Origin of the sequence: Allobosea sp. 47.2.35, from assembly GCF_024655635.1 — a bacterium.
Classification (GTDB): Bacteria; Pseudomonadota; Alphaproteobacteria; order Rhizobiales; family Beijerinckiaceae; genus Allobosea.
Genome location: NZ_JANLGI010000002.1, coordinates 56,161 through 111,116, shown reverse-complemented (window position 1 = coordinate 111,116; position 54,956 = coordinate 56,161). Strand labels below are relative to the sequence as shown.

General features: G+C 66.3%; 58 protein-coding genes (2 of these 58 only partly in view). 26 read left to right on the top strand and 32 right to left on the bottom strand.

The window, feature by feature from the left end; translation table 11 throughout:
• From NUV79_RS03175 to NUV79_RS03150, 6 genes are all read right to left on the bottom strand, one after another.
• On the bottom strand, positions 1-508 hold the 5' portion of the coding sequence (locus NUV79_RS03175; protein ID WP_374678734.1) for a MerR family transcriptional regulator. The gene continues 20 nt to the left of window position 1, outside the view; 508 of the gene's 528 nt are visible here — the first part of the coding sequence; its start codon is at positions 506-508; its stop codon lies beyond the left edge, outside the window.
• Positions 505-819, bottom strand: coding sequence for an integration host factor subunit alpha (locus NUV79_RS03170; RefSeq protein WP_047573001.1), 315 nt, complete (start codon positions 817-819; stop codon positions 505-507). Before NUV79_RS03170 ends, NUV79_RS03175 begins: the two co-directional genes overlap by 4 nt.
• Before the next feature lie 189 nt (positions 820-1,008).
• A complete protein-coding gene (locus tag NUV79_RS03165; RefSeq protein WP_308218154.1) occupies positions 1,009-1,986 on the bottom strand; it encodes a beta-ketoacyl-ACP synthase III in 978 nt (325 codons plus the stop codon).
• A gap of 11 nt (positions 1,987-1,997) precedes the next feature.
• Positions 1,998-3,056 carry a phosphate acyltransferase PlsX gene (gene plsX, locus NUV79_RS03160; protein ID WP_257731636.1) on the bottom strand — a complete coding sequence of 353 codons (1,059 nt, stop codon included), beginning with the start codon at positions 3,054-3,056 and terminating at the stop codon, positions 1,998-2,000.
• A 114-nt stretch (positions 3,057-3,170) separates the two neighbouring features.
• Positions 3,171-3,728, bottom strand: a complete 558-nt coding sequence (locus NUV79_RS03155; RefSeq protein ID WP_257731635.1) for a YceD family protein — start codon at positions 3,726-3,728, stop codon at positions 3,171-3,173.
• Positions 3,718-4,263, bottom strand: coding sequence for a ubiquinol-cytochrome C chaperone family protein (locus NUV79_RS03150; protein WP_257731634.1), 546 nt, complete (start codon positions 4,261-4,263; stop codon positions 3,718-3,720). The genes NUV79_RS03155 and NUV79_RS03150 overlap by 11 nt, the downstream gene beginning before the upstream one ends.
• A 138-nt stretch (positions 4,264-4,401) precedes the next feature.
• On the opposite strand from NUV79_RS03150, the gene NUV79_RS03145 reads away from it, so the two are divergent.
• Positions 4,402-4,896: an outer membrane protein assembly factor BamE gene (locus tag NUV79_RS03145; protein ID WP_257731633.1), complete on the top strand. Its 495-nt coding sequence runs from the start codon at positions 4,402-4,404 to the stop codon at positions 4,894-4,896.
• A gap of 79 nt (positions 4,897-4,975) precedes the next feature.
• Here the strand turns inward: NUV79_RS03145 and NUV79_RS03140 are convergent, their stop codons facing one another.
• The 12 genes from NUV79_RS03140 to NUV79_RS03085 form a co-directional block, all read right to left on the bottom strand.
• Positions 4,976-5,902 carry a DMT family transporter gene (locus NUV79_RS03140; RefSeq protein ID WP_257731632.1) on the bottom strand — a complete coding sequence of 309 codons (927 nt, stop codon included), beginning with the start codon at positions 5,900-5,902 and terminating at the stop codon, positions 4,976-4,978.
• 229 nt (positions 5,903-6,131) lie between these two features.
• Positions 6,132-8,288 (bottom strand): sodium-translocating pyrophosphatase, encoded by a 2,157-nt coding sequence (locus tag NUV79_RS03135; protein WP_257731631.1) that lies wholly within the window; start codon positions 8,286-8,288, stop codon positions 6,132-6,134.
• Positions 8,289-8,501: 213 nt separating this feature from the next.
• A complete protein-coding gene (gene allE, locus NUV79_RS03130) occupies positions 8,502-9,302 on the bottom strand; it encodes a (S)-ureidoglycine aminohydrolase (RefSeq protein WP_257731630.1) in 801 nt (266 codons plus the stop codon).
• 30 nt (positions 9,303-9,332) lie between these two features.
• The gene (locus NUV79_RS03125) at positions 9,333-10,478 is read right to left on the bottom strand and encodes an MFS transporter (RefSeq protein WP_374678729.1); all 1,146 of its coding nucleotides are present in this window, start codon (positions 10,476-10,478) and stop codon (positions 9,333-9,335) included.
• Between the two features lie 93 nt (positions 10,479-10,571).
• A complete protein-coding gene (gene thiL / locus NUV79_RS03120; protein ID WP_257731628.1) occupies positions 10,572-11,567 on the bottom strand; it encodes a thiamine-phosphate kinase in 996 nt (331 codons plus the stop codon).
• On the bottom strand, positions 11,567-12,034 hold the full coding sequence (gene nusB, locus NUV79_RS03115; RefSeq protein ID WP_257731627.1) for a transcription antitermination factor NusB: 468 nt from the start codon (positions 12,032-12,034) through the stop codon (positions 11,567-11,569). The genes thiL and nusB overlap by 1 nt, the downstream gene beginning before the upstream one ends.
• The gene (gene ribH / locus NUV79_RS03110) at positions 12,031-12,540 is read right to left on the bottom strand and encodes a 6,7-dimethyl-8-ribityllumazine synthase (RefSeq protein WP_173046981.1); all 510 of its coding nucleotides are present in this window, start codon (positions 12,538-12,540) and stop codon (positions 12,031-12,033) included. Before ribH ends, nusB begins: the two co-directional genes overlap by 4 nt.
• 34 nt (positions 12,541-12,574) lie before the next feature.
• Positions 12,575-13,222, bottom strand: coding sequence for a riboflavin synthase (locus tag NUV79_RS03105; protein ID WP_257731626.1), 648 nt, complete (start codon positions 13,220-13,222; stop codon positions 12,575-12,577).
• Positions 13,222-14,391: a bifunctional diaminohydroxyphosphoribosylaminopyrimidine deaminase/5-amino-6-(5-phosphoribosylamino)uracil reductase RibD gene (gene ribD / locus NUV79_RS03100; RefSeq protein ID WP_257731625.1), complete on the bottom strand. Its 1,170-nt coding sequence runs from the start codon at positions 14,389-14,391 to the stop codon at positions 13,222-13,224. The genes NUV79_RS03105 and ribD overlap by 1 nt, the downstream gene beginning before the upstream one ends.
• Positions 14,384-14,878, bottom strand: coding sequence for a transcriptional regulator NrdR (gene nrdR / locus NUV79_RS03095; protein ID WP_257731624.1), 495 nt, complete (start codon positions 14,876-14,878; stop codon positions 14,384-14,386). The genes ribD and nrdR overlap by 8 nt, the downstream gene beginning before the upstream one ends.
• Positions 14,879-14,919: 41 nt before the next feature.
• Positions 14,920-16,218: a serine hydroxymethyltransferase gene (gene glyA / locus NUV79_RS03090; RefSeq protein ID WP_257731623.1), complete on the bottom strand. Its 1,299-nt coding sequence runs from the start codon at positions 16,216-16,218 to the stop codon at positions 14,920-14,922.
• A 133-nt stretch (positions 16,219-16,351) separates the two neighbouring features.
• Positions 16,352-16,804, bottom strand: a complete 453-nt coding sequence (locus tag NUV79_RS03085; protein ID WP_257731622.1) for a helix-turn-helix domain-containing protein — start codon at positions 16,802-16,804, stop codon at positions 16,352-16,354.
• A 68-nt stretch (positions 16,805-16,872) separates the two neighbouring features.
• Between NUV79_RS03085 and NUV79_RS03080 the strand changes: the two genes are divergently transcribed.
• The 3 genes from NUV79_RS03080 (at position 16,873) to NUV79_RS03070 (ending at position 19,372) form a co-directional block, all read left to right on the top strand.
• Positions 16,873-18,084: an MFS transporter gene (locus NUV79_RS03080; protein ID WP_257731621.1), complete on the top strand. Its 1,212-nt coding sequence runs from the start codon at positions 16,873-16,875 to the stop codon at positions 18,082-18,084.
• A gap of 126 nt (positions 18,085-18,210) precedes the next feature.
• Complete coding sequence (locus NUV79_RS03075; protein WP_257731620.1) at positions 18,211-18,567, top strand: hypothetical protein; 357 nt, start codon at positions 18,211-18,213, stop codon at positions 18,565-18,567.
• Between the two features lie 421 nt (positions 18,568-18,988).
• Entirely contained in the window at positions 18,989-19,372 is a 384-nt protein-coding gene (locus NUV79_RS03070) for a hypothetical protein (protein ID WP_257731619.1), read from the top strand.
• A gap of 76 nt (positions 19,373-19,448) precedes the next feature.
• On the opposite strand, the gene NUV79_RS03065 is transcribed toward NUV79_RS03070, so the two are convergent.
• From NUV79_RS03065 to NUV79_RS03045, 5 genes are all read right to left on the bottom strand, one after another.
• The gene (locus tag NUV79_RS03065) at positions 19,449-20,693 is read right to left on the bottom strand and encodes a L,D-transpeptidase family protein (RefSeq protein ID WP_257731618.1); all 1,245 of its coding nucleotides are present in this window, start codon (positions 20,691-20,693) and stop codon (positions 19,449-19,451) included.
• Positions 20,694-20,985: 292 nt separating this feature from the next.
• Positions 20,986-21,498 (bottom strand): transcriptional regulator LdtR, encoded by a 513-nt coding sequence (gene ldtR, locus NUV79_RS03060; protein WP_257731617.1) that lies wholly within the window; start codon positions 21,496-21,498, stop codon positions 20,986-20,988.
• Positions 21,499-21,899: 401 nt separating this feature from the next.
• A complete protein-coding gene (locus NUV79_RS03055) occupies positions 21,900-22,340 on the bottom strand; it encodes a DUF6163 family protein (RefSeq protein WP_257731616.1) in 441 nt (146 codons plus the stop codon).
• A gap of 2 nt (positions 22,341-22,342) precedes the next feature.
• Entirely contained in the window at positions 22,343-23,398 is a 1,056-nt protein-coding gene (locus NUV79_RS03050; RefSeq protein ID WP_257731615.1) for an enoyl-CoA hydratase/isomerase family protein, read from the bottom strand.
• 84 nt (positions 23,399-23,482) lie between these two features.
• The gene (locus tag NUV79_RS03045; protein WP_257731614.1) at positions 23,483-23,827 is read right to left on the bottom strand and encodes a hypothetical protein; all 345 of its coding nucleotides are present in this window, start codon (positions 23,825-23,827) and stop codon (positions 23,483-23,485) included.
• Positions 23,828-24,043: 216 nt separating this feature from the next.
• Here NUV79_RS03045 and hemB point away from each other — a divergent pair, with 216 nt between their 5' ends.
• The 10 genes from hemB (at position 24,044) to NUV79_RS02995 (ending at position 33,542) form a co-directional block, all read left to right on the top strand.
• Entirely contained in the window at positions 24,044-25,093 is a 1,050-nt protein-coding gene (gene hemB, locus NUV79_RS03040) for a porphobilinogen synthase (RefSeq protein ID WP_257731613.1), read from the top strand.
• Between the two features lie 154 nt (positions 25,094-25,247).
• Positions 25,248-26,627 carry a branched-chain amino acid ABC transporter permease gene (locus NUV79_RS03035; RefSeq protein ID WP_257731612.1) on the top strand — a complete coding sequence of 460 codons (1,380 nt, stop codon included), beginning with the start codon at positions 25,248-25,250 and terminating at the stop codon, positions 26,625-26,627.
• Between the two features lie 43 nt (positions 26,628-26,670).
• Positions 26,671-27,915 carry a threonine ammonia-lyase gene (locus NUV79_RS03030; protein WP_257731611.1) on the top strand — a complete coding sequence of 415 codons (1,245 nt, stop codon included), beginning with the start codon at positions 26,671-26,673 and terminating at the stop codon, positions 27,913-27,915.
• A 56-nt stretch (positions 27,916-27,971) separates the two neighbouring features.
• Positions 27,972-28,445, top strand: a complete 474-nt coding sequence (locus NUV79_RS03025) for an RDD family protein (protein ID WP_257731610.1) — start codon at positions 27,972-27,974, stop codon at positions 28,443-28,445.
• Between the two features lie 115 nt (positions 28,446-28,560).
• Positions 28,561-29,325 (top strand): arginyltransferase, encoded by a 765-nt coding sequence (locus NUV79_RS03020; protein WP_257731609.1) that lies wholly within the window; start codon positions 28,561-28,563, stop codon positions 29,323-29,325.
• 110 nt (positions 29,326-29,435) lie between these two features.
• Positions 29,436-30,083, top strand: a complete 648-nt coding sequence (locus NUV79_RS03015) for an RraA family protein (protein ID WP_257731608.1) — start codon at positions 29,436-29,438, stop codon at positions 30,081-30,083.
• Positions 30,084-30,113: 30 nt separating this feature from the next.
• On the top strand, positions 30,114-30,428 hold the full coding sequence (locus tag NUV79_RS03010; protein ID WP_257731607.1) for a UxaA family hydrolase: 315 nt from the start codon (positions 30,114-30,116) through the stop codon (positions 30,426-30,428).
• Positions 30,425-31,624 carry a UxaA family hydrolase gene (locus NUV79_RS03005; RefSeq protein WP_257731606.1) on the top strand — a complete coding sequence of 400 codons (1,200 nt, stop codon included), beginning with the start codon at positions 30,425-30,427 and terminating at the stop codon, positions 31,622-31,624. The genes NUV79_RS03010 and NUV79_RS03005 overlap by 4 nt, the downstream gene beginning before the upstream one ends.
• 236 nt (positions 31,625-31,860) lie before the next feature.
• A complete protein-coding gene (locus tag NUV79_RS03000) occupies positions 31,861-32,850 on the top strand; it encodes a DUF2336 domain-containing protein (protein WP_257731605.1) in 990 nt (329 codons plus the stop codon).
• 92 nt (positions 32,851-32,942) lie between these two features.
• Positions 32,943-33,542: an outer membrane protein gene (locus tag NUV79_RS02995; RefSeq protein WP_257731604.1), complete on the top strand. Its 600-nt coding sequence runs from the start codon at positions 32,943-32,945 to the stop codon at positions 33,540-33,542.
• A gap of 41 nt (positions 33,543-33,583) precedes the next feature.
• Here the strand turns inward: NUV79_RS02995 and parC are convergent, their stop codons facing one another.
• The 3 genes from parC to NUV79_RS02980 form a co-directional block, all read right to left on the bottom strand.
• Positions 33,584-35,830: a DNA topoisomerase IV subunit A gene (parC, locus tag NUV79_RS02990; protein ID WP_257731603.1), complete on the bottom strand. Its 2,247-nt coding sequence runs from the start codon at positions 35,828-35,830 to the stop codon at positions 33,584-33,586.
• 122 nt (positions 35,831-35,952) lie between these two features.
• Positions 35,953-36,714, bottom strand: coding sequence for a DNA repair protein RecO (recO, locus tag NUV79_RS02985; RefSeq protein WP_257731602.1), 762 nt, complete (start codon positions 36,712-36,714; stop codon positions 35,953-35,955).
• Positions 36,715-36,760: 46 nt separating this feature from the next.
• Positions 36,761-37,144 (bottom strand): tautomerase family protein, encoded by a 384-nt coding sequence (locus tag NUV79_RS02980; RefSeq protein WP_257731601.1) that lies wholly within the window; start codon positions 37,142-37,144, stop codon positions 36,761-36,763.
• Positions 37,145-37,256: 112 nt separating this feature from the next.
• Between NUV79_RS02980 and NUV79_RS02975 the strand changes: the two genes are divergently transcribed.
• Positions 37,257-38,096: a LysR family transcriptional regulator gene (locus NUV79_RS02975; RefSeq protein WP_257731600.1), complete on the top strand. Its 840-nt coding sequence runs from the start codon at positions 37,257-37,259 to the stop codon at positions 38,094-38,096.
• Between the two features lie 52 nt (positions 38,097-38,148).
• On the opposite strand, the gene NUV79_RS02970 is transcribed toward NUV79_RS02975, so the two are convergent.
• The 3 genes from NUV79_RS02970 to NUV79_RS02960 all read right to left on the bottom strand — a co-directional run bounded on the left by NUV79_RS02970 (position 38,149) and on the right by NUV79_RS02960 (position 42,727).
• Positions 38,149-40,359 carry a RelA/SpoT family protein gene (locus tag NUV79_RS02970; protein ID WP_257731974.1) on the bottom strand — a complete coding sequence of 737 codons (2,211 nt, stop codon included), beginning with the start codon at positions 40,357-40,359 and terminating at the stop codon, positions 38,149-38,151.
• A gap of 161 nt (positions 40,360-40,520) precedes the next feature.
• Positions 40,521-40,910, bottom strand: coding sequence for a DNA-directed RNA polymerase subunit omega (rpoZ, locus tag NUV79_RS02965; RefSeq protein WP_257731599.1), 390 nt, complete (start codon positions 40,908-40,910; stop codon positions 40,521-40,523).
• 104 nt (positions 40,911-41,014) lie between these two features.
• Positions 41,015-42,727 (bottom strand): ATP-binding protein, encoded by a 1,713-nt coding sequence (locus NUV79_RS02960; protein ID WP_257731598.1) that lies wholly within the window; start codon positions 42,725-42,727, stop codon positions 41,015-41,017.
• Positions 42,728-42,940: 213 nt separating this feature from the next.
• Here NUV79_RS02960 and NUV79_RS02955 point away from each other — a divergent pair, with 213 nt between their 5' ends.
• Both NUV79_RS02955 and acpS read left to right on the top strand, forming a co-directional pair.
• Positions 42,941-43,693, top strand: coding sequence for a pyridoxine 5'-phosphate synthase (locus tag NUV79_RS02955; protein WP_257731597.1), 753 nt, complete (start codon positions 42,941-42,943; stop codon positions 43,691-43,693).
• 70 nt (positions 43,694-43,763) lie between these two features.
• On the top strand, positions 43,764-44,165 hold the full coding sequence (gene acpS, locus NUV79_RS02950; RefSeq protein ID WP_257731596.1) for a holo-ACP synthase: 402 nt from the start codon (positions 43,764-43,766) through the stop codon (positions 44,163-44,165).
• Positions 44,166-44,269: 104 nt separating this feature from the next.
• Here the strand turns inward: acpS and aqpZ are convergent, their stop codons facing one another.
• Complete coding sequence (gene aqpZ / locus NUV79_RS02945) at positions 44,270-44,983, bottom strand: aquaporin Z (protein ID WP_257731595.1); 714 nt, start codon at positions 44,981-44,983, stop codon at positions 44,270-44,272.
• A 230-nt stretch (positions 44,984-45,213) separates the two neighbouring features.
• Between aqpZ and lepB the strand changes: the two genes are divergently transcribed.
• The 5 genes from lepB to NUV79_RS02920 all read left to right on the top strand — a co-directional run bounded on the left by lepB (position 45,214) and on the right by NUV79_RS02920 (position 48,951).
• A complete protein-coding gene (gene lepB, locus NUV79_RS02940) occupies positions 45,214-45,981 on the top strand; it encodes a signal peptidase I (RefSeq protein WP_257731594.1) in 768 nt (255 codons plus the stop codon).
• Positions 45,982-45,986: 5 nt separating this feature from the next.
• Positions 45,987-46,709: a ribonuclease III gene (rnc, locus tag NUV79_RS02935; protein WP_257731973.1), complete on the top strand. Its 723-nt coding sequence runs from the start codon at positions 45,987-45,989 to the stop codon at positions 46,707-46,709.
• Positions 46,702-47,619, top strand: a complete 918-nt coding sequence (gene era / locus NUV79_RS02930; RefSeq protein WP_257731593.1) for a GTPase Era — start codon at positions 46,702-46,704, stop codon at positions 47,617-47,619. Before rnc ends, era begins: the two co-directional genes overlap by 8 nt.
• Positions 47,620-47,636: 17 nt before the next feature.
• Positions 47,637-48,182 (top strand): sugar O-acetyltransferase, encoded by a 546-nt coding sequence (locus tag NUV79_RS02925; RefSeq protein WP_308218153.1) that lies wholly within the window; start codon positions 47,637-47,639, stop codon positions 48,180-48,182.
• A gap of 139 nt (positions 48,183-48,321) precedes the next feature.
• Entirely contained in the window at positions 48,322-48,951 is a 630-nt protein-coding gene (locus NUV79_RS02920; RefSeq protein WP_257731591.1) for a LabA-like NYN domain-containing protein, read from the top strand.
• Between the two features lie 10 nt (positions 48,952-48,961).
• On the opposite strand, the gene smpB is transcribed toward NUV79_RS02920, so the two are convergent.
• Positions 48,962-49,435 carry an SsrA-binding protein SmpB gene (smpB, locus tag NUV79_RS02915; RefSeq protein WP_257731590.1) on the bottom strand — a complete coding sequence of 158 codons (474 nt, stop codon included), beginning with the start codon at positions 49,433-49,435 and terminating at the stop codon, positions 48,962-48,964.
• Positions 49,436-49,598: 163 nt separating this feature from the next.
• Complete coding sequence (gene dapA / locus NUV79_RS02910) at positions 49,599-50,492, bottom strand: 4-hydroxy-tetrahydrodipicolinate synthase (protein ID WP_257731589.1); 894 nt, start codon at positions 50,490-50,492, stop codon at positions 49,599-49,601.
• Between the two features lie 168 nt (positions 50,493-50,660).
• On the opposite strand from dapA, the gene NUV79_RS02905 reads away from it, so the two are divergent.
• The 4 genes from NUV79_RS02905 to NUV79_RS02890 form a co-directional block, all read left to right on the top strand.
• Positions 50,661-52,736 (top strand): lytic transglycosylase domain-containing protein, encoded by a 2,076-nt coding sequence (locus NUV79_RS02905; protein ID WP_257731588.1) that lies wholly within the window; start codon positions 50,661-50,663, stop codon positions 52,734-52,736.
• Positions 52,737-52,826: 90 nt separating this feature from the next.
• On the top strand, positions 52,827-53,981 hold the full coding sequence (locus NUV79_RS02900; RefSeq protein WP_257731587.1) for an amidohydrolase: 1,155 nt from the start codon (positions 52,827-52,829) through the stop codon (positions 53,979-53,981).
• A 45-nt stretch (positions 53,982-54,026) separates the two neighbouring features.
• Positions 54,027-54,452, top strand: coding sequence for a MarR family winged helix-turn-helix transcriptional regulator (locus tag NUV79_RS02895; RefSeq protein WP_257731586.1), 426 nt, complete (start codon positions 54,027-54,029; stop codon positions 54,450-54,452).
• Between the two features lie 71 nt (positions 54,453-54,523).
• Positions 54,524-54,956: the start of an alpha/beta fold hydrolase gene (locus NUV79_RS02890; protein ID WP_257731585.1), read on the top strand. Its footprint extends 458 nt past the window's final position; 433 of the gene's 891 nt are visible here — the first part of the coding sequence; it begins with the start codon at positions 54,524-54,526; its stop codon lies off the right edge, out of view.

Here is a 54,956-nt window from a genome sequence, read left to right as displayed (position 1 = left end):
GCTGCAGGGCCTGTTCAAGGATGCGCCGGCACTCGCCGAGCTCCTTCATCACCGCCGTCAGGATGGAGACGTCATCAAGCCCTTCAGGAACGGGCTGCCGGTAAGGCGCCGTCCGCTCGGGCGAGGCCTCGGCCATGTCGCCCGGCACGCCCGGCGCAGCAGCCGGCGCTGTGCCGCCCATGGCGCCGATCGGCGCGCCGCGTCCGATCGCCTGGACATGGCGCGGCCCCTGTTCCTTCAGAATGCGCTGGAGGCCCTTGATCGTATAGCCTTCGCCATAGAGCAGGCGCCGGATACCCTTCAGCAGGGCGACGTCGTCGGGCCGGTAGTAGCGGCGCCCGCCGCCACGTTTCAGCGGCTTGATCTGGTTGAAGCGGGTCTCCCAGAAACGAAGCACGTGCTGTGGTATGTCGAGGTCTTCTGCGACCTCGCTGATGGTCCGGAAGGCATCTGGGCTCTTGGTGTCCAATTCGGCCTCGGTATCGCCGGCGTGGAACTCCAGGCTCACTCAGTCTCACCCTCACCCGTCTGCCCGTTGATGCGGGCCTTCATCACGTTCGAGGGTTTGAACACCATCACGCGACGCGGCTCAATCGGCACCTCAACGCCAGTTTTCGGATTACGCCCGATTCGCTCGCCTTTGTCTCGTACGACGAAAGAACCGAACGAAGAGAGCTTCACATTCTCGCCGCGCGCGACCGCGTCGCAGATCTCGTCGAGCACCGCTTCGACGAGCTTCGACGACTCCGTCCGCGACAAGCCGATCTTCTGGTAGACAGCCTCGCACAGGTCCGCGCGAGTGACCGTTTGCCCCGCCATTCATATCCTCCAAGGCGTATTGCAGACGCAGCGGAAAACCGCCGGCCTTTCGCCATTACGGACGGCGGACGCTAGGCGCCCCCGTCGCGCGGGTCAATCCTCAAGGACGGCCATTGTGCCGCCTCAGGCCGGATCTGACCCTAAATAGCGATGTTTCATGACAATTTTCGAGAGTTTACTGCCGCAACGTCACCAGCGGATCAGGGCCGAGCCCCAGGTGAAGCCGCCGCCCATCGCCTCGATCAACACGAGCTGTCCCTGCTTGATCCGGCCATCGGCATGAGCCTCGGCCAGGGCGAGCGGGATCGAGGCTGCCGAGGTGTTGCCGTGACGATCGACCGTGACGACGACATGGTCATGGCTGATGCCGAGCTTGTCGGCCGTGGCATCGATGATGCGGCGATTGGCCTGGTGCGGCACGAACCAGTCGATATCGGCGCCCGACAGGCCCGTCTGCTCGAAGGTGTGGCGCACCGTCTCGGCCAGATTGGTGACGGCGTGGCGGAAGACCTCCTTGCCTTCCATGCGCAGGAAGCCGACCGTCTTGGTCGAGCCCGCCCCGCCGTCGACATAGAGCTTGTCCTTATAGCGGCCGTCCGAGCGGATATGAGTGGTGAGGATGCCGCGATCCGCCAGCGTCCCCTCGCCCGGCGCCGCCTTCAGCACCACGGCGCCGGCGCCGTCGCCGAACAGCACGCAGGTGGCGCGGTCCTCCCAGTCGAGGATGCGCGAGAAGGTCTCCGCGCCGATCACCAGGGCGGCGCGGGCGCCGCCCGTGGTCAGGAACTTGTCGGCCGTCGCCAGCGCGAAGACGAAGCCGGAGCAGACCGCCTGCACGTCGAAAGCCGCGCCGCCCGTGATGCCGAGCGCCGCCTGGATCTGCGTCGCGGTGGCGGGAAAGGTGTGGTCCGGCGTCGCGGTCGCGACGATGATCAGGTCGATCTCGGTGGGATCGATGCCGGCGTCAGTGATCGCTGCCTGCGCCGCCTTCAGGCCGACGATGGAGGTCGGTTCGTCATCGGCCGCGACATGGCGCTGGCGGATGCCGGTGCGCTGGACGATCCACTCGTCGCTGGTGTCGACACGCGCGGCGAGCTCGGCATTGGTGACGATGCGCGCGGGCAGATAGGAGCCGCAGCCGACGACTTGAGAGCGCAGGATGGACAAGGAGGTGTTCCTTATTCGGTCTCGGCGGGCTGCGCGGCCGGCAATTCCGGGCGCGTGCTCGCGGCGACCATTTCGCGGACCTTCGCCATCAGGTCCTCGCGTGCCATTTCATAACCCAGTTCGGCGGCGCTGGCGAAGCCGATCACATCCGTGCCGCCATGACTCTTGACGACGATGCCCTCCAGGCCGAGGAAGACGCCGCCGTTCGACTTGCGCGGATCGAGCTTTTCCTTCAGCGCCGTGAAGGCGCCGCGGGCGAAAAGATAGCCGATTTTCGACATCAGCGAACGCCCCATCGCGGCGCGCAGATACTCCGCGATCTGCTTGGCGGTGCCCTCGGCGGTCTTGAGCGCGATATTGCCGGTAAAACCCTCGGTGACCACGACATCGACCGTGCCTTTGCCGAGATCATCGCCCTCGACGAAGCCGTGATAGGAGAGATGCGGCAGGTCGCTCTCGCGCAGTATGCGCCCGGCTTCCTTGACCGCCTCGACACCCTTGATCTCCTCGACGCCGACATTGAGCAGGCCGACGGTCGGCCGGTCGAGGTCGAGCACGACGCGGGCCATGGCCGCGCCCATCACCGCGAGATCGACGAGATGGCGGGCATCCGCGCCGATGGTGGCGCCGAGATCGAGCACGATGCTCTCGCCGCGCGCTGTCGGCCACAGGCCTGCGAGCGCCGGCCGGTCGACCTGCGGCATCGACTTCAGGCAGAATTTCGACATCGCCATCAGCGCGCCGGTATTGCCGGCGGAGACGGTGACATCCGCCTCCCCGGTCTTGGTCGCGTCGATCGCGCGCCACATCGAGGACTTATAGCGACCATAGCGCAGCGCCTGGCTCGGCTTGTCGTCCATCTTCACCGAGACCTCGGTGTGATGGAAGGTCGTGACCGCCTTGAGCTTCGGGTGCTGGTCGATCAGCGGCAGAACCTGCTTCTCGTCGCCGAAGATGACGAAGCGGGCATCCGGGCGGCGCTCAAGCATCAGGGCGGCGCCGGGGATGACGACGGAAGGGCCGTGATCCCCGCCCATCGCATCGAGCGCGATTGTAACCGGTCTTGTCATGGAATTCTGGCGTGTCCCGGGAATGGCCGACCTTCGATCCGGGACGGCTCAGTGCCGGCCGGACAATAGCGACTTGGGCCAATGCCGCAAGCAGCGCAAGGGCCGGAGAGCGCTTCAGACACCGCGTTTCAACTTTGCAAGCGCCGCGAAAGGCGATTCCGCGCCAGTGTCACCCGCGGATGACTCGAAACTGGCACCGGCCTTGCGCGGATAGGGATCGAGCGCCAGCGCCAGGAATTCCAGCGTGAAGCCGCCCAGATCGATCACGCCGTCGACGATCGCCTCGGGCGGGTCCTCTTCGTTCAGCAACACCTCGATATCGATCTCGGCATCGTCCCGCTCGTTGCGGCGCGCGAAGGTCGCCACCTCTTCCTCGGGGGCGAAATCGAGCTGAACGGGCACGTCGAGCTGAACCGGGAACGGATCGAGCGTCACCACGCAGGCCTGGTGCAGGCGCGCAGCGATGCGGCCATAGAGCTTCACACGCTCGCCATTGCGCGAGAGCGTATAGCGCGCCTCCAGCGACTCGATGGAAACCAAGCCGAGCTGCGCGGCGATGGCCGGCAATTGCTCCGCCTCGGCCCGGACCACGACCTCGCTGCCGCGCGGACGGATCGCCTCGACGCGGATCGGATGCCTGAGCGGCGCAGCCGGCGAATGATCATGCGTCATGAGCGACCTCCGGGGTCGAGAAGGCCGGGAAAAGATCGTCCCGGTTCAAGATGCCGTCGAGATCGGCCGTGACGAGCCTCTCCCGGGCGGCCCGCATATAGGCTGCGAGGGCGGGCGCAGCCTCCGGCGCGCAGGCATTGCGCCCCAGCGCCTCGATCAGCGCCTCCGGACCGGAGGCTGCCAGCGCCGCCTCGTAAGCCTGCACGCGGCCATAGAACATCTGGCCGATCTTCTTCATCTTCTTGGGCACGGCGATGTCGCTGATGCCGCCATTGCGGAAGCCGAGCTCGAGATAGGCAAAGCAGGCATCGACGAAGTCCTGCGCCAGATCGGCTGCCGGGGGCGGCAACTCACGCAGGCGGCGCAGCACCAGGAAAACATGCAGGGTCAGCGATTCGAAACGCCCCTCGAAGCTGTCGGGAATCCCGCCCTCGATATAGAGAGCAGGCAGGCGCGAAGCTTCTGCGACCCGTGCGAACAGCGCGTCCACAGGAGAGCGCCGATTGGCGCGCTTGCCGAACAACCCGAAAATCACTTGTTTACTCCCGCCCGCTCTTGCCCGGGGCGTCCTCGCCTTGCCAAAGCCATCCTCGGGCGTTACGCCAACCCTTACCCTTTTGACAAGCGGCTTGGGATCGTCCCGAGCCGTGCTCGCCTTTCGGATCGTGCCCGCATGACCCAGATCACCCGCCGCACGGCTCTGCTCGGAGCCCTTGCGACCACCTCCCTTGCGCTCGCCGGCTGCGGCCCCGATGCCAGCGGCTTCATGCTGCCGACCTCGTCAGGCATCAACGAGGTGTTCAAGCGCGGCTTCGTGATGGACGACGCGCTGATCGCGCAGGTCAAGGTCGGCATGGACGTGCAGGCCGTGCTGACGACGCTCGGCACCCCCTCGACGACCTCGACGGTCGGCAACCGCACCTTCTACTATATCAGCCAGACGATGCGCCGCCGGTTCCAGTTCCAGGACCCGCAGACCATCGACCAGCAGGTGCTGGTGATCTATTTCAACAAGGCCTTCAAGGTCGAGCGCATCGCCCATTACGGCCTGCAGGACGGCGTGATCTTCGACTTCATCAGCCGCACCACCCCGACAGGCGGCGAGGAGCAGAGCTTCCTGCGCAACCTGTTCAAGGGCGTCACCAAGTTCAACCCGCTCGGCGCGTAAGCGAGAACGCCAGCGCCCAATCGGAAAAGCCCGCGGCACCGGCCGCGGGCTTTTTTGCTTTCAGGCCAGGCCGCCGCAATCAGCCTGCCGCAGCGCGGTTGCGCAGCGGCAGCGTCATCGCCAGAACACCGCCGATGACGAGGACAAGTCCGGCCCAGGCGGTCGGCGCCAGCGCCTCGCCGAGGAACACCATGCCGATCAGCACGCCCGCCGGCACGCGCAGATAGGCCACGGATGTCGTCGCGACCGAGCCCAGCCGCGCGATCAGCCGGAAATAGATCACGAAGGCCAGCGCGGTCGAGACGAGCGAGAGCGCGATCAGCGCCTGGATCGATTGTGCCGAGGGCGACAGCGTCCACGGCCGGTCCAGCATCAGGCTGAGCGGCAGCAGGACGAGCGCACCGCAGAACAGCGATCCGGCCGCCGGCATGATCGGATCGAGCCCCTTGAAGCTGCGACCGAACAGCGCCGCCCCGCCATAGCAGACGCTGGCAGCGACCAGCGCCAGCTGCGCCCAGAGCTGCTCTCCAAAGCCCGTCATCGCCTGCGCGCCGACGATGAGGACAGTGCCGGCGAGGCCTGCCGCGATGCCCGCGAGGCGCAGGCCCGTCAGGCGCTCGGCCGAGACCGACAGGCAGGAGAGCAGGACGACGAAGATCGGGCTGGTCGAACTCAGGATGGTTGCGAGCCCCGCATCGACGCTGCGCTCGGCCCAGGCGATCAGCGTGAAGGGCACGACGCTGTTGAGGCCGGCCTGAACGAGGAACATCCGCCAGGTCGCAGGGTCGCGCGGCAGCCGCAGGCCGCGCCAGCGAATGACGACGAGCAGGACAAGGCCTGCGATCAGTGTCCGGGCGGTGATCAGGGTCAGCGGCGGGATCGTCTCTACGCCGAGCTTGATGAAAGTGTAGGAGCCGCCCCAGAGCCCCGCCAGAACCAATAGGAGAGTGAGCTCCACGGCACGGTTCGGCATAGCAGCGGGTTGGTCGAGCATTTGCGTGGACATGGTTCCTCCTGGAGTTGGCGGGACCATGCCAGCCGGGAGGCATCGAAGCATGCGGGAACGCTACGGAGCCGGCCGTAGCTTCGGAGCTTGATTCAAGGGCTTGCCGGATTGATTCAATTGGCGCCCTTAAGCCGTTGCCTTCAAGGGCTTTTCAGCCTTGCCACCCCCTAGAAGCGAAAAGACCCGCGGCTTTCGCCGCGGGTCCGGAATGCATCGTCGATGCCTGCGCTCAGGAATGCGCCAGGATCGCCAGCAGCAGCAGTGCGATGATGTTGGTGATCTTGATCGCCGGGTTCACGGCGGGACCCGCCGTGTCCTTGTAGGGGTCGCCGACGGTGTCGCCGGTCACCGAGGCCTTGTGAGCCTCCGAGCCCTTGAGATGGCGCACCCCGTCCTTGTCGACGAAGCCGTCCTCGAAGCTCTTCTTGGCGTTATCCCAGGCGCCGCCACCCGAGGTCATCGAGATCGCGACGAAGATGCCGGTGACGATCACGCCCATCAGCATGGCGCCGACAGCCGCGAAAGCATTGTTCTTGCCGGCGATCCAGTAGATCACGAAATAGGTTACGATCGGCGCCAGCACCGGCAGGAGCGAGGGCACGACCATTTCCTTGATCGCGGCGCGGGTCAGCATGTCGACGGCGCGGCCATAGTCGGGCCGGTCCGTGCCTTCCATGATGCCGGGCTTCTCCTTGAACTGCCGGCGCACTTCCTCGACGACGGAACCCGCCGCGCGCCCGACCGCCGTCATGCCCATGCCACCGAAGAGGAAGGGGATGAGGCCGCCGAGCAGGAGGCCGACGACGACATAGGGGTTGGACAGCGAGAAATCGACGGTGACGCCCTTGAAGTACTGGAAGGCCGTCGAGCCCGCCTTGTTGGCCTCCGAGATGAAGAAGTTCAGGTCCGAGGTGTAAGCCGCGAAGAGCACCAGCGCGCCGAGGCCGGCCGACCCGATGGCATAGCCCTTGGTGACGGCCTTGGTGGTATTGCCGACCGCATCGAGCGCGTCGGTGGAGTGGCGGACCTCCTTGGGCAGGCCCGCCATCTCGGCGATGCCGCCGGCATTGTCCGTCACCGGGCCGAAGGCATCCAGCGCCACGACCACGCCGGCCAGAGCCAGCATGGCGGTGGTGGCGATGGCGATGCCGAAGAGGCCGGCAAGGCTGTAGGAGGCGATGATGCCGGCGATGATGACGATCGTCGGCAGCGCGGTCGATTCCAGGGAGACCGCGAGGCCCTGGATGACGTTGGTGCCGTGGCCGGTCACCGAGGCCTGGGCGATCGAGACGACCGGGCGCTTGCCGGTGCCGGTATAGTACTCGGTGATGATGACGATGAGCAGCGTCACCGCGAGGCCGACCAGCGCGCAGGCGAAGAGCCCGCCCGAGGTGAAGCTGACGCCCTGCACCGTCTTGAAGGCGGCCGAGAAGCCGCCGAACATGACATAGTTCACGGCCGCGATCGCGCCCACGGAGAGCACGCCGGCGGCAATGAAGCCCTTGTAGAGCGCGCCCATGATCGACTGGTTGGCGCCGAGCTTCACGAAGAAGGTGCCGATGATCGAGGTGACGATGCAGGCCGCGCCGATCGCCATCGGGTAGAGCATCATCGTGCCGAGCGCAGGCTGGCCGGCGAAGAAGATCGCGGCGAGCACCATGGTCGCGACCAGCGTCACCGCATAGGTCTCGAACAGGTCGGCCGCCATGCCGGCGCAGTCGCCGACATTGTCGCCCACGTTGTCTGCGATGGTCGCCGGGTTGCGCGGATCGTCCTCGGGAATGCCGGCCTCGACCTTGCCGACGAGGTCGGCGCCCACGTCAGCACCCTTGGTGAAGATGCCGCCGCCGAGACGGGCGAAGATCGAGATCAGCGAGGCGCCGAAGCCGAGTGCCACCAGCGAATCGATCACGGTACGGCTGGAGGCCTCGAATCCGAGGAAGGAGGTCAGGATGCCGTAATAGACGGCGACGCCAAGCAGCGCGAGGCCGGCGACGAGCATGCCGGTGACCGCGCCCGCCTTGAAGGCGACGTCGAGGCCCTCGCCCAGCGACTGCATCGCGGCCTGGGCCGTGCGGACGTTCGCGCGCACCGAGACGTTCATGCCGATGAAGCCGGCAACGCCCGAGAGCACCGCGCCGATCAGGAAGCCGATCGCCACCCATTTGCCGAGCAGCCAGGCGAGCGCGACGAAGAGCACGACGCCGACCATCGAAATGGTGATGTACTGGCGCTTGAGATAGGCTTGCGCGCCTTCGGCGACCGCACCGGAAATCTCCTGCATGCGCTGGTTGCCGGCGTCGCGCTTCATCACATCGCCATAGGCCCAGACGCCGTAGGCTATGGAAAGCGCACTCAATATGATGATGAGAAGCAGAGCTGACATTCGATTTCCTGACCCTAGAGCTTGCAGTCGGCGGGAGCGCTGTCGCTCCTCATTTTTGCAGCGTTGGACGTCAGGCAGCGAAAAAAACGGGCCCAAAGACTCAAGGCCCGCCTCGCGTCGCCAGTGTCAGGCGAATTTGTGGCAAGTTTCGGCGAGGAGCGCAAACGCCCCGGCTTACAAATTTCGTCGGGTGTCAGGCCGGCTGGGGAAAGCTCAGAGGGCGAGGTCGCGATTGACGTTCTTGTAGAGCAGGTAGCAGGCGTCGCCGTAGCCGGTCGGGTAGAACTGCTGCGGGCAAAAACCGCCCATCCAGATGAAATCCTGCGCCCAGATCTCATGCCAGTCGGCGCCGAGCAGGTAGAGCCCCTGCCCTTCCAGCATGTAGAGCCCGTGCTCCATCACATGGGTCTCGACCGCCGGGAAGCAGACGCCCGGCTTGAACCACATCAGGTTCATCTCGAAATCGAAGCGCATGTCGCCATAAGGCAGCAGGAACTGGAAGCCGCGCCCCTCCATGCCGGTGTGATTCGCCATCGGCACGGCATCCTGATGCGAGACGATCGGCTCCGGCACGGCGAGCCCCGGCGCAACCTCGTAGCGCTTGCGCAGGGCGAGCACGCGAATGCCCTCAGCCGACTCGTTGCGCAGGGTGAAGGCGGTCGCGGGCGGCAGATAGGCGAAGCCGCCGGTCGTGAGCGCCTGCGGCGCGCCGCCAGCAACCGCGATCCGGGCCTCACCCGAAAGGACGTAGAAGAAATGCTGGATGCCGTCCTCGCTGAAGGCGGCCGGCGTGCCGCCGCCCGGCGCGATCTCGAGAACATACTGGGCGAAAGCCGCGCCCATCACCGGCCCGGTCAGGACGCGCACGATCGTGTCGCGGTATTGCGGCAAGCGGCTGACCAGCACACCCTCCGGCGGCATGAAGGCGTAGTTGGATTTGATGACACCGCGATTATGCCCGATGGCGCCGGGCGGAACCTGGCCGGTCGCGTGCGGGAAGGCGCGGTTGTGCATGCGTTTGCTCCGATCGGGAATAGCGGCGGCTCAGGCCGTGGCGGACCGCTGGAAGCGCTGCCAGGCCACCAGCATGAGGGCAATCGCGACCGGCGGGAAGACCATCCAGTTCACGACGCTCCAGCCGCCATGGCTGAGCAGGCCGCCCGACGAGAACGAGGCGATGGCGACCGAGCCGAAGACAAGGAAGTCATTGGCGGCCTGCACCTTCACCCGCTCTTCCGGCCGGTAGCAGTCCGTCACCAATGCGGTCGCGCCGATGAAGCCAAAATTCCAGCCGATTCCGAGCAGGATCAGGGCGAGCCAGAAATGGCCGACGCTCAGGCCGGAAAGGCCGACGACGGCGGCGAGTGCCGTGAGGCCGAGACCGACGGCGGTGACCGTACCCTTGCCGAAACGGGCGATCAGGCGGCCGGTGAAGAAGCTCGGCCCGAACATCGCCAGCACATGCCACTGGATGCCGAGCGTCGCGTCACCGACTGAATGGCCGCAAGCGACCATCGCCATCGGCGCTGCCGTCATCACGAAGCTCATCAGGCCGTAGGCGACGAGCGAGGCCGTGACAGAGGCAATGAACTTGGGCTGGCGCATGATCTCACCGAGCGGGCGCCCGCCGCCCGAACGGACAGCGGCGACCGGCGGGGCGCGCAGGCGCGAGACGATCAGGATCGCGATCAATGCGAGCGCTCCCTGCGCGATGAAGCTCGCGGCGAAGGGCGCGGCCGGCGTCAGGTCGCGTGTCCAGTAGACCGATTGCGGGCCGATGACGCCGGCAGCAAGTCCGCCGATCATCACCCAGGAGATCGCACGGGGGCGGAACGCGTCGGTCGCTGTATCGGCCGCGGCGAAGCGGTAGCTCTGGACGAAGGAGCCGTAGAGACCGCAGACGAAGGTGCCCAGGCAGAAGAGCCAGAACAGGCGCAGCGAGACGCCGCCGGCCGCGATGCTCGCACCGGCTGCGCCGACGAGCGCACCGATCAGGTAGCCGTTGCGCCGCCCGAGCCGGCGCATGACCATCGCCGCCGGGATCACGCCCGAGGCGATGCCGAGCTGGAGCAGGCTGACCGGCACGGTGGCGAAAGCCTGGTCGGAGACGAGTTGGGCACCGACGATGCCGCCGAGCGAGACGATGATCGCAGGATTCGCGCCGCCAAGCGCCTGCGCGCCGGCCAGCACCAGAGCATTGCGCTTGGCAAGCCTGTCGCCGTCGATAGCCGAGAAGTGCTGGTTCATCACAACGCGCCTCGCGGCCGCCATGATGCGCCGCTGTCAGAAATGAGAGAAGGAGCCCTGCGCGAAGCTGCGCACTTCACCCTTCTCGCGATAAGTCACCACGCCGGCCTCATCCGAGATCCGCCCGATCGGCGTCAGAAGAAGCATCGCCCCTTCCGCTGCCGCAACAAGAGCAGGATATTCCCTTTCTGAGGCCGTGCAGAGAATTTCGTAGTCGTCTCCGCCGGTCCAGGCCAGTTCCGCCAATGCGGGAACAGCCATGAGCGCGGCGCGGGCCGCGCCCGAAAGCGGGACCGCGTCAAGATCGATCTCGGCGCCGACGCCGGAGGCATTCACGAGCTTGGCGAGATCGCCGACGAGCCCGTCGGAGACGTCCATGGCAGCCGAGGCATGGCGCTGCAGCGCATCGGCGAGCGCATGGCGCGGCTGCGGGTGGAGGTAACGTTCGGCGAGGAAAGCACGATCCTCGGTCCCGAGCGTGGCGACCCAGTCCGGCTTGCCGGGTCCATGGACCTTGAGGCCGAGAGCGCCATCGCCGATGCTGCCGGAGACGAGAACGATATCACCCGGCTTAGCACCGGAGCGCCTGACCATCCGCCCGGCCGGGACCGTGCCGAAGGCGGTGATCGAGAGGGTGAGCGGCCCCGCGGTCGAGACGGTGTCGCCGCCGATCAGCGGGCAGCCGGCCGCCTCGACCATGCGGGCGAGACCAGCAGCGAAACCGGCGAGCCAGCCCTCAGTCCAGCCGCGCGGCAGGGCGAGCGTCAGCACGAAGCCTTCGGGCTTGGCGCCCTTGGCGGCGAGATCGGAGAGATTGACGGCCAGTGCCTTCGAGCCGATCGCGTCGGGTGGATCGTCGGGGAAGAAATGCACACCGGCGACGAGGGCGTCGGCCGTGACCACGACCTCGTAGCCGCGGCCCGGCCGCAGCAGGCCGGCATCGTCGAGGAGACCAAGCCCGCCCGGCCCGGCGATCGGCGCGAAATAGCGGGCGATCAGCTCGAATTCGCCGGGGCGGGACGGTTCGGTCATCAGGCGCTGGCGGGGTCGAACTCGTCGGCGCGGAAGTCGCGGGCCATGCGGTCGAGCACGGCGTTGACCATGCCGATCTCGTCGCCCTCATAGAAGGCACGCGCGACCGCGACATATTCGGAGATGACAGCGCGGGCCGGCACATCCTTGCGGAAGGCGAGTTCATAGGCGCCGGCACGCAGGATCGCGCGGACCACGGCCTCGACCCGCTTCAGCGGCCAGTCCTTGGCCAACAATTCGTCGACGGTGCGGTCGACAAGGCGCTGCTCGCGGACCACGCCGCCGAGGATATCGCGGAAGAAGGCGATCTCCGCCTCCGGCAGTTCGATCTCCTCGACCTCCTTGCCGATCCAGAAATGCTCGAACTCGGCCATGGCCTCGACGACGCCGCGGCCGCCGATTTCCATCTCGTAGAGCGCCTGCACGACCGAGAGCCGCGCCCCGCGCCGCTTCTCGGCGCGGCTCATTGGGACGGCTCCGCCAGGGAGCGCTTGTAGCGCAGCACGGCGAGCGCCGCCTCGGCAGCGCCGCCGCCCTTGTTCATGTCCTCGCGGTTGGCACGGGCCCAGGCCTGCGCCTCGTTCTCGACGGTCAGGATGCCGTTGCCGAGCGGCAGCGCGAAGGCGACCGAGAGATCCATCAGCGCGCGCGAGCTCTCGCCGGCGACGATGTCGTAATGGCCGGTCTCGCCACGGATGACGGTGCCGAGCGCGACGACCGCCTCATAGGGATCAACAGCCTCGTCGGCGGCGCGCAGGCCGATGACGATCGCCGACGGGATTTCGAGCGCACCGGGAACGGTGACGACATCGACGCGGCAACCGGCTTCTTCCAGCACCGCGAGCGCGCCCGCCAGCAATTCATCGGCGTAGTTGTCATAGAAGCGCGCCTCGACGACGAGGACGCGGGCGCCGTCGATCTCGACGGCAGGAGTTGCGGCCTTGTCGGCCGAGGTCTGCCGGGGTCCGGCCATTTCTTTTGTCCTTCTTGGAATGTGATCGGGCTGGTTACCCTTGCGGGCGCGCCTCCGCAAGCCGCGCGGCATACCGTGCCATCAGATCGACCTCGACATGAACGGGGTCGCCCTCCCTCCGCTGCCCCCAGGTGGTGACCGCGAAGGAGTGCGGAATCAGCAGGACGGTGAAGACATCGCCCTCCACCGAGTTGACGGTAAGCGAGGTGCCGTCGAGGCAGATCGAGCCCTTGGTCGCGATGAACCGAGGCAGCCCCTGCGGCGCGCGGATATGGAAACGCGCCGTCGCGCCCCAGGGCTCGTCCGGATCGGGCTCGATCGGCTCGATCTTGAGGATACGGCCGACGCCGTCGACATGGCCGGTGACGAGATGACCGCCGAGCTCCTCGCCGACCTTGAGCGAGCGTTCCAGGTTGATCCGCGTGCCCGGCTCCCACGAGCCGACATTCGTCTTCGCCAGCGTCTCGGCGGCAGCCTCGACCTGGAAGACGCAGCCGGGCTCGCCATCGGTGCGCGGGCGCAGAGCGGTAACGGTCAGGCAGACGCCGGCGCAGGCGATCGAGGCACCGATGGCGATACCCTCCGCCTCATAGGGGCAGGCGATGGCGAGGCGCTTGAGGCTCGGCCCCTTGCGCTCGGCCTCCACGACCTCGCCGATGGCGGTGACGATGCCGGTGAACATCAGCCTCTCCTCATGAAATGCTCGAAACGGTCCTGACCGATCTGACCGGCCTCGACAAGGGCGTATAGATCGGGGTCGGCCAGCTGGGCGGCAAGCCCCGGACGCACGGCAACGACGCCGGGCTGCCCCAGCGTTTTCGGGGAGGTCGAGACGATGACCTCATCCGCCAGCCCGGCGAGCGCGAGCTTCTCGCCGATGCGAGGCCCGCCTTCCGAGAAGACGCGGTTGATGCCGCGCGTGCCGAGCAGCGTCAGCGCCTCGCGGAGATCGAGATGGCCGTCCGGTCCCAGCGAGACCCGCATGACCTCGACGCCGGCCGCGACCAGCGCCTGTTCCGGCTCGATCGGCGCGGTCTCGGCCGCGATCACCCAGACGGGAACCTCATGGGCCGTGCGAACGAGCTTCGACGCCAGCGGCAGACGCAGATGCGTGTCGAGGATGACGCGGATCGGCGAGCGATCCGCCAGGCCGGGCAGGCGCACGGTCAATTGCGGATCGTCGGAAAGCACCGAGCCGATACCCAGCATGATGACATCATGATGCGCGCGCTGGAGATGGACCCAGCCACCGGCGACCGGGCTCGATACGGCGAGCGGCACGCTTCCTGCCCCGCCGGCATAGCCATCGGCGGTGCGGGCGATCTTGAAGGTCACCATCGGGCGGCCTTGCGTGATGCGGGTGAGATAGCCGCGATGGGTCTGCCGCGCCTCATCCTCCAGGACGCCGACCGTGACCTCGATGCCAGCGGTACGCAGCAAGGCATGGCCGAGCCCGGCGATGAAGGGGTTCGGATCGGACATCGCCGAGACGACGCGCTTCACGCCCGAGAGGATCGTGTATTCGACGCAGGGGATGCCGCCGCGCACAGAGCGATGCGAGCAGGGTTCGAGCGTGACATAGAGCGTGCCGCCCATCGAGGCCGCGCCGGCGCGCGAGAAGGCATGCGCCTCGCCATGCGGGCGGCCGCCGGGCTGAGTATGGCCCCGAGCGACCACCACGGGGCCGTCCGGCGTGTCCCGGGTGACGATCGCGCCGACGGAGGGATTGGTCGCGGTCGTGCCGAGCCCGCGCGCGCCATAGGCCAACGCCTGGCGCATGAAGAGGCGGTCCGTCTCCCGCTTTCGTTCGGACGCGCTTTCGCTGCCCGAAAGCGGCTTGAGATCAGTCATCGACGCGGCGCGGCGGGGCGGAGACGCCCTCCTCCTCGATCGTGCCGAGCTGGCCGAGCAATTCCTCGAAATCCTTGGCCTCGCGGAAGTTCTTGTAGACCGAGGCGAAGCGGACATAGGCGACGTCGTCGAGGCCCTTCAGCCCCTCCATCACCAGTTCGCCGATGGCCGAGCTCTGGATCTCCGCTTCACCCGAACTTTCGAGCTGGCGGACGATGCCATTGACCATGCGCTCGATCCGCTCCGGCGCGACCGGGCGCTTGCGCAGGGCATGGGCGATCGAGGTCTCCAGCTTGTCGCGGTCGAAAGGGGTGCGCCGGCCCGAGCGCTTCACGACGGTCAGCTCGCGCAATTGCACGCGCTCGAACGTGGTGAAGCGGCCGCCGCAATCGGGACAGACCCGGCGGCGGCGGATCGAGGCGTGATCGTCGGTGGGACGGGAGTCCTTCACCTGCGTGTCGAGGGAGCTGCAATAGGGACAGCGCATTCCGGTTCGCCAGCCTTTCTCAGAGCCCCTTCAACGATGCCTCAATAGATCGGGAAGCGCGCGGTGAGCGCCTTGACCTTGGCGGTGACCGCCTGCTCGATGGCGGTGTTGCCCTCCTCGCCATGAGCGGCGAGACCGTCCAGCACCTCGGCGATCAATTCACCGACCTGCTTGAACTCGGCGATGCCGAAGCCGCGCGAGGTCGCGGCAGGCGTGCCGAGGCGGATGCCCGAGGTCGTCATCGGCTTCTCGGGGTCGAAGGGAATGCCGTTCTTGTTGCAGGTGATATGGGCGCGGCCAAGCGCGGCCTCGGCCGCCTTGCCGGTCAGCTTCTTGGAGCGCAGGTCGACCAGCATCAGGTGGTTGTCGGTGCCTCCGGTGACGAGATCGAAGCCCTTCGACTTCAGCGTCTCGGCCAGCGCCTTGGCGTTGGCGACGACGGCGTGCGCGTAGGTCTTGAACTCCGGCTGCAGCGCCTCGTGGAACGAGACCGCCTTGGCCGCGATGACGTGCATCAGCGGGCCGCCCTGAATGCCCGGGAAGATCGCCGAATTGACCTTCTTCGCGATCGCCTCGTCATTGGTCAGGATCATGCCGCCGCGCGGGCCGCGCAGGGTTTTGTGCGTCGTGGTGGTGACGACATGGGCATGCGGGAACGGCGAGGGATGCGCGCCACCGGCGACGAGCCCGGCGAAATGGGCGATGTCGACCATGAAATAGGCGCCGACCTTGTCGGCGATCTCGCGGAAGCGGGCGAAATCCCAGTGACGGGCATAGGCCGAGCCACCGGCGACGATGACCTTCGGCTTGTGCTCGACGGCGAGGCGCTCCATCGCGTCATAGTCGATCATCTGGTCGACGACGCAGACGCCATAGGAGACGACGTTGAACCACTTGCCGGACTGGTTGACCGGCGCGCCATGGGTCAGGTGCCCGCCGGCGGCGAGATCGAGGCCCATGAAGGTGTCACCGGGCTGCATCAGAGCCATGAAGACGCCCTGGTTGGCCTGCGAGCCGGAGTTCGGCTGGACGTTGGCATAGGTGCAGCCGAAGAGCCGGGTGGCGCGCTCGATCGCGAGCTTCTCGGCGATGTCGACGAACTGGCAACCGCCATAGTAGCGCCGGCCCGGATAACCCTCGGCATATTTGTTGGTCATCACCGAGCCCTGCGCCTCGAGCACTGCGCGGGAGACGATGTTCTCGGAGGCGATCAGCTCGATCTCGTCGCGCTGGCGACCGAGCTCCAGGTCGATCGCGCGGGCGATCTCGGGATCGGCATCATGCAGCGAAGCGCCGAAGAAGGAGTTCGAGAGGTGCTTGTTCAGCGCGGCGTCGGTCATGTCCGGCTCCTGAAGTTCAACGGCCGGTGGGCGCCCGGCTTCGTCGCGGCTCCCCTATCATGTGGCGGGGGGCTGTCCAAGCGATAGATCGCGCGCGGGAAAAGCTGCATCGCCGCAGTCGCCAATTGTCCGATTATCGCCGCTTCGACAGCAATTTCTTCTCCTTGTCCGGGCGTGACGCCGTGTAGGCGAGTGGTCGGCGCGAAGCCGTGCGCAACAGCGCCCGGAACGTCGGACATTCCAGGTGAGTCGGCGCCCGGCAATCGGCGACATGGCGGAGCGCGTCGCGCAGCGTCCGCAAGCCGATCATCTGGCGCTGCAATTCATCGGCCCGAACCCGCAACTGCTCGCGCGGAATGTTCGGCTGCCCGTCCGCGCCGAACATCGCGGCGATCTCGTCCAGCGAGAAGCCGGCGGTCTTGCCGAGCCCGATCAGCGACAGCTTGAGCAGGACATCGGGATCGTATTGCCGGCGCAAGCCGCGCCGCGCTTCCGAGCGGATAAGGCCGATCTCCTCGTAATAGCGCAGGGTCGAGGCCGGGACGCCCGAGCGTTCGGCGACCTCCCCGATATCCAGAAGAAGCATGCTTGACCTCAAGTCGGCTTGAATTCGTAGGCTCTACCGAACGGATGAAATCGGCAAGAGGAATAATCATGGAAAGCATTGCTGAAACACGGGAAAGGCCGATCTGGCAGGAGCCACGCGCCATCGCGCTCCTGCTGGCGGCATCGCTCACCACGATGGCGAACGCGACGATCAGCCCGGCGCTTCCGGGCATCGAGCGCCTGTTCGCCGACGATCCGAACGCCGCGTTGCTAACGCGGCTGCTGGTGCCGGCGCCGTCGCTGAGCGTCGCCCTGTTCGCACCTCTCGCAGGTATGGCCGCCGACCGTCTCGGCCGACGCGTGATGCTGCTCGTCGGGGTCATGCTGTTCGTGGTCGCGGGCTGCGCCGGGCTCGTCCTGCCCGCCCTGCCCGCGATCTTCGCCAGCCGCCTCGCGCTCGGCGTCGCCGTTGCCCTGATCATCACGGCGCAAACCGCGCTGATCGGCGACTATTTCACCGGTGACGATCGCAATGCTTTGACCGGCCTGCAGATCTCGGCGCGGAACTTCGGCGGCCTCGTCTTCATTTCGCTCGCCGGCTGGGCTGCTACCCTCTCGCCGCGCCTGCCCTTCGCGATCTACGGGCTCGCCGCCCTGTTCCTGCCGCTGATGTGGCTCGCCATCGTCGAGCCGCCGCGTGTCGGTTCCGTGGCGGGCACCGCGCCTGCGAGCGGCAGCGACGGTCATCCGTCCTGGCGCGGCCTGCTCGCCCTGCTGGTCCTGCTTCAGGGCGCGACGAACATGATCTTCTTCCTGATGCCGACGCAGATCTCGTTCTTCCTGGAGGCACGCGGTTACGAGAGCGCTGTCATGACCGGAAGCGTCCTCGGCGTGTTGATGGTCTCCGGTGGCTGCTCCGCCCTGCTCTACCGGCGTGTCCAGCGCAGAATCGGCTATGCGGGCGTCTTCGCTGCCGGCTATGGCGCGATGGCGCTGGGCTTTCTGCTCCTGTCGGGCCCGACACCGCTTCCGCTCCTGTTAGCGGCGGCGCTGGTGATCGGGGCCGGCTATGCGCTGGTTTCGCCGAGCTTCGTCGCCGTCGCCCTCGATCTGGCGCCGGGGCGCTCGCGGGGCCTGGCCGGAGGCATCCTCACCGCGTCGATCTTCATCGGCCAGTTCTGCTCACCCTTGGCCAGCACGCCCCTGATCGCGAGCCATGGCTATCCCGGGCTTTTTCGCGGCACGACCTGGCTGCTCGCGCTCATGGCGACTGCGGCAGCTCTGGCGTGGTTGCGGCCGCTCGCTGGCCGGAAGAGCTGATCCGCGGACTTCTCGCTCGGAATCGGCTGGCGTGCATTCGCCAAAATCTGCGCAAGCGCATTGGTTAACAAATTATGGCTTGCGGCTTGCTGCGAGAGGCATCAGCGTAACACTGGATGCCTCTCAATGACACAGAACGCCCCAAAACAGCACGCCAGTCCTGTTCCAGATTCAGCTCTGCCGATCTCCAAACAGCTCAAGAAGGTTTTCCTTGGCGGCGCGAGCGTCTTCGTGCTGTCGATGCCGTTGCTGAGCCAGGACGCAGCAGCAAACGAGACCTGGACTGTGACTAGGCAGTACTACCCCGGCGGCTCCACGAGCGTCTATCGCTGGTCCCCGGACGGTTACACCAACGTATCTCGCCTCAACAATCCGGCGCCCGGGAACAACTGCCCCGTTCCGGCTTTCGAGATCCTCAATCCGGGGCGCGGAGAAGCGCGCTGCGTCGGCTATGTCCCGCCGTCCTGGCTGACGGCGCGCTGAACACTTCACCCCCGGCCCGGCATATGCTGACCGACGGTGTCGCAACGCGCGACACAGCTCCGCGAGTCTGGTCGCGGAGCCATCGCAAGGCTCGTTGGGCGGCTCTGGGGCAAAGCCGATCACCGCCCCTTCATCGCCGAGCCCGCAAGGCGAGAGAACCGCTTCGCCGAGAGCTCACTGATCACCCCGTTCGCAGTTTAGAATCGCTACAAACGCTCCGCTACATATCTTGTTGGCAAATCCTGCGGTTAAAGCCGCCGGACCGACAGCATCCGGAGATGCAGGCAGTCTGTCGAACAGACGAGATGCACTCGCCGCCGAACTTGATGTCACGTCATAATCTCGCTTGACCACGAAACGCTTGCCGTTGCTCACTCTATGACCGAAGGTAGGTCGTGCAATAGCGGCAGGAGAGGAAGGCATGCGTGTTCTAATCACCATGATCACCTTTGCCATCACCGGTTATTCGATGCTCTCAGGCGCCCAGGCGGCCTGTACCGGAAGCAATGGCAGGGGTTGGGGAACCGGCAATGGAGCCGGACAGTTCGAGATGACCGCAGCGGACAAGACATGCCGCATGAGCTTCCAGGGCGTCATCAACGAGGCCGCCAAGACGCGGATTCCCGCGACCCAGGTCACCATCACCCGAGCACCTGCCTCGGGAAAGATCGCGGTGACAAAGAGCGGACTTATCTACACGCCCAACAAGGGTTTCCAGGGCAGCGATACCTTCTGCACCAACAACACCACGCCGAAAGTGCCGGGCATCACCCTTTCGGGATGTGTCACAGTCACCGTGCGCTAAGCCCTGCGAGGCTCGTCAAAGAAAAACCCGCCGGTTTCCCGGCGGGTTCGACAAGGAAGCAAGCAAAGCCGAAGCGTCAAATGTCCTGGTCGCCCTGCAGCGCAGCGACCGGCGCCGGTCCGAGGCCGTCCTTGTTGTAGATGTCGTCGCGGAACTGAACGCCGCCATCGGGCGTGGCCCAGGCGGTGACATAGACCCAGTAGCACGCCACCGGGTCGGCGATGCGGGCATTGACGCGCTGACCGGACTGGATGGTCTCGTCGATCTTGGCGCGATCCCAACCGGGCGTGTTCTTCAGGAGCCAGGCGACATAGTCGCGCACGTTCTGAACGCGCATGCAGCCAGAAGAGACGAAGCGGTAATCGTCGCCGAAGATGCCCTTCGACGGCGTGTCATGCATGTAGACGCCGTGCGGGCTCGGAATGTTGATGCGCACGAAGCCGAGCGAGTTGAACTCGCCGCCCGGGTCCTGCCGGAAGGTGTAGCGCGTCGCCTCGTCGGAGTTCCAGTTGACGCTGGCAGGCGCGATCTCGCCGCCATTCGGCGAGATGATGCGGATCTTGTTCTCCGTCAGGTAGTTCGGCTGCTTGCGCATGGTCGGGATCAGATCCTTGCGGATGATCGAGGCCGGAACCGTCCAGGTCGGGTTGAAATTGACTTCGGGAATCTTGGTCTGAAGCAGCGGCGACTGACGGTCGATCTTGCCGACACCGGCCGCGTGGCGCGTCGCGACATGACCGTTCTCGACGGTCTCGACCATCGCGGCCGGGATATTGGCGACGACATAGCGGCCGCCGAGATTGCCGGACCAGCTACGCAGCCGGACGACATTGGTCTCGAGCTGGCGGATGCGGCGATCGATCGGCACGTTGAGGGCGGCGACGGTGGCGCGGTTGATCGAGCCCGTGGTCGATAGGCCGACACGCGACTGGAAGCGGCGCACGCCGGCCTCGACATAGGAATCATAGATGTTGCTGTCGCCGGCTGCGGCATCGAGATCGCCGGTGACGATCAGGCGGCGGCGCAGCGCCACCACGCCCTGCCCCTTGGCGCCGACGCTCATCCGGTCGGGCAACTGAACCTGCGGCCAGCCGCCGCGCGCGGCGAGATCGCGATAGGCCACGATCGCCTGCTCGGTCGCCTGCAGGGCCTCGGGCGACAGCATCGGCGTCGAGGAGCGCAGCACGGCGTTGCGCGCGCCGGCATCGTAGCTCTGGCGCCATTCGGCCTGCTGGGCGAGCGCCGGTGCGGCGGCGGCCGTGGCAGCGCCCGACAGCAGGGCCAACACGGTTTCGCGGCGGGTCAGGCTCAAATGCGACATCTCTTCCCTCTTCAAGACTTCACGCATGCGTGCAGACCACACAAAAACGTCGCCGGAACGGGCGACGCTGGCGATGCACTGGCGCGACGGACAGGTTCACTGCCGCCGACGGTGTCCTAGCACAGTTAACGAGGCGTGATGACAGAGGCGAATTTAGGGCATGGCCCGCTTTTGCTGCGTGCATGGCAGCAAAACCACAGTTGCCTTAAACGCGCCAGCGCGACCAAGACGATGTCCCGGCCGCGTCATGGCAGGCGGATAGGCAGGCTGTCGCCGAAAAGCGACTGATATCTCAGAGCTTGTAGCGGATCTGGTCGGTCCAGAAGCGCTCCAGGCGCAGCAGGGCGTTGTTCATCCGCTCGAAGTCGTCGGCCGCGATGCCGCCGATCTGCTCGACCGTGCGGACGTGCTTGTCGTAGACGCCCTTCACGATATCGTGCACCGCAGCGCCCTTGTCCGTCAGGCTGATGCGCACCGAGCGGCGGTCGATGCGCGACCGGGCATGGTGGAGATAGCCGAGCTCGACCAGCTTCTTGACGTTGTAGGACACGTTCGAGCCGAGGTAGTAGCCACGGGTCCGCAGCTCGCTGGCCGACAGCTCGGCATCGCCGATATTGTAGAGCAGCAGGGCCTGCACGCTGTTGACGTCGTCCCGGCCGCGGCGCTCGAACTCATCCTTGATGACGTCGAGCAGACGGCGATGCAGACGCTCCACCAGCGTGAGGGACTCAAGATAAAGAGGCTTCACGTTGAGGTCGGCATCGCTCGCCTTGGCAACATCCGAAGTCTTGACGCTCGCTTTCATGGTATATCCCGCCTGTTGTGTGTCGGCCAGGATTTGTCTCCCGGTCCGCTTCTGAAAAACACCATAAGCTGGAGCGGATGAAAACGAGTTTAAATATCAGGATGAATCAGGGATTTACCCCTTTGGGTGAATCGTAAGTGAAGCCAGAAACGCTTAAGCTAAAGCGATTCTTACCATGACTCGGCGCAATCGAGCGGTCGGGCGCCCCAGCCGTCATTGCGAACCAGCTCGGCCAACCCGCGCTGTCATCCCGTGCGCGGTGCAGCGCGAAGCGGTGCGCCGCAGACACGGGACCGCGTGACGAGAAGGGCGCCTTTTTCGGATGACGGTCCCGCATCTACGCAGCGGCATTGCATGCCGCAGTGCGTGCGGTAAGAGACCTTCCGCCGACGCGCCGCCAGCTATTCCGCCTCGTTCTCGGCCGCCCAGGTGGCCAGGAAGTAGACGGCGATCAGCCCGATATAGAGGCCGACGAGCCAGGCCGTCATCGGCACGAAGCGCGGGAAGAAGAAACCGAGCAGCATCTGGCTGATCGCGGCGAGCAGCCAGAGTACGCCGCCCCAGGTCGAGGTCAGCCAGAGACCGACGGCGGCGACGAGATCGATCACCGCGAAATAGACGATGATCGCCTGATAGCTCAGCAAACGGTTCTCGAAGGGCGGCTGCGGGTTGCCGGGCAAACCGAAGATCACCATCCAGGCCGTCAACCCCTTGGCGAGCCAGAAGGCGGAAAGCAGGCGCAGGAACCAGACGAGAACGACCCGCCAGCGGTTCGCCCGCCTGGCTTCGGCCTCACCTGCCCCGGCACCGCGCAGCGCCTCGCCGTCTCCGCCCAGGCCCAAGCTCAGCCCTCCAGCTTCAGTTCGTCGGCGCCGAGCGGCGCGAAATAGGCGTCGATATCGGCTCGCTGCACCTCGTCCAGCGTCGCCGGCTGCCAGCGCGGCGCCTGATCCTTGTCGACCACCACGGCACGCACGCCCTCGTAGAAGTCGTGGCCGCGGGCGATGCGCGAGACGATGCGGTATTCGGTGCGCATCGCCTCGGCGAAATCGAGCCCTGCTCCACGCCGCATCTGCTCGAAGGCGATGGCGACGCTGGTCGGCGACTTCACAGCGATGGTCTGCAAGAGCTTTCCGGCAAAGGCGCTACCCTTTTCTGAAGCCTGACGCAGGCGCGCGACCACCTCCGGCAAGGTCGCCGCGGCGAAGGCGTCGGCCATCATCGCCCGCTCGCCATGAAGGGGCCCAGGGCCGCGCTGCAGCGTGAAGCCGGCGAGGATGTCGTCGATGGAGCCGGGCTTCGTCAGCGCGTCGGCGAGTTCCGCCATGCGCTCGCTCGGGACGCCATGGGTCGCGAGCCCGGCCGCCAGCGCATCGGCCGCGCCGACCCGTTCGCCGGTGAGGGCCAGGAAGCTACCGAAACCGCCTTGCAGACGCGGCAGCGCATAGGTCGCGCCAACATCCGGAAAGAAGCCGATACCGACCTCCGGCATGGCAAAGAGATAGCGGTCACCCGCGATGCGGTGGCTGCCATGCAGGGAGATGCCGACGCCACCGCCCATGACGATGCCATCGATCAGCGCGACATAGGGCTTGGGATAGGTCTTGATGCGGTGATTGAGGATGTATTCCTCGCCCCAGAAGGCGAGCATCTCGTCGTAGCGGCCGGCCTTGCCGCAATCATGCAGCCAACGGATGTCGCCGCCCGCCGAAAAGGCCTTCTCGCTCGTGCTGATGACGACGACACGCGCGACCTGTGGATTGTTCTCCCAGGCGTCCAGCGCGCGGGCGAGTTCGCGGACCATGCCGAGGCTCAGCGCATTCAGCGCCTTCGGCCGATTGAGCACGACAACGCCGGCGGCGCCGCGAATCTCGCAGATTATCTCGCGATCTTCAGTCATGGTCCGATCCCGCTTTCGTGGGCAGCGGTTCTGGAAGGCGGGGCATAGCTTGTCAACGCGCGGGATCGGCGGTCCATCTGCGCATCAGCGCAGGATGATGCCGCGCCCATAGCCGCCATGGGCGGAAGGCAGCACGGTGCAGACCATCGCCCGGCCATGCTGTTTCTCCACCGATTGCAGCGCCGCGACCTGCTCCTCGTAGCTTTCGGTGCGGCGCAGGCCCTCGACCGTCCCCTTGATTGATTTCAGGTTCTGCTCGATGCGCTGCCGGCCGATCCGCAGCGACGGGCAGTGGCGCTCGGCATAATCGGCGGAAGCCAGCGCGCTCGCGGTCTGTGCTTCGATTGCGTCGCGGCGCGTGACCTCGGCCATGGCTGGCCCGGCGGCAACCAAGAGAACGGGGACGATTGTCCAGATCGGTTTCGGCACACGGAAGGTCCTTGCGGTCAGCCGGCAGACTTCCTCGCGAATGCGTGCGCAAGGCAAGAGCTGGCTGCCCGCCATCCACGGCCGCGGCGATGCCGGCACAATTGCGACCATGCGCCCTGTTTTGGAATCGTTCCGATGTGATAAGGAAAGCATCGGCCGGTCTCGCCCGCATGACGAACGCCGCGCCTGTACCGTTCATCGCTTGAGGCAATCGCCATGGAATCCCCGGTCGTGCGGCCTTTCCCGACTCCGAAATCCCGCCATGACGACGCGCCGTCGCTCGGCCTGACGCGCCGCATGCGCCGCAACCGCAAGGCGGAGTGGTCTCGCCGGCTGGTGCGGGAATCAGCGCTGACGACCGACGACCTGATCTGGCCGATCTTCCTGATGGATTCCAGCGAGGCCAGCTCGCCGGTGGAATGGATGCCTGGCGTCGACCGGCTCAATATCGACGAGGCCGTGCGCCAGGCGGCCGAAGCCGCCGCGCTCGGCATCCCCGCCATCGCGCCCTTCCCGTATGTCGACAAGGCGCTGCGCGACCCGACCGGCTCGGAGGCACTCAACACCGCCAACCTGATGTGTCGCGCCGTGCGCGCGATCAAGCGCGAGGTGCCGGAGATCGGCATCATCTGCGACGCCGCGCTCGACCCCTATACCTCCCATGGCCATGACGGCGTGATGGAGGGCGAGCGCGTCCTCAACGACGCCAGCGTGCAGATCCTCGTCGGACAGGCGCTGGCGCTCGCCGATGCCGGGGCCGACGTCATCGCGCCCTCCGACATGATGGACGGGCGCGTCGGCGCGATCCGGGCCGCGCTCGACGGCGACGGCCATGAGGACGTGCAGATCATGGCCTATGCGGCGAAATACGCCTCGGCTTTCTACGGCCCGTTCCGCGACGCGATCGGCACCAATGCCACGCTCGTCGGCGACAAGCGCACCTACCAGATGGATCCGGCCAATTCGGACGAAGCCATCGCGGAAGTGATGCTCGACCTCGAGGAGGGCGCCGACATGGTGATGATCAAGCCCGGCCTGCCCTATCTCGACGTGGTGGCGCGGGTGAAGGATCATTTCCGCGTGCCGACCTTCGCCTACCAAGTCTCCGGCGAGTACGCGATGATCATGGCGGCCGCCAACAACGGCTGGCTCGACGGCGACAAGGCGATGCTGGAAAGCCTGCTCGCCTTCAAGCGCGCCGGCGCCGACGGCGTGCTGACCTATTTCGCGCCGCGCGTGGCGCAGAAGCTGAAGGCCGGCGCGTAAGCGAAAAGCGCAGCAGCAAGGGTGTCATCCCGCATCTGCGCTGCGGCATGGAATGCCGCTGCGCAGATGCGGGATCGCACTCCGGAAGGGGCGCCTCTTTCTGCGCACGGTCCCGTGTCCGCGGCGCATCGCTTCGCGCTGCACCGCGCACGGGATGACACTGCGCCCCGGCAAGCGCTACCGTCGCGCCTGCATGCGCCCACTCCTCCTGTCGATTCTGGCCGTCGTCGCGCTCGCCCTCGCGGGCTGCGGCGCCGATTTCGATACCGACCAGATGCGGCTCTGCCGGCAGGCGATCCCGCCGCTCAATCCGCCAAACGCCAAGATCGAGATCGAGCGGACCACCAAGGGACCGGTGCCGCGCGCGCTTCGATTGCTCTACCGGGTCCAGCTCGGCGACGGCCTCTCGCGCCATCGCAGCATCGATTGCCTGTTTGCGAGCGAAGGAACCGGGCCGAGCCGCGGCGCCATGATCGGCATCGCCTCGGACGGGCGGCCGATGGCCGATGCGAGCTTCTACCTGCTGCGCCGCTTCTATCTGGAAGACCGGGCCTCGCCGCCACCAGACCCGGCCGAGCCGGAAGCCGAGAGCTTGCCGGCGATCCCCGCCGGCCTCGCCTATGGCTTGCAGCAGGGCCTGAGCGCCCTGCCCTCGGCGGCAATCTACGGCATGCTCGCGGCCGCCTATGCCCTCGTCTACGGCCTGACCGGGCGGATCATCCTGAGCTTCGGCGAGTTCGCGGCGCTGGGCGCGCTTTCCTCCGTCGTCGGGGTCGCGCTGCTGCTCTCGCTGGCGATCTCGACGCCGATCTCGGGGCTCGTTGTCGCCTTCACGGTCGCGATCGCCGTCTGCGCGCTGCACGGTTTCGCCATGGGCCGTTTCGTGCTGCGCCATCTCGAACGCGGCACCGGCCAGCAGATGCTGATCGCCACGATCGGGCTCGCCATCGCGATGTCCGAGTATCTCCGGCTGGCGCAGGGGCCGGAACTGCGCTGGCTGCCGCCCGTTTTCAACACGCCGATCCCGCTCGCTCATGCTGGGAGTTTCATCGTCACGCTGAACCCGCTCGCGCTGGCGCTGGCAGCAATCGGGCTTGGCGCGACGCTTTGCGTCGTCCTGCTGATCCGACGCACCGCCTATGGCCGGGCATGGCGGGCCGTGTCGGACGACGCCAGGACCGCTGCGCTGTTCGGCGTCGATGCCCGCGCGGTCCATGACGTCGCCGTCATCATCGCCTGCGCGGCCTGCGGCATCGCCGGCGTCATCGTCACCGCGATCTATGGCGGCATGGGCTTCGCTGGCGGCTTCTCGCTTGGCCTGAAGGCGCTCGTCGCCGCGATCCTCGGCGGTATCGGCTCGGTCAGCGGAGCTGCGCTCGGCGGCCTCTGCATCGCCGTCTTCGAAGCCGTCTGGTCGGCGACGCTGCCGATCGAGCAGCGCGACCTAGCCGTCTATTCGCTCCTCGCCATCGTGCTGATCTGGCGCCCCGGCGGCTTTTTCGGTGACGGTGAATTGACGCCGCGCCGCGTGTGAGGCCCTGTTCTCCATCCTCGTTGATCGGAATCGAGACTCGAGCATGAGCGAAAGCTTCGCGATCACCCCCGAGGATATCGACGCCGCGGCCGGGCGCATCGCCGGGCATGTGCTGCGCACGCCGCTGGTGCCGGCGCCACGTCTGTCCGAACTGACAGGCGCGACCGTTCTGGTGAAGCACGAGAACATGCAGGCGACCGCCTCCTTCAAGGAGCGCGGCGCGGTCAACAAGCTGCTCTCGCTGAGCGAGGCCGAGCGCGCTCGCGGCGTCATCGCGATGTCGGCGGGCAATCATGCCCAGGCGATCGCCTATCACGCCAAGCGCTTCGGCATCCCCGCGACGATCGTGATGCCGGAGCCGACGCCGCTGGTGAAGGTCGAGAACACCCGCGCCCATGGCGCCCATGTCGTGCTGCATGGCGAGACACTGTCCGAAGCCAGCCATAAGGCGCACGAACTCGCCGGAACCGAGAAGCTCACCTTCGTCCATCCCTATGACGACGCCGCCGTGATGGCCGGACAAGGCACGCTGGCGCGCGAGATGCTGGCCGATGCGCCCGATCTCGACACACTGATCATCCCGCTCGGCGGCGGAGGCCTGATGGCCGGCAACGCGGTCGCGGCCAAAGCGATCAAGCCCGGCATCGAGCTGATCGGCGTCGAGGCGGGCCTATACCCCTCATTCTTCAATGCCGTGCATAAGCAGGACAAGCCGATCGGCGGGCCGACGCTCGCCGAGGGCATCGCGGTCAAGACTGTCGGCCAACTCACCCTGCCCGTGATCTCCGCCCTCGTTGCCGACATCGTGCTCGTCGGCGAGGACCTGATCGAGCGCGCGGTCAACGCTTATGCCAGCCTTCAACACAGCCTTGCGGAAGGCGCTGGCGCGACCGGCCTCGCCGCGATGCTGAAGGAGCCGGAGCGCTATGCCGGCCGCAAGGTCGGGCTCGTGCTCACCGGCGGCAATATCGACACGCGCCTGCTCGCCGCGATCATGGTGCGCGAGCTGGAGCGCGACGACCGCATCGTCGCCTTCCGCCTGACCACCAGCGACCGGCCGGGCCTGCTTGGCCGGATCGCGAGCCTGCTCGGCGAGGAAGGCGCCAATATCCTCGAGGTCAGCCATGGCCGGCTCTTCCTCGACGTGCCCGCCAAGGGCGTCTCGCTCGACGTCACCGTGGAGACGCGCGGAGCGGCGCATTCGCGTGCCATCGAGGACGCGCTCGCCAAGAACGGCTTCGCGCCGCGACGGATTCTGCCGCGCGGTCTTGCGGAACCGGCTCGCTAAACAAACATTATCTCCCCGGCACGCATTCCGCGCGCCGCTGGAGGATCGAAGTCCCGATGAGCGATACCCGTTATGGCCAGCCACCGATCACGGCGCTGGAGCCGCGTCCCTACCAGAACGTCAGCGGCGTTCTCGGCTCGCGACTGTTCGCCTGGTTCGTCGATATCGTCGTGCTGTTCTTTCTGGGCTGGCTGGTCGTGTTCCTGCTCGCCCTGCTCGGCGTCGTCACCTTCGGTGCGACCTGGCTGCTGATCCCGATCGCCACCGTCGCGACCGCGCTCGGCTATGCCGCGCTGACCATCGGCGGACGCAAGCAGTCGACCTGGGGCATGCGTGTCGCGGGCCTGAGGGTCGAGACCGCCAGTGGCGGGCGCCCTGACGGTTTGGCTGCGGCCGTGCATGCGCTGCTGTTCTATGTCGCGGCTGGCACCTTCCTGCTCTGGCTCGTCGATGTCGCCTGCGGCTTCGCCCGCGAGGACCGGCGCATGGGCCACGACCTGCTGACCGGCCTCGTGGTCGTTCGCACCTGACCGGTTGAGCCAGGTCAAAAGACCGCTCATCCACCTCTGATCGGCCGCGCCGTGCTTGTTGCCGGTGCGGCTGATGTTACATTCAGAGTCGGAAGCTTCCGGGGAGCCAGCCGACGTGACGCGCCCATTGCGGGATGCCCCGCAATTCTACCTGACCTCACCGACCACGTGCCCTTACCTGCCCGGGCGCGAGGAGCGGAAAGTGTTCACGCATCTCGTCGGCTCGCGGGCGCGCGAACTCAACGACGTGCTCTCCCAGGGCGGCTTCCGGCGCTCGCAGAGCATCGCCTACAGGCCAGCCTGCGAGGTTTGCCGGGCCTGCGTCTCGGTCAAGGTCTGCGTCGATGATTTCCGGATGTCGCGCGGCTTCCGGCGTGTGCTCGCCCGCAACAAGGACCTGATCGGCGAGGCCCTGCCGCCCCGGCCGCGCTCCGAGCATTATTCCCTCTTCCGCTCCTATCTCGACGAACGCCATCCCGATGGCGGCATGGCGACGATGTCGGCGCTCGATTTCGCGATGATGGTCGAGGACACCCATGTCGAGACCAGCCTGATCGAATATCGCCGCCGCGGCCCCGATTCCGGCTTCACCGGGCGGGGCGAAGGCGACCTCTTCGCGATGGCGCTCACCGATACGCTGAGCGACGGGCTCTCGATGGTCTATTCGGTCTATGACCCCGGCCTGGAGCTGCGCTCGCTCGGCACCTTCATGGTGCTCGACCATATCGCCCGGGCGCGCCGCCTCGGCCTGCCTTACGTCTATCTCGGCTACTGGGTCGAGGGTTCGCCGAAGATGGCCTACAAGGCGCGCTTCCTGCCGCAGGAGCGCCTGATGCCGCAAGGCTGGGAGCGCGTGGATCGGAACGATTCAACCGATTGAAACGCATCCGCGACGCGCGGAAAACGCGCTTGCCCTGCCCCTCTCCGCCGGACACTCTGATGCAAAGGCCCGCGACAGACGCGCATGACAGTGGCCGATCCGGAGGAACGATGAGCCAGGAACTGACCGACAGGCTGGAGCGCTGCTATACCGGCATCATCCACGACACGATGCGGGCGATGGGCCTGACGGACTTCGTCCTGCCGCCGGAACTGCGCCCGCTCCTGCCCGGCCAGAAGTTGGCTGGCCCGGCCTTCACGGTCGAGGGCAAGACTGGCGAGTTCGACGCGCATGAGACGCTGCTGGGCTGGACCGGCCTGCTCTCGGCCGCCAAGCCCGGCCATGTCTGGGTCTGCCAACCCAATACCAACGAGATCGCGCTGATGGGCGAGCTCTCGGCCGAGACACTGAAGAACAAGGGCGTGCGGGGCTGCGTCATCGACGGGCTCTCGCGCGACACCGAATTCATGGTCGAGATGGGCTTCCAGGCCTATTTCAAGGCCTATACACCGCGCGACATCGTCGGCGCCTGGCTGCCCAAGGCGGTCGACGAGCCGATCAAGATCGGCGAGGTCTGGATCCGGCCGGGCGACTATATCCTCGCCGACCGCGACGGCGTCGTCCGCATCCCCGCCGAGATCATCGAGGAAGTCCTCGACAAGTCGGAGACCGCGATCTCGGCCGAGAACAAGGTCCGCACCGCGATCCTCGCCGGCACCGACCCGCAGCAGGCCTATCTCCAGTACGGCAAATTCTGACGCGATCCCTCCTTCGAAGGGCGGCTCACCATGACCCACGATCCGCGCCTCATCCTGCTCGATCCGCGCGACAACGTCCTCGTCGCGCGGGTTCGCCTCAAGGCCGGAGAGACGGTCGAGACCGGTTCCGGCCCGGCCATGCTCGACCGCGACATCGCGCTCGCCCACAAGGTCGCACGCCGTGCCATCGCCACCGGCGAGAAGATCCTGAAATACGGCGCGCCGATCGGCGTCGCGACCGAGGCGATTGCGCCCGCCGCGCATGTCCATGTCCACAACATGCGCAGCGACTACACGCCGACCTATCATCTCGAAGACGAACGCAAGGCGGGAGCCTCGGCATGAGCACGATGCGCGGCTATCTCCGGTCCGACGGCCGCAAGGGCATCCGCAATACCGTCGCGGTCGCCTATCTCGTCGAATGCGCCCACCATGTCGCACGCGAGATCGCCCTGCCCTGGCGCGAGGAAGGCGTCCACGCCATCGGCTTTCCCGGCTGCTACCCGAACCCCTATGCCGAGCGGATGATGGAGCAGCTCTGCACCCATCCCAATGTCGGCGCCGTGCTCTTAGTCTCGCTCGGCTGCGAGAGCTTCAACAAATACGCGCTGGAGCGGGCGGTGCGCGCCAGCGGGCGGCCGGTGAAGACGATCATCATCCAGGGCACGGGCGGCACCCGCGCCTCGATCCGCGAGGGCCGCGCCTGGGTCGAGGAGCAGCGCGCCCTGCTCGACGCGCAGGAGACGGTGCCGATGGCGGTCTCCGAACTCGTGGTCGGCACGGTCTGCGGCGGCTCGGACGGCACCTCCGGCATCACCGGCAATCCGGCAGCGGGACGAGCCTTCGACCAGCTCATCGCGGAAGGCGCCGCCTGCATCTTCGAGGAGACCGGCGAACTGATCGGCTGCGAGCACATCATGGCGGCGCGCGCGATCACGCCCGAGCTCGGCGCCGAGCTGGAGAAATCCGTGGCCAAGGCGGCCCACTATTATGCGACTCTGGGTTATGGCTCCTTCGCGGCCGGCAATGCCGAGGGCGGGCTCTCGACCATCGAGGAGAAATCGATGGGCGCCTATGCCAAATCCGGGGCCTCGCCGATCTCCGGCCTGATCAAGCCCGGCGACGTGCCGCCCCATGGCGGGCTCTATCTGCTCGACGTCGTGCCGGATGGCGAGGTGCGCTTCGGCTTCCCCAATATCAACGACAATGCCGAGATCGCGGAGCTGATCGCCTGCGGCGCGCATTGCGTGCTCTTCGTCACGGGACGCGGCTCGGTCGTCGGCTCGGCGATCTCGCCGGTGGTGAAGATCTGCGCCAATCCCGAGACCTATCGCCGGATGGCGGAGGATATGGATGTCGATGCCGGGCGCATCCTCGAAGGCCGCGCCGGGCTCGACGAGGTCGGCAGCGAAATCCGCGATCTTGTCGTCTCGCTCGGCCAGGGTGGCCGGACCAAGTCGGAAGAGCTCGGCCACCAGGAATTCATCCTGACCTACAAGAGCTTCGAGCCACTCGGGCCGGCCTGCCTCCCGGCTGCTTGAGCCGAAACCAGCGGAATCCGATAACGGATTTACAACCTTTGGTTGCATAATCTGCAAAACCTGCTGCCGAGAGCAGCAGGCCCACCACGGACCGAACAACGGGGCCTCGCGCCCCGTTGTTCGGAAAAGAGCGTTGTCGCCTTAAGAGTAAATCAAGCCGGACCTGCGCAGAGTGCCGCCACTGCTTTGTCGCGGGGGCCCTCATGCTGCGTAACCTGACCCGAATGCCGGCGGACATGTCGTCGGATTCGCGCCGGCAGCTTCTCAATGCCGTGACGGACCTCTTCCTGCTCGACCACGATCCGAACGAGGCCGCGAAGGAGCATTATGGCGAGATCGCAACCGTCTCGCTCGGCCATCTCGGCGACGAGGATCGCAAGGGCTATGCCGATCGCGTCGCCGCCGTGCCGACCCTGCCGCATAATGTCGCGGTCACGCTCGGCGGCGACAGCAATGCCGAGGTCGCGCGACTGGTGCTGTCGCTCTCCCCGGTCCTGACCGATACCGACCTCGCGGCCATCGCCGTCACCCAGTCGCAGCAGCATCTCGTCGCCATCGCCGAGCGCGCACGCCTGTCCGAGGGCGTCACCGACATCCTCGTCGAGCGCGGCGACCAGAAGGTGCTGCATACGGTCAGCGCCAATGAAGGCGCCGCCTTTTCCGATCGCGGCTTCGACCGGCTGCTCGAACGCGGCGAAGGCGATGCTGCCATCACCGGTGCGCTCGCCCGCCGCTCCGACCTTGCACCGAACCGTGCGCAGCGCGTGCTGCGGATCGTCGAGCAGTTCTCCGACGGCGGCAGCACCGCGCCCGCCACAGACGCGAATGTCTCGCTCGCCCGGCAGGCACGCCAGCAGCGGCTTGAGGTCAAGCTGCTGCTCTCCGACCTTGCCGCCAAGGTGCGCGAGCTCGACGACGTGCTGACCATGCTAGCCGACGAGGACCGCGCCTATCACCTCTCGCAGGTGCTCTCCGAGGTCGCCGGCATCTCGATCGAGCAGGCGCTGCGCGTGCTGATGCAACGCGATTCCAGCGGCATCGCCGTCGCCTGCCGCTCGCTCGGCATCGGGGCCACAGCGTTCCGCGCCATCCTGCAATTGCGGGCACGGCGGCTCTATTTTTCCTCGCGCGACGTCGACGACGATGTCGATGCCTATGCCAAGCTCGATCTCGCGACGGCGGAGCGGACGCTGCGCTTCCTCAAGCTCAGGACCAAGATCGCCTGAGCCGCGGCAACCAGCGCGCCACAAAACGGCGACATTCGCCTCGCTCCATGCTAGCTTCCGACGGGGCACGCTGTCGCGAGGACGCTTTCAACGTGAGATTTCCGCTTCTTTCCGCCGCGACGCTCGCCGCACTCCTGGGCGCGGTCGCGTCGGCGCAGGCGCAAGCGCTGCTGCCTCTATCCGGCTTCGCGCCGCTGCCGTCCTTCGCCTGGGATCAGCCGAGCCTGTCGCCACGCTGGGAGGGCTCCTATGCCCGGATCTCATCTGGCTTCCAGGTCACCAGCGGCAAGCATATGCGCACCAGCGCCGGCCCAACGATCGGGCTGGAGGCCGGGACGATGCGGCGCGAGGGCAATTTCGTCTACGGCATCGCCGGCGCGATCGACTACATGCCGGCCGTCGGCGGCTATGGCTATCCGAGCTTCGGCAATGTCGCCTATACGCGCGACTTCGCCGGTGCCTTCAAGGTCAAGGCCGGCGTGTTGGTGACGCCGGACGTGCTGCTCTACACGACGGTGGGCATGAGCGCGGCCAACGAAACCTGGCGCTTCGGCGCGAGCGACTTCTCCTCGCCCTTCAGCCGCAGCAGCATCGCCGTGCGCCCCGAGGCGCGGGCCGGGGTGCTCTGGGCCGTCACCGACAAGATCACCATGGGGCTGGAAGTCGGCGTCGTCGGGCACGCACTCCGCTGAGGCTTCGCTTCCCGACGCTCACATAAGTCTCTGACCTAATATCACCCGCCGAAGGTGTTGCTCTTCGGGAAGCCCTTGGGCGGCAGGCGGCCGGCCTCGGCGCGATGGCCGAGCCATTCCAGCAGATCGGCCTGTGTCACCGTCCAGGTCCGGCCGGACGTGTCGAGCCAGGTCAGGCCGTCAGCGAGGTTGAAGGTCCTGGCATCGGAGAGGCCCCCATCCTTGTAGCGCTGCAGGCGCACGCCCTTGCCGCGGCCCATCTCCGCCACTTCCGAGATCGGGAAGCAGAGCAGCTTGCGGTTCTCGCCGATGATCGCGACATGGTCGCCATCGGCCGGCACGGCCAGCACGGCGACATGCGTGCCGTCGACATTGAGCACCTGCCGGCCCTTACGCGTGTTGGCGACGACATCGTCGGCGGGAGCCACGAAGCCCCTGCCCTCGCTCGACACCATCAGCAGTTTCGTGCCCGGCTTGTAGGGGAAGGCGGAGACGATCTCGGCCGTCTCCTCCAGCTCGATCATCAGGCGGATCGGATCGCCGAAGCCGCGCCCGCCGGGCAGCTTGGACGCATCCAGCGTGAAGACCTTGCCGTTCGAAGCCAGCACCAGCACCTTCGCCGTGGTCTCGGTGAAGAAGGCCGTCTGGAGCGCGTCATCGCCCTTGAACGAGAAGCTCGACTTGTCCTGGACATGGCCCTTCAGCGCCCTGATCCAGCCCTTCTTCGAGATCACCACCGTAATCGGCTCGCGCTCGACCATGGCCTGGGTCAGGTCGATATCGGCAGTCTCGGGCATATCGGCGAAATCGGTGCGGCGCTTGCCGATCGCGGTTTCCGGGCCGAAGGTCTTCTTCACCTGCCGGATATCCCAGGCGATCGTCTTCCACTGCGTCGCCTCGGAGCCGAGCAGCGTCTCGATCTGCTCCTTCTCCTTGGTCAGTTCGTCGAGCTCGGTCTTGAGCTGCATCTCCTCGAGCTTGCGGAGCGCCCGCAAGCGCGTGTCGAGGATCGCGTTGGCCTGGATCTCGGTGAGTTCGAAGACCTTCATCAGCTCGATCTTCGGCTCGTCCTCCTCGCGGATGATTTTGATCACCCGGTCGAGGTCGAGATAGACGATCAGCAGGCCGCGCAGGATCTCGAGGCGCTTGTCGATCTGGCCGAGGCGGAAGCGGGAACGTCGCTGCAGGACCTCGCGGCGATGGTCGAGCCAGGCGCGGAGCGCCTCGGCGAGGCCGAGCACGCGCGGCACCAGCCCGCCGGTCAGCACGTTCATGTTCATGGAGATGCGCGCTTCCAGCTCGGAGAGCCGGAAGAGCGATTCCATCATCAGGTTGGGATCGACATTGCGGGCGCGGGGCTCGATGACGATGCGGATGTCCTCGGCCGACTCGTCACGCAGGTCTGCGACCAGCGGCAGCTTCTTGTCGTTGAGCAGCTCGGCGATCTTCTCGATCAGCCGGCCCTTCGAGACCATGTAGGGGATCTCGGTGACGACGACCTGCCAGGCGCCGCGTTCGAGATCCTCCTTCACCCAACGCGCGCGGGTGCGGAAGGCGCCGCGGCCGGTGCGATAGGTCTCCGCCATCGAGGCGCGGCTCTCGACGATGATGCCGCCGGTCGGGAAATCCGGGCCGGGCACGAAGGTCATGAGCTGCTCGGAGGAGGTCTCCGGGTGCTGGATCAGGTAGAGCGCGGCGTCGCAGAGCTCGGCGGCATTGTGCGGCGGGATCGAGGTCGCCATGCCGACCGCGATGCCCTGCGAGCCGTTGGCGAGAAGGTTCGGGAAGGCGGCGGGGAGCACGACCGGCTCCTCGTCCTCGCCATTATAGGTCTCGCGGAAATCGACCGCGTCCTCGTCGATGCCGTCGAGGAGGAGGCGCGCGACCTCGGTCATGCGCGCTTCGGTATAGCGGTAGGCGGCGGCGTTATCGCCGTCGATATTGCCGAAATTGCCCTGCCCGTCGACGAGCGGATAGCGCTGGGCGAAATCCTGCGCGAGGCGCACCAGCGCGTCATAGACCGACTGGTCACCGTGCGGGTGGAACTTGCCGATGACGTCACCGACGATGCGGGCGCATTTCTTGTGGACCTGGCCGGGGTCGAGCCGGAGCAGCCGCATGGCGTGCAGGATGCGGCGGTGAACCGGCTTCAGGCCGTCGCGCGCATCCGGCAGGGCGCGGTGCATGATGGTGGAGAGCGCATAGGCGAGATAGCGCTCTTCGAGCGCTGATTTCAGGTCGATGCGCTCGGCCTCTTCTTCCGGCGGCGGATCGACCGGTTTGCCCATGCTGCGTCAGCCCTCGTGCTGTCAAGAATTCGCGCCTGCTCTATGGCACGTCGCGAATCAGCCCGCCAGAACAATGCAGGTACGAAGACCCCGGCGCAAACGCAGGAGACGCCTTTTCGCGCTTAGGCGGTGGATGATTCGCCAGGCGGCGCATTCGCCGCGGCCCGTGTCGCCATTTCGACCAGTCGCGCCCGCTCCGGCGGCTCGCGCAGGCCGCGCGGATCGAAGATATGGCGGCGCAGGAAGAAGCCGGTCAGGGCGAAGCCCGAGAGGATATCGGCCGGCGACGGGCGCCGCCCGCCCTGCCCTTCGACAAGGAACGAAGGCAGCTTCAGCAGGCGGTCGAGATAGGGCTGAGCTGCCCGCCGGCTGACCGCCTTGCCGGATTTCGGCGAGACATGGCTGAGATCATCGGGCGAATCAGTGACGGCGCAACGCGCGAGGTCGAGCCCAAAGCCCAGTTCCGTCAGCATGGCCAATTCGAAGCGGATGATCAGGGCTGGCGCCATCTCGGCCTCGTCGAGATGGGCGACGAGAACGGAGAGGCCTTCATAAAGGCCGGGATGCGGATCGCGCTCCGGCAGCAAGCGCAGCAGGCCGGCGATCGTGCCGAGTCCATAGAGCGCGACCGGCGCGGCGATCAGGCGCGCGGCATGGGAGGTCAGCAGTTCGACCTTGTATTCGCCGAGATGCTCGTCGAGCCGGGCGCGCCAGGTCAGCGAGACGCTGTTCCCGGGCTGGAGCGAGGCCTGCGCCTTGGACGAGCGCCCGCCCCTGACAAGGCCGAGATGGCGGCCGTGCTCGCGCGTCATCGCCTCCAGGATCACGGCGCTTTCGCCATGAGCCTTGAGGCCAATGATCGTGCCCTCGTCGGTCCATTCCATGAGGACAGGATTTAGGGCAGGAGCAGCCAGGAGGGAACTGCGCGCCTCACGCCACGTATTGTGCGATGCCGCCGCCGAAGGACCAGTCCTCGCGCTTGACCTCGACGAGGTTGATGAAGATGTCGTCCGGCTTCAGGCCGGGCTCCTTCGTGAGATTCTCGACGATCGCGGCGTAGAGGTTCTTCTTCTGTGTGACGCCGCGCGTATTGGCGACGGTGAGCTGGATGATCACCAGCCTGTCGCTGCGGTTGAAGCCGAAGTAGTTGGCGTCAAAGACGAACTCGTCGGCATCGTGCTGGTGGACGACGGCGAAGAGATCCTTCTCCGGCACTTCGAAGGTCTCGCGCAGCGCCTTGTAGACGCCGTCGATGATGGCTGCAGGCTCGGAGGCCGGGCGGCCACGGCGCATGGAAATCCTGATCAGGGGCATGGTCTGTCTCCGTATCGAGGCGCAACCGCGCCTTTCGAAGGAGACCATAGATCGTTCGCATTAATCTGAAAATCGTATCCATGATGATATCAATGATACGGTATCATGATGTATGAACACTCTCGACATCGACGCCGTCGCCTCCTTCCTGCGCGCGGCCGAGTTGAAAAGCTTCACCCGTGCCGCCGAGGCGCTCGGCACGACCCAATCGCTGGTCAGTACGCGCGTGAAGCGGCTGGAAGAGGGGCTCGGGCGCCTGCTGCTGCAGCGCCATCCCCGGCTCGTTCGGTTGACGGCAGAGGGCGAGCGCTTCCTGCCGGCAGCCCGCGACCTGCTGGCGGCCCACGGCAAGGCGCTCGCAGCCTTCGCGGTGACGCCGGAGCATATCGCGGTCGGCATCAGCGAACAGGCTGTCGGCGCCGAAGTCCCCGCCGTGCTGGCGCGGCTGACAGCGCATGACCCCGGGATCGTCATCAATCTCAGGATCGAGCCGTCGCGGATGCTGGAAGAGGCGTTCGAGCGCGGCGAGCTCGACGTCGTGATCGTGCGCCGGCTTGCGGCGGGGCGGACGGGGGAAGTCCTGCGCGACGACGCGGTCGGCTGGTACGCAGCGCCGGATCTCGTGCGGCAGGCCGATGTGCCCGTGCCGCTGGTCAGTCTCGTCGCCGAGTGCCGTTTGCGCCGGCACAGCATGGACACACTCGATCGCGCCGGCATCGCCTGGCGCGAAGCCTTCGTCGGCGGCGGGATGGCGGCGGTCGCGGCCGCCGTGCAGGTCGGGCTCGGCGTCTCACCGCTCGCGGCGCGGATCGCGCCGGCAGGCACGGTCGATGTCGGGCCGGCATGGGGGCTGCCATCGCTCGGCGGATCGCAGGTCGTGCTCAGGAGCAATGTCCCGACGCCGCGCGCGGGCGCGTTCGTCCGCGAGCTGGCGGCGGCGTTCCGGGGATAAGGCTTGCGGAGAATGCTCGGGTTGGCCCGAGCATCCTATCGGAGACCGCGCCCTACCCGACCACCCGCTCGACGCGGCTGATCACCCGCTTCTCGCGCAGTTCGCTGATGATGGCCGAGAGATGCTTCAGGTCCCAGACCGTGAGGTCGATGGTGACGTCGGTGAAGTCCTGGTTCGGCCGGTTCATCGAGACGGAATCGATGTTGCCGTCATGCTCCGCGATGGTCGTGGTGATCTGGGCGAGCGAACCGGGCTCGTTGATCGATTTCAGGGCGATGCGCGCCGGGAAGCGCTGCGGCGCCTTGTCGTCGAGGTCCCAGCGGACATCGAGCCAGCGGTCCGGCTCGTTGTCGAAGGCGGCGAGCGCCGGCGACTGGATCGGGTAGATCGTCACCCCCTCGCCCGGCGTCAGGATGCCGACGATGCGATCGCCCGGCACCGCTCCGCCATGCGGCGCGAAACGGACCGGCAAGTCGCCGCCGAGGCCACGGATCGGGATCGCCGTATCAGGCTCCTCGCCCGGCAGCTTGAACTTGAGGTTTTCGCCTTGGCGCAGTTCGAACCAGCCCTTGCCGTTGGCGGCCGCGGCCGGTTTTCCATCGGACGAGCCACGCTTCTCCGGCTCGAGATCCGGGTAGACCGCCTTGACCACGTCGCCGGAATACATCTCGCCACGTCCAACCGCCGCGAGCACGTCGTCGACGGTGTTGCGGGCGAGGCGCTTCAGCGCGGCCTTGAGCTTGTCATCGGAGAAGGCGCGCTCGGCGCGCGAGAAGGCGCGTTCGAGGATCTGGCGGCCGAGGCCGGCATATTGGCGGCGCACCGCGGCACGCGTGGCGCGGCGGATGGCGGCGCGAGCCTTGCCGGTGACGACGAGCGATTCCCAGGCGGCGGGCGGCGCCTGCCCGTCGGCGCGGGTGATCTCGACCTCGTCGCCGTTCTGCAATTCGGTCAGGAGCGGCGCGATGCGGCCGTTGATCTTGGCGCCGACCGCACTGTTGCCGACATCGGTATGGACGGCATAGGCGAAATCGATCGGCGTCGCGCCGCGCGGCAGGGCGATGAGCCGCCCCTTCGGCGTGAAGCAGAAGACCTGATCGTGGAAGAGCTCGAGCTTGGTGTGCTCGAGGAACTCTTCCGGGCTGTCGCCCTCGGCCAGAAGGTCGACGGTGCGGCGCAGCCATTGATAGGCCCGGCTCTCGTCAGCGAGACCGATCGGTTCGCCCGCGCGGCCATCCTTGTAATGGGCGTGGGCGGCGATGCCGTATTCGGCGATGCGGTCCATGTTGTCGGTGCGAATCTGCAGTTCGACGCGACTATGGCCGGGGCCGACGACGGTCGTATGGATCGAGCGGTAGTCGTTCTGCTTCGGCGTCGAGATGTAGTCCTTGTAGCGGCCCGGCACCATCGGCCAGGTCATGTGGACGATGCCGAGCACCCGGTAGCAATCCTCCGGCCTCTCGACGATCACACGGAAGCCGAAGATATCGGAGAGCTGCTCGAACGAGACGGATTTCCGCTCCATCTTCTTCCAGATCGAGTAAGGGCGCTTGCGCCGCCCGAAGACCTCGGCCTGGATGCCGCTGGCAGCGAGCTTGCCCTTCAGGTCCTCCTCGATCTCGCCGATGACCTTGCCCTCGCGCGCGGTCACCTCCTCCAGCCGCTTGGTCACGGTGGCATGGGCCTCGGGCTTGATATGGCGGAAGGAGAGCTCCTCCAGCTCTTCGCGGAGTTCCTGCATGCCCATGCGGCCGGCGAGCGGCGCATAGATCTCGATCGTCTCCTCGGCGATGCGCAGGCGCTTCTCCGGCGGGACGAAATGCAGGGTTCGCATGTTGTGCAGGCGGTCGGCGAGCTTTACCAGCAGCACGCGGATATCGTCGGCGATGGCGAGCAGCAGCTTGCGGAAATTCTCGCCCTGCGCCGCCTTCTTCGAGACGAGGTCGAGCTTCTTGATCTTGGTGAGACCATCGACGAGCCGGCGGATATCCGGCCCGAACATGCTCTCGATCTCTTCCAGCGTCGCAGCCGTATCCTCGACCGTGTCGTGCAGGACGGCGGCGACGATGGTGGCATCGTCGAGCTTGAGATCGGTCAGGATCGCCGCAACTTCGAGCGGATGCGCGAAGAAAGGATCGCCGGAGGCGCGCTTCTGCGTGCCGTGTGCACGCATGGCATAGACATAGGCCCGGTTGAGCAGGTCCTCGTCGGTATTCGGATTATAGCTCCTGACCCGGTCAACGAGCTCATATTGCCGCATCATGCCCATGCGGGCCCCAACCTCATCCTGCAATCATTGCAACACATTATTATTTGCACAGGCATTGGCGGCAGCAAGGCGTTTTCCGGGTGGCGGGCATGAAAAAGCCCGGCACTGCCGGGCTTTAACTGGAAACAGTGAACAATCGATTCACGCGACGGGAATCAGTCCTCGTCGTCGGCGCTCTCGGTCGGCGGCACGAGGCCGTCGAGGCCGCGCAGGAGGTCTTCTTCGCTCATGCGGTCAAACTGGACTTCGCTGTCCGAGGTCGCGGCGCTGGTAGGGCTGGCGAGCAGCGGAACGGTCTCCTGCTCCGGCTCGTCGACCTCGACATGCTTCTGCAGCGAGTGGATCAGGTCTTCCTTGAGATCCTCAGGCTTGAGCTTCTCGTCGGCGATCTCGCGCAGCGCGACGACGGGGTTCTTGTCGTTGTCGCGGGGGACGAGGATCGACGAGCCCGACTGGATCATCCGCGCGCGATGGCTGGCGAGCAGCACCAGCTCGAAGCGGTTCTCGACCTTGTCGATGCAGTCTTCAACGGTAACGCGAGCCATGGCCGGCTTCTTCCGATCTCAGCGATGCAGGGAAATGGATTGAGCACGGCCTTACAGGCAAAGCCAGCGCGATGCAAGAAATTCACGCCCCGCTGCGTGGCGCTTCAGGCGCGCATGCGTCGCACCATGTCGTCCAGCGTCGGCTCCAGCCGGGTCGCGCCCTCACCACCCCGCGCACCCATCGCGGGCAATTCATGCGGCTTGAGCTCGGCGAAGCGCATCCGCATCGTCGTGGCGACGCCCTCGCCGAAGGCAATCGCCTCACGATTGCCGATCGAGGACAGGAAATTGATCGTGCTGGCGGAGGCGTCCGAGATCGCCGAGCGGATGATCTGCTGGTCGCGCTCGTTGGCCAGCCGCATCGCGAAGACGGTCGAGCATTGCGACAGGATCGTCGGGTCGAGTTCGCCCGGGCGCTGCGTCACGATGCCAAGATAGGCCCCGTATTTGCGGCCTTCCTTGGCGATACGGGCGAGCGCCTGCCGCGTCGGCACGAAGCCGAGCGAGGTGTCGGAGGGCACATAGCGATGCGCTTCCTCGCAGAGCACGAGGATCTCGCAGGCACCCTGGCTCGCGGTAGCAAGGTCGAAAGCCAGGCGCGACAGCACCGAGGCCACCGCGTTGACGACCTCACCCGGCAACCCGCCGAGCTGGAAGGCGGTGATCGGACGGCCATGCATCGGAATGCGGAAGACCTGGGCCAGGATCGGCGCAACGGTCTCGTACATGTTGGCCCGGCCGAACATGAAGCGATAACGCGGATCGGCATGCAGCGATTCCAGCCGCACCTTGAGCGAGCGCAGAGCGGCACGAGGCCAGCGCTGCTCGTGCAGGCCGATCATCTCGTCGATGACGGCGAAGGCGTCCTTGAGGCGATAGGGCGTGGCCGCATCGACGCCCCCCGTCTGCGGCGCCTCGGCCGGTGGACGCGAAGTGCCGAGATCGAGCGGACGCTTCAGCAGGCTGGAACCGAGATCGCGCGCCAGTTCCTGCCCGTTGGCGGGCATGCGGTAGCGCGCCCGCGCGCCCGCCACGACCTCGCGCAGGATGTCCGGCTCGTCGTCGAGAACGGCCCGCCCCCGGAACACGACCTCAGCGAACTCCTCCTGCTTGAACATCCAGAAGGGCAGATCGAGGCTCTCGCCGTCGATGGTGAGGGCGAGATCGGGAAAGGCGCTGGAATACTCGTTATGCGGATCGAGGATGAGCACGCGCAGGCGCGGGCGCACGGAGACGGCGCGGCGCAAGAGCAACGAAACGGCGCTCGACTTGCCGACGCCAGTGGTCCCGACCAGGGCGAAATGGCGCGACAGCATGTCCTGGATGCTGACGGTCGCGGGAATGCTGGTATCCTGCGTGACATGGCCGATCTCGACGCCGGAACGGTCACCGAGGTCATGGACCAGCGCGAGGTCGCCGGCGCGGATGCGATGGGCGACCGCGCCGATCGGCGGAAAGGTGCTGATGCCGCTCTGGAAACGCGTGCGGCCTTCAGGGCTTTCCAGCACTTCGCCGAGGAACTCGACCTCGACCTGGATCGGGTTCTCCTCCGCCTCGCTCCAAGCGGGTTCGACGGCATGCAGCTTGTAGACCAGCGCGACGATGCGGCTCGATCCCAGATTGATCGAGACCATGCGGCCGATGGCCCAGGCGTCTCCCGCCAGCCAGCTCCCGGTCGAGACCGCGCTGAGAATCGTGGCGCGAGAGCCGTCGCATGCAATGACGCGACCCAGCGCGCGCTCGGGCGGCTGGTTGCCGTCACGCCTGTCCGGCGTGACATCGGTATGGAAGGCCGCGTTCTTCAGTGGAAGTTGCATGAGATCAACTGAACTCTGCCATGACGTATCTCGACTCTACAGAGCGTCGGTTACGATTACCTTCACAACGAGCCGCCATTCCGCTTTATCGTTTCGTAAAGGTTCCCCGCGCGGCCATACCGATCACATTTCGTGAGCCCGGCATCACAATCCCTGCATTGAGCCGGTGCGTCGCTTTCGTCTAAGCAGGACTCAAAGAAACAAGGGGGATGCATGATGGCCGATCGGCTGCGCCTGGGCGTCAATATCGACCATGTCGCCACGGTGCGAAACGCGCGCGGCGGTGCCCTGCCCGATCCGGTGCGTGCGGCCCATCTCGCCGTCGCCGCTGGTGCCGACGGCATCACGGCGCATCTGCGCGAGGACCGGCGCCATATCCGCGACGCCGACATGGAGCGCCTCGCGGCCGAACTGACCAAGCCGCTCAATTTCGAAATGGGCGCAACCGAAGAGATGATCGCTCTGGCGGAACGGCTGAAGCCGCACGCGGCCTGCCTCGTGCCGGAAAAGCGCGAGGAGCGCACCACCGAGGGTGGGCTCGATGTCGTCGGGCAGGAAGCCCATCTCACGCCCGCCATCGCGCGGCTCAAGGCGGCCGGCTGCCGCGTCTCGCTGTTCATCGAGCCGGACGAAGCCCCGATCGCGATGTCGGCCAAGCTCGGTGCGCCGGTCATCGAGCTGCATACCGGCAGCTGGTGCCATGCCGTCATTGATGGTCATGCAGCGAAGGCCGAGGCGGAATTCCAGCGGCTGGCGAATGGCGCGGCGCTTGGCGCGAAGCTCGGGCTGGAGGTCCATGCGGGGCACGGGCTCGACTACGACACGGCGCGCACGCTCGCCCGCGTGCCGGCCTTCGTCGAGTTCAATATCGGCCATTTCCTGATCGGCGAAGCGATCTTCATCGGCCTCGAAGAGGCGATCCGCCGGATGCGGCAGGCGATGGACGAAGGCCGCGCAGGACGCTGAACGCCCGGTCAGCAGCCTTGCCTGCCCTAAGGCGGTTCCTGTCGGGCGCAAAGCGCGCTACATCGCGGGGATGATCCTCGGCATCGGCTCCGACCTCTGCGACATCCGCCGGATCGAGCGCTCGCTCGGGCGCTTCGGCGAGCGCTTCACGCATCGCGTCTTCACGGAAGGCGAGCGGGTGAAATCGGACCGCCGCGCGACCCGCGCCGCTTCTTACGCCCGCCGCTTCGCTGCCAAGGAGGCCTGCTCGAAGGCACTGGGAACCGGCATGAGCCATGGCGTGTTCTGGCGCGACATGGAGGTGGTCAACCTGCCGGGTGGACGCCCGACCATGCGCCTCACCGGCGGCGCGGCCGAGCGCTTGAAAGCCATGACGCCAGCAGGCCATGAGGCCTTCGTTCATGTCTCGCTGACGGACGATCCGCCTTTGGCGCAAGCCTTCGTGGTGATCGAGGCGCGGCCGGTCGCCTGAACCGACCCTCTCTTCAAGCAGAAACCGCCGCCATTCCGGAGCACCGCTTGGCGATGCGCCGGAACGACGGCGGCTTTCGAGACGCTTCTACCTGGTCGATCGGCTCAGCGTCCGGTGACCTGGCCTTCCGGCTCGTCGCTCAACCAGCGATAGATCACGCCGCCGAGCACGCCGCCGATCAGCGGAGCCACCCAGAACAGCCAGAGCTGCTGGAGAGCCCAGCCACCGACGAAGAGCGCCGGGCCGGTGCTGCGGGCCGGGTTCACCGAGGTGTTCGTCACCGGGATGCTGACGAGATGGATGAGGGCGAGACCGAGGCCGATCGCCAACGGCGCGAAGCCGGCTGGCGCTTTGCCATGGGTCGAGCCCATGATGATGAACAGGAACATCATGGTCATCACGACTTCCATCAGGAAGGCCGAGACGAGGCTGTATTTGCCGGGCGAATGCTCGGCATAGCCGTTAGAGGCAAAGCCGCCGGCGAGATCGAAGCCCGGCGCGCCGCGCGCGATGAGATAGAGGACGCCCGCCCCGACGATCGCGCCGATCACCTGCGCGACGATATAGGGGACGACCTGCCCGGCCGGAAAGCGCCCGCCGGCCGCGAGGCCGACCGTCACCGCCGGATTGAGATGGCAGCCCGAGATATGGCCGATAGCATAGGCCATCGTCACGACCGTCAGGCCGAAGGCCAGCGACACGCCGAGCAACCCGATACCGACATTCGGAAATCCCGCGGCGATGACCGCGCTGCCGCAACCCGCAAAGGTCAACCAGAACGTGCCGATGGCTTCGGCGGCTAATTTCTTCGTGCTCATGAGTGATTCCCCCAGTGTCGCGCGACTGTGATGCTGTTGACGAAAATGAAGGCCGTCAATCTGCAGCACGGACGTAAACTACCCCAATCCTGCCATTTTCCCGCTCTGGATTTGCATTTGACATCCTTTCGCCATCCACTGGCGCCCTGTCCCTCGCTGCTCTTGCGCGTTGTCGCAGGCGCGATAGTCAGCTAGACCGCGCGCTGGATCGCAGCCTCAGGAGCGCCCGCGTGGCCAACGACGTCGACAGCAAAAGCAAGGTGGCCAAGGAAGAAGGTGGCATTCTCGAGACGATCAAGGTCGTCGTCCAGGCGCTGCTGATCGCGCTGGTCATCCGCACCCTGCTGTTCCAGCCCTTCAACATTCCCTCAGGCTCGCTGATCCCGACGCTGCTGATCGGCGATTACCTGTTCGTGTCGAAATACACCTACGGCTACTCCAAGCACTCGATCCCGTTCAGCCCGCCGCTGTTCTCAGGGAGGGTCTGGGCAGCCGAGCCCAAGCGCGGCGACATCGCCGTGTTCAAGCTGCCGAGCGACAATTCGACCGACTACATCAAGCGTGTCATCGGCCTGCCGGGCGACCGCATCCAGATGATCGACGGCATCCTGCACATCAACAACCAGCCGGTGAAGCGCGAGCGCATCGCCGATTACGTGACCGCCGACAACTGGGGCCGTAGCGTGCCCACGATCCAGTATCGCGAGACGCTGCCCAATGGCGTCAGCCACCAGATCATCGAGCGCGAGGGCGATACCGGCACTTTCGACAACACCCAGGTCTTCATCGTTCCGCCCGGCCATTTCTTCATGATGGGCGACAACCGCGACAACTCGCTCGACTCGCGCGACCGCAGCGTCGGCCCCGTGCCGTTCGAGAATTTCGTCGGCCGCGCCGAGATCATCTTCTTCTCGATCGAGGATGGCGCCTCGGCCTGGAAGATATGGGAATGGCCCTACACGGTTCGCTGGAACCGTCTGTTCAGCACCATCAAGTGAGCAAGGTGGGCGACGGCGGGCGCAAGGCCCCGGACACCGCGCGGCTCGAAGCCGCGCTCGGGCATCGCTTCGCGGACAAGAGCCTGCTTGCCACGGCGCTGACCCATATGAGCGCCGAGGAATCTCGCCTCGCCAGCTACCAGCGCCTCGAGTTCCTCGGGGACCGCGTGCTCGGCCTTTCGGTCGCCGAGTTGCTGTTCCGGCAGTTTCCGCAGTCGGAGGAAGGCAATCTCTCGCGCCGGCTCGCCGATCTCGTCCGCAAGGAGACCTGCGCCGAGGTGGCTCTCGGATGGAATCTCGGCCAGTTCATGCGGCTCGGCGAAGGCGAAATCCTCGGCGGCGCCCGCAAGAACAAGGCGATTCTGGCCGATGCCTGCGAGGCGATCATCGGCGCGGTGTTCATCGACGGCGGCTACGAGGCGGCGCGGGCGCTGGTCGAGCGCGCCTTCGGCGAGCGCATGCTGAAGCCGGTCCGGCCCTTGCGCGACGCCAAGACCGCGCTGCAGGAATGGGCGCAAGGCAAGGGCTACCAGACGCCGACCTATAGCGAGCGCGGCCGCTCCGGCCCCGACCACGCGCCGGTCTTCGTCGTCGCCGCCAAGATCATCGGGCTCGCCGACGCCGAGGCGCGCGGCCCCTCCAAGCGGCTGGCCGAGCAGGCCGCGGCCGAAACGTTCCTGAGGCGCGAAGGCCTGTGGAACGACAACCCGGAAGGCGATAATGTCTGAATCCGATCAAGCCACGCGCTGCGGCTTCGTCGCGCTGATCGGCGCGCCGAATGCCGGCAAGTCGACGCTGCTGAACCAGCTCGTCGGCGCCAAGATTTCGATCGTCTCGCGCAAGGTGCAGACGACGCGCACGCAGGTGCGCGGAATCGCGCTCTCCGGCACGGCGCAGATCATCTTCGTCGACACGCCCGGCATCTTCGCGCCCAAGCGCCGGCTCGACCGGGCGATGGTGACGAGCGCCTGGGGCGGCGCCACCGATGCCGATCTGATCGGCGTTCTCGTCGATGTCGCGCGCTTCGACCATGAAGAGAATACGGCGCTGTTCGAGAAGCTCGCCGAGCTGAAGCAGCCGAAATTCCTGATCCTCAACAAGATCGACACCGTGCCGAAGGAGAAGCTGCTCGAAATCACCGCCAAGGTGAACGAGCGCGGCAGCTTCGAGACGACCTTCATGGTGGCGGCGCTGACCGGCTACGGCGTCAAGGACATCCTGGCCTGGCTTGAGAAGCGTCTGCCGCTCGGCCCCTGGCTCTATCCGGAGGATCAGATCTCCGACGCGCCCTTGCGCTTCCTCGCCGCCGAGATCACGCGCGAGAAGATGTTCGAGCGGCTGCATGACGAACTGCCCTACCGCTCCACGGTCGAGACCGAGAGCTGGCAGCAGAAGCCGGACGGCTCGGTGCGCATCGAGCAGACGATCTATGTCGAGCGCGAGGGCCAGCGGAAGATCGTGCTCGGCGAAGGCGGCCAGACGATCAAGGCGATCGGCCAGAAGGCGCGCGTCGAGATCGCGGAGGCCGCCGAGGCCAAGGTCCACCTCTTCCTGTTCGTGAAGGTGCGCGAGAACTGGAGCGACGATCCGGAGCGCTATCGCGAGATGGGGCTGGAGTTCCCCAAGGGCAAAGGCTGAGCAACGCAGCGAACGTGATGCGAAGCGAGAAGGACAAGATGCTGGCCGGCGAGCTCTATCGCGCCGACAGCCCGGAGCTCATCGCCGACAACCGCCGCATCAGCGCCTGGATGGAGCGCTTCAACGCGACCGGCGTGGCACCGGAAGCGCGGCTGCCGCTCATGCAGGAGGCCTTCGGCCATGTCGGGCGTGATGTCCTCATCCGCCCGCCCTTCCATTGCGACTACGGCTACAACATCAGCCTCGGCGACGGCGTCTTCCTGAACTTCAATTGCATCATCCTCGACGTCGTCGCGGTGACGATCGGCGATGGCACGCAGATCGGCCCGGGGGTCCAGATTCTGACGGCGGATCATCCGCGCGATCCCGAGCAACGCCGGCAGATGCTGGAATTCGGACGCCCGGTCGCGATCGGCCGCAATGTCTGGATCGGCGGCGGCGCGATCATCCTGCCGGGCGTTACCATTGGCGACGATGCCATTATCGGCGCGGGCAGCGTGGTCACGCGCGACGTGCCTGCCGGCGCTACGGCCGTCGGCAACCCGGCGCGCCTGCGGCCCTGACGTAACGGAAAATTGAGCTGCGTCAGTGTGCCACGGCCCACCCTTGTAACTTGTCAAATTTCAGTCGCGAAACGACATTGTTAGAACGCGTTTTGTTTCCATTTTGATGCCTTAAGATATTTCAGCAGGAGTGATTGCCATGAGCGCCGTACCGCGCATCGCGCTGTTCATAGATGGCGCCAATCTCTACGCCACTTCGAAGCAACTCGGCTTCGACATGGACTACCGGCGCCTGCTGCGCGAGTTTCAGGGGCGGGGCAACCTGATCCGCGCCTTCTATTTCACCACATTGGTGGAAAGCGAGGAGTACTCCTCTATCCGGCCGCTGGTCGATTGGCTCGACTACAACGGCTACCGCGTCATCACCAAGGCGGCGAAGGAGTTCACCGACGCCACCGGCCGGCGCCGTATCAAGGGCAACATGGATATCGAGCTGGCGATCGAGATGCTCGAACTCGCGCCGCATCTCGACCAGATCTACCTGTTCTCGGGTGACGGCGATTTCCGGCCGCTGGTCGAGGCGGTGCAGCGCAAGGGCGTCAAGGTCTCGGTGGTCTCGACGATCTCGACCAACCCGCCGATGGTCTCGGACGAGCTGCGCCGCCAATGCGACGAGTTCGTCGATCTCGCCCAGCTCATGCAGAAGATCGGCCGCGACCCAGCCGAGCGCGCCAGCCGCAGTGGCATGGGCGCACCAGCCGCGCCCGGCAACCCGTCGCTGGAACGGCGCTACGGCATCCGCCAGGGCGACGAGCCCGCCGAGGGGTAGGCCTGCAGCCCTACCCGCCCGTCTTAAGCAGGCGCTGCTTGTCGCGGTTCCAGTCGCGCTCTTTCTCGGTCTCGCGCTTGTCGTGGAGCTTCTTGCCCTTGCCGAGGCCGAGCTCGACCTTTGCCCTGCCCCTGTCGTTGAAGTAGACCTTGAGCGGTATGAGGGCCATGCCCTCGCGCTGGACCGCGCCCATCAGCTTGTTGATCTCACGCCTGTGAAGCAGGAGCTTCCGCGGCCGGCGAACCTCGTGATTGAAGCGGTTCGCCTCCAGATATTCCGGAATATAGGCGTTGAACAGAAAGAGTTCCGTCCCCATCGGGCCGGCATAGCTCTCTCCGATCGTCGCCTTGCCGCCGCGCAGCGACTTGATCTCGGTCCCCTGCAAGGCGATGCCCGCCTCCACGGTTTCCTTGATCTCGTAATTGAAGCGCGCCTTGCGGTTATCCGCTGCCAGGCGATAGCGCTCCGGATCAGGTTTCTTCATGCGGTTCCGCTGAATCCATCTTGTATGGCCGACGCTGCAAAAGCTCGAGAAACCGATTCGGAATCGGCGCCCAAGCCTCTGAAAAGGCTGACCTCATCATGTTTCCGCTCACCGCGATCGGCAAGCGAATGATCGCGCCTGGCGGCGCGGTCACCACTCTTACTTAGGCATTCAACAGCCCGGCGAAAACCATGGCCTCGCGGATCACCTTGCCCGTCGCCGGGGTCACCGGCATCAGCGGCAGACGGACCTCCTCCTCGATGCGGCCGAGCAGCGTCAAACCGTGCTTGGCGCCGGCGAGGCCGGGCTCCTTGAAGATCGCGTCATGGAGCGGCACCAGCCGGTCCTGCACCTTCAGCGCGCCGGCATAATCACCCTTCTGGACGGCCTCCATCAGGTCGGCGCAGAGGCGCGGCGCGACGTTGGCGACGACCGAAATGCAGCCATGACCGCCGGCCGCCATATAGGCGAGCGCGGTCATGTCCTCGCCCGAGAGCTGGATGAAGTCCGGCCCCATGGCATGGCGCTGCTGCGAGACGCGCGCGAGATTGGCGGTCGCATCCTTCACGCCGGCGATGTTCTTGAGCTCGTAGAGCCGCGCCATCGTCTCGACCGACATGTCCACCACGGAGCGCGGCGGGATGTTGTAGATGATGATCGGAATGCCGATCGCATCGTTCACCGCCTTGAAGTGCTGGTACATGCCTTCCTGGGTCGGCTTGTTGTAATAGGGCGTGACCACGAGCACGGCATCGGCGCCGGCCTTCTCGGCATGGACGGCGAGATCGACTGCCTCGATCGTGTTGTTCGAGCCGGCGCCGGCAATGACCGGGACGCGGCCCTTGTTCTGGTCGATGACGATCTCGACGACGCGCTTATGCTCGTCATGCGACAGCGTCGGGCTCTCGCCGGTGGTGCCGACGGGCACGAGCCCGGTCGAGCCATTCTCGATCTGCCAATCGACCAGCGCGCGCAGCGCCTGCTCGTCGACCTTGCCGGATTTGAACGGCGTGACCAGAGCGGGCATCGAGCCGGTGAAGGCAATGTGCTTGGTCATGGGACGATCCTGGGACGAAAACGCGGGTTACGGGGCCGCCACACATAAACCGTCGTCTCGCCAAGGCAAAGCCGGCAAGTCATGAAAATGCGTGGCCTCATAGTTAAGCCTTCATAAACGGCCTTCCCCGACCATCGACAGATGTCCGCACGAGCCAGGAGCCGCGCCATGGCCTCGCCTGCCGCCGCGAGGAGACTGATCTGCCTGCTGCTGCCCGTCCTGCTGTCTGCGTCATCGACGCGGGCAGGTGATGACGGCATGCTCGCAACCCAGCGCAAGCTCGCCATGCTCGGCGATGTCGAGGCCACGGGCGCGCTGCCCTACCCCGCCAATGCGCTGCGGGGTGAAGACACCGTCAATGTCGAGGCCGTGAAGGCGGCCGTCGCCGCCTATCGCCGCGGCGCGCTCACGGAGGGCGACGATCTCGCGGCGCGGATCGACGATCGCTCCGCGCGCTCGCTGCTCGAATGGGTGGCGATCCACGCCAATGCCGGCACCGTTTCCTTCCTGCGCATCGACGCCTTCCTGCGCGAGCACCCGAACTATCCGGCCACGACCCGTTTTCGACGCCGCGCCGAAGAGGCGCTGATCGCCGAGAAGAAGAGCCCCGCGATCGTCCGCGCCTTCTTCCATGGCCAGCAGCCGGTCTCGCCGGCCGGGCGGATCGCGCTGGCGATCGCGCTCAAGGAGGAAGGCAAGGCCGAGCAGGCCAACGCCCTCATCCGCCAGAGCTGGCGCAAGGACCCGTTCGGGCAGGCGCTCGAAAAGATCGCGTTCGGCGCCTTCGAGACGGTGCTGAGCAAGGACGATCATCGCCTCCGGGCCGAGCGCTTCCTGTTCCGCGAGAATGGCGAGGCCGCCCTGCGCAATGCCGCGCGCGTCTCGGCCGATTATGTCGTGCTGGCCAAGGCACGGCTTGCGAGCGCCAAGGCGCGCCGGCCGATCTCCGAGAAGCTGATCACGGCCGTGCCGGCCTCGGTGCGCGGCGATGTCTCCTTCGCCTTCCTGCAAGCCCAGCAGGCGCGCCGCAGCGACAAGCTTGACGATGCCGTGAAGGCGCTGACCGCGATCCCGCGCGATCCCGCCTTGCTTGGCGACGGCGATGGCTGGTGGGAGGAGCGGCGCATCATTGCCCGTAAGCTCCTCGATGCCGGCCAGCCGCAGAAGGCCTACGAGGTCTCGTCCGGCCATGGCGCCGAGGATGCGGCCGAGCGGATCGAGGCCGAATGGCATGCCGGCTTCGTCGCACTACGCTTCCTCAGGAAGCCGGATGTCGCGCTCAAGCACTTTGACGCGGCGGCTGGCATCGCCGAGACGCCGATCTCGGTCGCGCGCGCCGCCTATTGGCAGGGCCGCGCCTATGAGGAGCTCGGCAAGGCCGAGGAGGCCAGGGCCGCCTTCGGCAAGGCGGCGGAACAGCCGATCGCCTATTACGGGCAACTGGCGCGGGCGAAGCTCGGCTTCCCGGATCTGCCGCTGCGGCGCACGGTCGCCGCCGGGCTCGAGACGCTGCCGGGCCACCGCGCCGTGCGCCTGCTCTACCGCATCGGCGAGCGCGACCTCGCCACGTTGATGCTGAACGATCTGGCGCAGCGCCTGCATACGACCGAGGCGCTCGAGGCAATCGCCGCCATCGCCCGGCGCGAGACCGATGCGCGCGCGCAGGTCGGCATCGGCAAGGCGGCGCTGCAACGCGGCTTCCCGCTCGACATGACGGCCTATCCGGTCAACGGCATCCCGGAATTCGACGTGCTCGGCGACCCGATGGAGCGCGCCATCGTCCATGCCATCGCGAGGCAGGAGAGCGCCTTCGACCCGACAGCAATGTCGCATGCCGGCGCGCGTGGGCTGATGCAGATGATGCCGGCGACGGCCCGCGAGACGGCGCGGCGCGCGAGCCTGCCCTTCGACTGGGACAAGCTCGGGAAAGACCCGCTCTACGCGGCGCGGATGGGCGCGGCCCATCTCAACGACCTGCTGAAGGAGTGGCGCGGCTCCTATATCCTGACCTTCGCGGCCTATAATGCCGGCTCGCCCAATGTGAAGAAATGGATCGCGGCTTATGGCGACCCGCGCGATCCGGAAGTCGACGCCGTCGACTGGGTCGAACGCATCCCGTTCTCCGAGACCCGCAATTACGTCCAGCGCGTGATGGAGAACCTGCAGGTCTATCGCGAGCGCCTGAACCAGCGCACGGCCTATCTGATCGATTACGACCTGAAGCGCGGCGGCAAGCGGGACTGAGGGTTCTCAGCCCCGCCAGCAACGATCTTCCCTGCTGATTGCAATATTTGAAACTTTCAATTACCTCTGCCGGGCAGCGGAGGAATTTCGATGCTGCAGGACATTGCCGATTTCGCGCCCACGCTTGAGGCTTGGCGCCGCGACCTTCACGCCCATCCCGAAATCGCCTTCCAGGAATTCCGAACCTCGGATTTCGTCGCCAGGACGCTCGCCTCCTTCGGCATCGAGGTGCATCGCGGGCTTGGCGGCACCGGGCTTGTCGGAGTCGTCAAGGGCGCCGCTGAAGGGCCGACCATCGGCCTGCGCGCCGACATGGACGCGCTGCCGATGGAGGAGGATGCCGGGCTCGACTACCGCTCGACCACGAAGAACCAGTTCCATGGCTGCGGCCATGACGGCCACACCGTGATGCTCCTCGCCGCGGCGCGCCATCTCGCCGCCAATCCGCCCAAGCGCGGCAAGGTGCATCTGATCTTCCAGCCAGCCGAAGAGATCGGTCAGGGCGCCGAGCGGATGATCGCGGACGGGCTGTTCGAGCGCTTCCCCTGCTCGGAGGTCTACGCGCTCCACACCATCCCGCTCTATGAGGAGGGCACCGCCGCGGTACGGCCCGGCCCGACGCTGAGCGGCACGACCGTGTTCGAGATCACGATCAAGGGCAAGGGCGGCCACGGCGCGGCGCCCCATACAACCGACGACCCGCTGCAGGTCGCGGCGCGGCTTGCGATCGAGATCTCTTCCATCGTCGGCCGCCATGTCGATCCGATGCAGCCGGCCGTGATCAGCCTCGGCAAGCTCGTCGCCGGCACCGCCTCGAACATCATCCCGGATTCGGCCGAGCTCAGCGGCACGATCCGCACCTACAATCCCGAGACCGAGGCCCGCATCATCGACAAGCTCGATGCCGCCTGCCGGGGCTTCGCGATGATGTCGAACTGCACGATCACCTGCACGAAGAAGGCGAGTTGCCCGCCCTGTCTCAACGATCCCCGCGCTGCTGCTGCTGCGGCCACAGCGGCAGGGCAGGTTCTCGGCGAAGCCAATGTGCAGACCGATCTGAAGCCCCTGCCCTTCTCCGACGATTTCGCGCTGATGCTGCGGCAATGGCCGGGCGCCTATATCTTCCTCGGCCAGCCCGGCGCGATGTGCCACCATCCCACCTTCGATTTCGACGACCGCCTGCTGCCCATCGGCGCCAGCATCCTGTGCCGCCTCGTCGAGCGCCAGACCGGAGCCAACGCATGACCGCCGCCGCGATCCGGAGCACGCAACGCTGAGCAGGGGAGCAAGATGGCCCGCGACCCATTCCTGACCTTCCGGCTCGACCAGTTGAGCCAGACCGCGATCGCGAAGGCCTCGCAGGTCTACAAGGACCGGTTCGGGCTCAATATCCGCGAGCTGCGGGTGCTGCGTGCCATCGGCGACCAGCCGGGGCTCTCGTCCCGGCGGCTGTCGGAGGCGACCTTCATCGAGCAAACGCTGGTCTCGAAGCACCTGCGTAAGCTGGTCAATGCCGGCCTCGTCCAACGCGAGCTGGAAAGCACCGATGCGCGGCGCGTCGCCTTGCATCTCACGGCGCAGGGCAAAGCCATCCGCGAGACCGCCGACAGCCTCGGCGAGGAAATGGAGCGCGATTTCCTGTCGGTGTTGACGCCGGAGGAACTCACCCAGTTCAACCTTTGCTTGGCCAAGCTACGCCACTGGGGCGCTTCCTGAGCCGAAAGCCGGCTTCCGCAGGCGTCGATGCCATGGTTAGGTGCGTCCCCCGGCACCCTTTGAGTCCCCTGATGCCCGAATCCGGTTTCACCTCCCGCTTCGTCAGCGCCAGCGACGGATTGAAGCTACATTATCGCGATTACGGCCCGCTCGCGGCGACTGCGCTGCCGGTGATCTGCCTGCCCGGCTTCGCCCGCACCGCAGCCGATTTTCATGAAGTAGCGCTTGCCTTGTCTCAGGACGAGGCCAAGCCGCGCCGCGTGCTGGCGCTGGATTATCGCGGCCGGGGCCTGTCCGATTACGACAAGAACTGGAAGAACTACGATATCCGCGTCGAGCTCGACGACCTCATCCAGGTGCTCGTCGCCGGTGGCATCGAGCAGGCCATCTTCGTCGGCACCTCGCGCGGCGGCCTTTTGACCATGGCGCTGGGGGCCGCGCGCCCCGCAATGATCCGCGGCGTGGTCTTCAACGATGTCGGCCCGGTGATCGACGCGCGCGGCC

Excerpts from the sequence above, each read along its gene's own strand:
- NUV79_RS03170 (WP_047573001.1), bottom strand. The coding sequence starts at position 819 with ATGGCGGGGCAAACGGTCACTCGCGCGGACCTGTGCGAGGCTGTCTAC.
- plsX (WP_257731636.1), bottom strand. The coding sequence starts at position 3,056 with ATGACAAGACCGGTTACAATCGCGCTCGATGCGATGGGCGGGGATCAC.
- NUV79_RS03155 (WP_257731635.1), bottom strand. The coding sequence starts at position 3,728 with ATGACGCATGATCATTCGCCGGCTGCGCCGCTCAGGCATCCGATCCGC.
- NUV79_RS03145 (WP_257731633.1), top strand. The coding sequence starts at position 4,402 with ATGACCCAGATCACCCGCCGCACGGCTCTGCTCGGAGCCCTTGCGACC.
- NUV79_RS03140 (WP_257731632.1), bottom strand. The coding sequence starts at position 5,902 with ATGTCCACGCAAATGCTCGACCAACCCGCTGCTATGCCGAACCGTGCC.
- NUV79_RS03135 (WP_257731631.1), bottom strand. The coding sequence starts at position 8,288 with ATGTCAGCTCTGCTTCTCATCATCATATTGAGTGCGCTTTCCATAGCC.
- allE (WP_257731630.1), bottom strand. The coding sequence starts at position 9,302 with ATGCACAACCGCGCCTTCCCGCACGCGACCGGCCAGGTTCCGCCCGGC.
- thiL (WP_257731628.1), bottom strand. The coding sequence starts at position 11,567 with ATGACCGAACCGTCCCGCCCCGGCGAATTCGAGCTGATCGCCCGCTAT.
- nusB (WP_257731627.1), bottom strand. The coding sequence starts at position 12,034 with ATGAGCCGCGCCGAGAAGCGGCGCGGGGCGCGGCTCTCGGTCGTGCAG.
- ribH (WP_173046981.1), bottom strand. The coding sequence starts at position 12,540 with ATGGCCGGACCCCGGCAGACCTCGGCCGACAAGGCCGCAACTCCTGCC.
- NUV79_RS03105 (WP_257731626.1), bottom strand. The coding sequence starts at position 13,222 with ATGTTCACCGGCATCGTCACCGCCATCGGCGAGGTCGTGGAGGCCGAG.
- ribD (WP_257731625.1), bottom strand. The coding sequence starts at position 14,391 with ATGACTGATCTCAAGCCGCTTTCGGGCAGCGAAAGCGCGTCCGAACGA.
- nrdR (WP_257731624.1), bottom strand. The coding sequence starts at position 14,878 with ATGCGCTGTCCCTATTGCAGCTCCCTCGACACGCAGGTGAAGGACTCC.
- glyA (WP_257731623.1), bottom strand. The coding sequence starts at position 16,218 with ATGACCGACGCCGCGCTGAACAAGCACCTCTCGAACTCCTTCTTCGGC.
- NUV79_RS03085 (WP_257731622.1), bottom strand. The coding sequence starts at position 16,804 with ATGCTTCTTCTGGATATCGGGGAGGTCGCCGAACGCTCGGGCGTCCCG.
- NUV79_RS03080 (WP_257731621.1), top strand. The coding sequence starts at position 16,873 with ATGGAAAGCATTGCTGAAACACGGGAAAGGCCGATCTGGCAGGAGCCA.
- NUV79_RS03075 (WP_257731620.1), top strand. The coding sequence starts at position 18,211 with ATGACACAGAACGCCCCAAAACAGCACGCCAGTCCTGTTCCAGATTCA.
- NUV79_RS03070 (WP_257731619.1), top strand. The coding sequence starts at position 18,989 with ATGCGTGTTCTAATCACCATGATCACCTTTGCCATCACCGGTTATTCG.
- NUV79_RS03065 (WP_257731618.1), bottom strand. The coding sequence starts at position 20,693 with ATGTCGCATTTGAGCCTGACCCGCCGCGAAACCGTGTTGGCCCTGCTG.
- ldtR (WP_257731617.1), bottom strand. The coding sequence starts at position 21,498 with ATGAAAGCGAGCGTCAAGACTTCGGATGTTGCCAAGGCGAGCGATGCC.
- NUV79_RS03050 (WP_257731615.1), bottom strand. The coding sequence starts at position 23,398 with ATGACTGAAGATCGCGAGATAATCTGCGAGATTCGCGGCGCCGCCGGC.
- hemB (WP_257731613.1), top strand. The coding sequence starts at position 24,044 with ATGGAATCCCCGGTCGTGCGGCCTTTCCCGACTCCGAAATCCCGCCAT.
- NUV79_RS03035 (WP_257731612.1), top strand. The coding sequence starts at position 25,248 with ATGACACTGCGCCCCGGCAAGCGCTACCGTCGCGCCTGCATGCGCCCA.
- NUV79_RS03030 (WP_257731611.1), top strand. The coding sequence starts at position 26,671 with ATGAGCGAAAGCTTCGCGATCACCCCCGAGGATATCGACGCCGCGGCC.
- NUV79_RS03025 (WP_257731610.1), top strand. The coding sequence starts at position 27,972 with ATGAGCGATACCCGTTATGGCCAGCCACCGATCACGGCGCTGGAGCCG.
- NUV79_RS03015 (WP_257731608.1), top strand. The coding sequence starts at position 29,436 with ATGAGCCAGGAACTGACCGACAGGCTGGAGCGCTGCTATACCGGCATC.
- NUV79_RS03010 (WP_257731607.1), top strand. The coding sequence starts at position 30,114 with ATGACCCACGATCCGCGCCTCATCCTGCTCGATCCGCGCGACAACGTC.
- NUV79_RS03005 (WP_257731606.1), top strand. The coding sequence starts at position 30,425 with ATGAGCACGATGCGCGGCTATCTCCGGTCCGACGGCCGCAAGGGCATC.
- NUV79_RS03000 (WP_257731605.1), top strand. The coding sequence starts at position 31,861 with ATGTCGTCGGATTCGCGCCGGCAGCTTCTCAATGCCGTGACGGACCTC.
- parC (WP_257731603.1), bottom strand. The coding sequence starts at position 35,830 with ATGGGCAAACCGGTCGATCCGCCGCCGGAAGAAGAGGCCGAGCGCATC.
- recO (WP_257731602.1), bottom strand. The coding sequence starts at position 36,714 with ATGGAATGGACCGACGAGGGCACGATCATTGGCCTCAAGGCTCATGGC.
- NUV79_RS02980 (WP_257731601.1), bottom strand. The coding sequence starts at position 37,144 with ATGCCCCTGATCAGGATTTCCATGCGCCGTGGCCGCCCGGCCTCCGAG.
- NUV79_RS02975 (WP_257731600.1), top strand. The coding sequence starts at position 37,257 with ATGAACACTCTCGACATCGACGCCGTCGCCTCCTTCCTGCGCGCGGCC.
- NUV79_RS02970 (WP_257731974.1), bottom strand. The coding sequence starts at position 40,359 with ATGATGCGGCAATATGAGCTCGTTGACCGGGTCAGGAGCTATAATCCG.
- rpoZ (WP_257731599.1), bottom strand. The coding sequence starts at position 40,910 with ATGGCTCGCGTTACCGTTGAAGACTGCATCGACAAGGTCGAGAACCGC.
- NUV79_RS02960 (WP_257731598.1), bottom strand. The coding sequence starts at position 42,727 with ATGCAACTTCCACTGAAGAACGCGGCCTTCCATACCGATGTCACGCCG.
- NUV79_RS02955 (WP_257731597.1), top strand. The coding sequence starts at position 42,941 with ATGATGGCCGATCGGCTGCGCCTGGGCGTCAATATCGACCATGTCGCC.
- acpS (WP_257731596.1), top strand. The coding sequence starts at position 43,764 with ATGATCCTCGGCATCGGCTCCGACCTCTGCGACATCCGCCGGATCGAG.
- aqpZ (WP_257731595.1), bottom strand. The coding sequence starts at position 44,983 with ATGAGCACGAAGAAATTAGCCGCCGAAGCCATCGGCACGTTCTGGTTG.
- era (WP_257731593.1), top strand. The coding sequence starts at position 46,702 with ATGTCTGAATCCGATCAAGCCACGCGCTGCGGCTTCGTCGCGCTGATC.
- NUV79_RS02925 (WP_308218153.1), top strand. The coding sequence starts at position 47,637 with ATGCGAAGCGAGAAGGACAAGATGCTGGCCGGCGAGCTCTATCGCGCC.
- NUV79_RS02920 (WP_257731591.1), top strand. The coding sequence starts at position 48,322 with ATGAGCGCCGTACCGCGCATCGCGCTGTTCATAGATGGCGCCAATCTC.
- smpB (WP_257731590.1), bottom strand. The coding sequence starts at position 49,435 with ATGAAGAAACCTGATCCGGAGCGCTATCGCCTGGCAGCGGATAACCGC.
- dapA (WP_257731589.1), bottom strand. The coding sequence starts at position 50,492 with ATGACCAAGCACATTGCCTTCACCGGCTCGATGCCCGCTCTGGTCACG.
- NUV79_RS02905 (WP_257731588.1), top strand. The coding sequence starts at position 50,661 with ATGGCCTCGCCTGCCGCCGCGAGGAGACTGATCTGCCTGCTGCTGCCC.
- NUV79_RS02900 (WP_257731587.1), top strand. The coding sequence starts at position 52,827 with ATGCTGCAGGACATTGCCGATTTCGCGCCCACGCTTGAGGCTTGGCGC.
- NUV79_RS02895 (WP_257731586.1), top strand. The coding sequence starts at position 54,027 with ATGGCCCGCGACCCATTCCTGACCTTCCGGCTCGACCAGTTGAGCCAG.